A 57,423-nucleotide genomic window follows, 5' to 3' on the forward strand; every position below is an offset into this window, starting at 1 on the left:
ATCCATATAATTTATCACTGATTAAAGAATGCACATCTAATTCGTTTTTTGATTGAATTAAATTTTTTAATGACTTTTGGTGTTTTTTAAGAGTAATTGCAGAAAGCAGTGCGATTCTATAATCTGCATCGTCCACATATTCTAAAATAAATAATAATTCGTCATTTTTAATCTCATTTTTTAGATTAAGAATTACAAGTTTTTTAAGTAAATCATTTTCAGCATTTAGGTTATCTTCATTAGCATCTGGCGATTCTATCAAAAATTTTAAGTCTTTAATAATTGATTTAGGAATGTTTTCAAATTCATCAAGTATTGCTTGAGACAAAATCCTCAAAAGTTCTGAGCGAGAATAAAGCGAAATCATCGAAAGTTCGGGAAGTGAGTTTTTAAGGTACCTTGGAGAGTGCATTGATACAAAACCAAGTACTAAAAGTGCCCGTGCAACTTCAAAATTATTTTTCGAGTATAACTTTGAATTATAATGAACTACAAGGTTATCGATTACCTTTGGATTTATTGAATCAATAATCTGTCTTGAAAATTCTTTTACCAGGTGGTTTGAAAATTCAGTATTGATATAAACGTGTATTAAAAGTTTTTCGGCTTTTTTAGGATATTTTAAAAGAATAACTTTTATGGAACTAAGTAAATTTAGTAAAACTGCGATATTTGGGTCCGAATTTAATATCACAATTTTTTGCATTCTTTCGTCAAGTGCCTGTTCATCAAGCAATCCTAAAATTTTTGCAGCTTCTGTTTTATCTTTATAATTATCAGACTCAATATATTTATCAAAAAGTGCTGCAAGGTCGTTTTTATCCGTGCTTTGGTACATATTCAGCCCCTTAATTTGATTTTCATGGATTCTATTTCTTCAATATCTCTTTTAATATCGTAATTTTTAGAATTTTTCAGATTTAAAAGTTGAGCTACTAAATTGCTGTTTAATCTTGATATATCTTGAATTTTAAAGAATCTCAACAGTATTAACTTAGAGTCATCGTTTGAATTTTCGATTTTTTCAAGTAAAAGTTTGGAAAACCTGTTTAACATTTTTTCGTCCATTTCGTAATTTCCAAGTACCTTTACAATTTTTTTGAAATTTTCCCAGTTTGATGTATCTAGCCGGTTTACAAGTTTTTCAAGAAACTCTGAGGATAAATCAAACGAATTTGAATTTTTGGCGTAATAATTAAATGCATTTATAGTTTCCTCGAGTACTTTATCGTCAGGATAATCTAAAAGTGAATTTAAAAATAATGGCCAATTTTTACTTTTATTTTCAGAAACATTGGTTATATTCCTTAATAACCATTCAGGTTTATGTTTAACAATTTCTACAGTTAATATAATTGCATTTTTTGATAATATTTCGTAATCGGTTGAATAAATCAAATAATATAAATTTTCAAGGACTTTTGGATTATCTATATCAGGACTGTTTAATATATTTGAATTTGGGTCAGTTATAACATTTTTTAGGATTTTTAATATCATTGTTGTCAGGATTACTGATGGACGTTTTGAATAATCTGATAAAAAGTACAAAATATCGTTAAAATTAATGGATTGGTAGTCATATTCTGAAGTTTTATGCAGTTGGCTGCTTAATTTTACATAGAGCTCTTCAGTGGTCATTTTTTTAATGTTTTCATCAGATTTTTCTTTAATATCTTTTAAGTCGTTCAAATGAGTATCAAATTCTCTTTTTTCAAAAATCAGTCTTTTACTTTCGATATCTTTTTGTAAATTTAGTATATTTATGCAGAGGTCAGTCAGTTTTTCATCCCTGTACATTACTAAAATTTCCTTTATTTTAAGGCCTATACCGTTATTAATCTTAAATCCTTCATTTAAATACGTAATAATCTCTTCCAGCCCATCTTTTTTATATTCCGGGATAGGGTTATTCAGGCTGTTTAATATCCTGATTTCAAGAGGTTTTGGAATTAATTTGTACCTATTTTTTATGTTATTTAAAAAATAATTCGCATCTTGATAAGTATCTTTCAATTTTACGAGTTCTTCCAAAAGATAGGAACAATCAACTTTTGATTCATGCGTTTTTAGGAATGTTAATACTTTTAAAATATTTTTTTCATCATTTTTTAGTATGTAACTATCAAGGTTTATTTTTAATTTTTCTAAAAATGCAGCAGAAGTTACCGGGTTTTCAAATAACTGTTCTGAATATAATTCCCCGCTTAGTTCCTCCTGAAACTTTTTTGGAGTATTTTCTAAATTTTTTAATATTTTATCCAGTATACTTTTTATCGCTATTTTGAAAGGAGGATAATTTTCATTTACGTAGTGACTCCCCAATATTGATTTAATTTTTGAAGCAGTGTTAAATTCAGTTAACAGTTCTGGACGTTTTTCCAGTAATTCATTTAATAAAAGGTAATATTCAAACCTTAATTCCCAGTATGGACTGTTTAAATCGTGAATTACTTCTAAAATAATCCTTTCAGGAAGTTTTATGTTGTATTTTACAAGTATTCGAAGTATCCATATTCCAATATTTCTTACAAGATATATTTCGTCATGGAGGATACTTTTTACAAGTTCAAAATTCATAAACTCTTTTGATTCATCAAAATATAATGCACTTCCAATTTTTTTTGCCCCATTATATCGTTCAAGCCAGTAATCACTTTTAATATTCTTTTCGGCTGATTTTATGTAATGTTGGCGTTCTGTCGGGGCCATATACTGCATTTTTAATTCAAGAGACCGGATTAGATACGGATTTTTGTCAACTTCCGGCAAAGTATTATATTTTTCGGCCAAAAGAGGCATTCCAAAGTAGTAGCAAAGCGGATGTTCTTTCAATATATTTTCAAAAGGATAATTATCAAAAATTTCATCAATTTCTTCATCCAGATTCAATTTTTCCATTTTGTGTAGCAAATAGAGAATGATTAAAGAGAATGCTTTTGAAATGTGGTCTTTTCCAGAAATATTCTTTTTTAAATAATAAAATATTTTTTCAAAATCCACGTTTTCAATTTCTAAATTTAAAGAATGGGTTATATCTAAAATTAAGGAATAAGAAATCAGCTGTTGAACATTGTTTGGATGTTTTTTGTAAAATTTTGAGAGTTGGTCTTGAAATATTAACGGATATTCTTCAAAATTTTTTTCAACTTTTAAAATATTATTTTGAAGGGATATGGCTGCAAGCAGTGTACAAAAATCGTTTTCAATTGATAAATACTTCAACAACTCATTTATTGTATTTTCATCGATTTCGTCTGAAACTGTAAGTCTGATCAATGATTTAGTGATTTCAGCGCCGGTTTTTGATTTATTTAATGGTGTTATATCCATTTTTTTATTAAAAACGAGGTAGGAATATCTTAAAAAGTTTCTATTAAGTTCTGAAAAATCGTCAAGGGTTCCAAGTGCAAGCAACTGTATTAATGCAGATGAATCATAAGTAGACGCCATTACAATCTCAGATAATGCTTTATCCAAATATTCCGGGCTGAATCTAGATATTAACGAAAGTAATATAACTGATTTTAATCTTTCTTCAGTATTTTTTGAATAAATTCCGTTTCGAAAGTGTTCAACGTGTCTTTCGATTACTTCGGGTCCTAGTGCTTTTATTTCGTTTTTTGCATGTTCTGATAAAATATTATTTGAAAATTCGGTATTGTAGTAGATACAACCAATTAATTCGCTAAAAACTTCCGGAAATTTGTTTAAAATATTTGAAAAAGCAGTTATTAAATTTAGCCGTATTGAAATGTCATTTTCAAAAGTAAGGCTTAAAATATTATCCATTCTACTTTTAATGTCGTTTATTCCGAGGTATCCCAATATTTTGGTCGATTCTGCTCTTTTTTTAATATCTTCTGAAGTAATATACTCATCAAATTTTTCTAACAATTCTTCTTTAGACAGTTCTCTATACATGGCTTCACCAAAAAAAGACTCAAATAAAATCAAAAATATCGAGTTAAAACTATCGTTATTACTTTCTCTTTTCCTACATATATCAACATTTCCATAATTTCTGTTTAAGGGCTGTTTTAAAAAATCCTTTAAAATATATTTTAGGCCAAAATCTCTTTAAAAAAGTCTTTTTAAGACATGGGTAATCACTATCAATTACTAATTTTGCTCAAATAATATCATTAATTATAAAGTATTACTTCTGAAATTATCTCGTAATGTATATATAATTTTTAAACACATAAGATAGACGTTAACCATAATGGTGGTGGTAGTTTGAAAAAATCATTAAATATCGTTGCGATGTTCGGGATTTTAATGATCCTCGCATTCAGCGGATGTGTAGACCAAAGTGCTTCTGATTCTACATCTGAAGACGCAACTCCAAAAGTATTGAAAATATTCCACGCAGGAAGTCTTGCGGTACCTTTTGGAGAATATGAAACATTATATGAAAATGAATATACTAATGTAGACGTTCAAAGAGAATCTGCAGGCAGTGTTGCTTGTGTTAGAAAAATAACTGAACTCAATAAAACAGCAGAAATTTTAGCTTCTGCAGATTACACATTAATACCTAGCATGATGATGCCAGACTATGCAGACTGGTACATAATGGTTGCGAAAAACGAAATCGTTATCGCATACACTGAAAACAGCCAGTACTACGATGAAATTACTTCAGACAACTGGTACGAAATTTTCCAAAGAGATGGGGTAAAATACGGTTTCTCAAGTCCTAATGACGACCCATGTGGTTACAGAAGCCAGATGGTTGTACAACTTGCAGAAGCAGCTTACGGAGATTCAACAATCTACGATAACTTAATGCTTGGAAATACAAACTTCGAAGTTAACGAAAATGCAGATGGAACATACTGTATTGTAAGTCCTGAATCAATTGATGTTAACGAAGCAAAAGTATTCATGAGAAGCAAAGAAGTAGACCTTTTAGGTCCTTTAGAAACTGGTGCATACGATTACTTATTTATCTACAAGAGTGTTGCAAACCAGCACAACTTGTCCTACATCGAACTCCCTGAAGATATCAACCTTGGGGATTACCAAAATGCAGATGAATATGCAAAAGCAAGCATATTCTTAACAGGTCAAAATAAAACGATTGTAGCAAAACCAATCGTTTACGGAATGACTGTACCTTCAAATGCAGAAGACTACGAAGAAGGAGTTAATTTCGTGAAAACAGTATTAGAACACCCTGAAGTGTTCGAAAATGCAGGACAACCAGTAATCAGCCCTGCAATTGCTGTTGGAGATGTTCCTGAAGAAATAAGTGACTTAGTCGTAATGGGATAATTAAAATCCCCTATTTTTTTTCGCATTTTTTAATTTTAAACATATGTGCGAAATTATTATTTCACGTTGTTTTGGTGATACTTTGAAAAAAATATTAGTGCTAGGACTTGTTGGAGTTTTACTCCTAACGTGTTTTTCGGGCTGTACTGACAATTCGGCAGATGCAGGTTCTGAAAAGATATACGATGGTAAAACATTGAGATTATGCTGTGGAGCAGGTCTGATGAAACCTATGAATGATATAATTGCTAACTTTGAAAATGAAACTGGAGCAAAAGTTCAGGTTCATTATGGTGGAAGCGCTGAATTATTCGGCGTTTTAACAACAACGGGTGAATGTGACGTATTTATTCCTGGTGCATACAAATATACCCAAGACGCAATGAACGGCGGATACATATTAAATGAAACTGTTTTAACCGTAGTTGACCACGTTCCTGTGATCGCAGTTCCTCAAGGAAATCCTAAAAATGTGCAGTCTCTTGAAGATTTGGCAAGAGATGATGTAAAAGTTGTTTTAGGGGATCCACAAGCATGTGCTATCGGAAAAACTGCTAAAAGCATATGTGAAAAGAACGGTGTATGGGAAGATGTAAATTCAAATGTTGAAGTTTTCACGCCTACTGTAAACCAGCTTTTAATATATGAAGCAACAGGGCAGGCAGATGCAACTATAATTTGGGAAGACATGGTTACATGGGCAGAATCTGAAGGAAAAATTGTAGTTATTCAAATACCTAAAGATCAAAACACCATAAAAACAATTCCAACAGCAGTTACCACAATGGCAGAAGATGTTGAAGTTGCAAAAGCTTTCAATGATTATGTAGTTTCCGAAGAATCGTTAGAAATCTGGCAGAACTGGGGTTTTAATCCATGCAACTGATTAGTTTTAAAAAAATGTCAATATTTCTGACATTTTTGTTTACCTTTTTACTATTTTTATCGATAAGTTCACTTATTTTAGTTCCAAAGTTTGAAGATGTTTTGAGTTCAATTTTTAATCCAGAAATGATTTATTCACTTAAAGTATCGTTATATTCCTCTTTAATTTCAACAGGAATTGTTTTGGGTTTTTCAATACCTACAGGCTACGCCATATCGAGGTATTCATTTCCTGGAAAAAGCATTGTAAAAGCAATACTTGATTTACCTATAGCTTTTCCTGAACTTGTACTGGGCCTTGCACTTTTACTTTTATTCGGGCAAACTTTTATCGGAGACATTTTAGAATTTTTTGGAATAAAAGTAGTATTTACTAAACTAGGAATAGTTGTAGCTCAGATTTTTACCGCACTTCCCTATGCAATAAGGATAGTATGTTCTACTTTTCAGGATATTAATCCAAGATACGAACTTGTTTCAAGAAGCCTTGGATACAGCGAGTTTGAAACTTTTAAAAATGTTACCCTGCCAATGGCAAGAAGCGGGATTTTTGCTTCATCTATAATCGCGTTTGCAAGGTGTATGGGTACGTTTGGAACGGTTTTGATGCTTGCAGGTGGAACGTACATGTACACAGAAACGCTTCCAATAACTTTGTACCTAAACATGTCATACGGTAATCTTGGAATGGCGATTTCAAGCGGAATTGTGCTTTTAATGATATCATTTATCGCGATTTTGATATTTGAGAAATACGAAGGAGGGAAATTTTGAGTTTCGTTAAAATTGAAAACTTGAATATCAATCTGGGCGAATTTAAGTTAGAAGACGTTAATTTAAGCGTTGAAAAAGGAGATTATGTAACAATAATCGGGCCAACAGGTAGTGGAAAATCTATTCTTTTAGAAACTGCACTTGGATTTTATACTCCTGAAACTGGAAAGATATTTTTGGAAGAAAAAGAGATAACAAACTTAAATCCTGAAAAAAGAGATATAAGTATAATTTATCAAGATTATGCACTGTTTCCGCACATGACGGTTTATGAAAATATTGAATACGGTCTTAAAAAACGGTTGAATGACAAAAAAGCCATAAAAGAGGAAATTCTTCAAATAACAAAAATGCTTGGAATTGATCATCTGTTAAACCGAAAACCTGAAACACTGAGTGGTGGGGAAATGCAGAGGGCATCCATTGCAAGAGGGCTTATCATAAAGCCAAAAATCCTGTTTATGGACGAACCATTCAGTGCTCTGGATGTTAAAACTAAAGAAAAGATAAGAATTCTTGTTAAAACTGCGATAAAAAAATATGGAACAACGGTACTCCATGTAACACACGATTTTGAAGATATTTGGAGTCTTGCAGATAAAGTCTTGATAATGAAGGGCGGTAGGGTTTATCAGTACGGAACTCCTGAAGAAGTATTTTCAAATCCTTCATCTGAAATTGTTGCAGATTTTGTTGGTACAAACATTTTGGATTCAAAAGTGGAAGAAATATCTGGAAATATTTCAATTTTGGATGTTTCCGGAGTAAAAATATATTCTTCAGACATTGCAAAAGTCGGCGAGAATGTAAAAGTATCAATAAGGCCCGAAAATATAATCGTTGCTTTAAAGTGTTTTGACAGCTCCGCAAAAAACGTATTCAATGGAAAAGTTACTGAAATTAAAAAAAGAGGACACTTGGTCTGGTTAACACTGGATATCGGCGGTGTTGATTTAAAAGTACTTGTTACACCAAATTCTCTTGAAGCTTTGGAAATTGAAGAAAATAAAAATTTATGTGTGATGTTTAAAGCAACAGGCGTTAAAATAATAAGATAATAATTTATTTTTTTAATTTTTCGATATGGTTTAAAACTGCAATAACACTCATTGCAACCCCTTCAACTTCGATTCCACCGACTCCTTTTACGCCATCTCCAACAAGTAATAAGTTGTTTTTAACGATTGGATTTAAGTCAGTTCCATTTGAGGCATGATTTACAGGCCAACCATTACCGTAACTTTGGATAGATATTACTTCGTAATCTTTTCCACCAAATAATGATTCAACATCATTTAAAGCAAGGTTTATCTCTTCTTTAGTATTGTTTTTTATTTGGGTTGCATGTAGCATTATTAAATTGTAGTCTTCCTTTGCCAAACTCCTGTCAACGTTTGAAGGCTGGTTTAAACCGTTAATTCTTTCACAATCTGTTGTAAATATGACACTTGCGCCATCCACGAGACTAGATTTACTTGCAACGTTTATTTTTATTCCTTTTGATGGAACCGGCTCTTTTTCAATAAATTTAATATTTGAAAGGCTTTCCGTTACTTTTGGAGATGCATTGCTGATTATTATGTCAAATGGTTCTGAATCAATAAAAGCACCATTTTCTTCAACTTCAATTTTTTCTACCGTATGATTTGTGTGGATTTTCCCGCCGTTTTTATTAATTATTTCAATAAGGCTATCTGTAACGCCCTTGCAACCACCAACCGGAATTCCTGGGCCCCCAAATTTATGGTATAATTTACTTATTTCGATAATTTCTGACATTGGGGTATCATATGCATTTAAACTTAAAGCCCAACCACTAAATGAGTTTCCAACAGCAAGGGCAAGAGGAATATCCTCTAAAAATTCACCAAATGACATATTTTTGTCGATTTTTCCAAGTTTAAGGCTTGCAGCAAGTTTTAATGCTTTTAATTTTTCTTTTGCACTAACTAATCCAAAAATGTCTTTATAAAGATGATTTTTTCCATTTATTCTAAAATAACCGTCCGGCACGGAATTTACTATTTTTACATTACTTCCTGCTCTTCGAAGGGTTTGTGCTAAATACCCGTAGTTTCCATGAGGGATCATGTGAAGGGCTCCTGTTGTCAGTTGGAATCCTTTGTAGGGAATATTTGTAAATCTACCTCCAACAAATGGAAGTTTTTCGTAAATTGTAACTGAGTGTTCTTTTGATAAAATTGCACCGCTTAATAGGCCCCCAAGGCCTGCTCCAATAATTCCAATCTTCATAAACATCACTTAAAAAAATTTAAAATAAAAATAAGTTGAAAAAATAGTAGTTAATTATCCGTACATTACGGTTAATTGTGGCATGTCGTAACTGCATTTTTCTTTCTTACCTGTGATTTTTGAGATAGCTTCTCTGAAGTCATCCATTTTGATGAATTCTCTTTCTTCTCTTATTGCAAACATACCAGCTTCAGTACATACTGCTTTTAAGTCAGCACCGACCATGTTTTCTGCAATTTTTGCAACTTCTCTTAAGTCCACACCTTTAAGGTTCATTTTTTCAGTGTGGATTTTTAAGATTTCGAGTCTTCCATCTTCATCAGGCATTGAAATTTCAATGATTCTATCAAATCTTCCAGGTCTGAGTATTGCAGGATCTAAAATGTCTGGTCTGTTTGTCGCAGCAATGATTTTTACATCGCCTCTTGAATCAAAACCATCCATTTCTGCAAGAAGCTGCATTAAAGTTCTTTGAACTTCTCTATCTCCACCGGTTAATGATTCAGTTCTTTTGCTTGCAACTGCATCGATTTCATCAATAAATATGATGCAGGGGGATTTTTCTTTTGCAAGTTTGAAAACATCTCTTACAAGTTTTGCACCTTCACCGATGAATTTTTTGACGAGTTCTGAGCCGACAACTCTAACAAATGATGCATTGGTTTCGTATGCAACAGCTTTTGCAAGGAGCGTTTTTCCAGTTCCTGGCGGACCATAGAGTAATACTCCTTTTGGTGGAACGATACCCACTTTTTCAAATAATTCTGGGTTTTTAAGTGGGAGTTCTACTACTTCTTTAATATCTCTAATCTGGTTGTTCAAACCACCGATATCTTCAAAGGAAATGTCTGGTTTTTCCTCGATTTCCATTGCCATAGCTCGGTAGTCTTTTTCTTTAGGCAATACTTCAACAATCGCTAAAGTCTGCTGGTTTAAACAAACTCTTGCTCCTGGAACAATATCCTCAGGATCTACGAATTGTGAAAGGTTTACAAGGAAGTTTGGCCCTGTAGAACTTTTAACAACAGCCTTTCTTTCATTTACTTTATCAAGTATTGTACCGAGTATGAGTGGTGGAATTCTTAATTTATCAAGTTCTCGCTTTAATATTTCATTTTCTTTTTTAATTTGTACATTCTCTCTATTAATATCTTTATTTTTTAATTCCAATCTCAATACTTTGCTTTCTAACTCTGCGATCTGAGTTTTTTCTTTAAATTCTTTTAAATCCATTTTATTTTTTTCTATATCTGTGGAATAATCATCTGGGTAACTCATGATTTACCTCCGTAATAAATATGATAAAAATAGTTCTATATAGCGCTTTCTCATTGATTTTCTTTCTCGCAAAACAGTTTTTACACCTATCGAAAACATTTTTACAACTATTATTCAATAAGGGTATATGTTTATAATTTATTTGGACTATATAAATTTATGGATATAATATATAAATAGCAAAAATAGATAATATTAAATAATTGAAGATATATTCTCTAATGAAGCATTTACCATTTGAATGCTATGTAATCAGGATAACTTGGACAAAAATATCTTTAAATTTAGTATATTAAGGTGTAGGTATGCAATGCGAACTCTGCGGAAAAGAGGTTACGAATATCATTAAAACAAGAGTAGAAGGCGTAGAAATGAATGTTTGCGAGGCTTGCGCAAAATTTGGAATGTCGCCTAAAGGATATTCTAGAAAACCAAAGGCAGTATTCAAAAATGAAACAAAACAAAAACAAGCTAAAAGACCTAGAAGAGACATGTTTGATAATTTAAAAACCCTAGTCGAAGATTACGGTTCTCTTGTAAAAGAAGCAAGGGAAAAGAAAAACATGACTTTAGAGGAACTTTCAAGAGCTGTTGGAATTAAAGAATCCCTCATTCATAAAATAGAAAGAAATGAAATCGAGCCTGAGGAAAAATACGTAAAAATCCTTGAAAAAGAACTTGGAATTTCTTTCTACGAAGAAGGAGATCTAAATTACGAAACAAGCAATGAAGATAGTGAATTTACTCTTGGAGACTTCATTAAAGTTAAAAAAAGAAAATAACTTAATAATTAATTTATCAATGTTCCTTTTACATTTTTTAAAAGGGCATTGTATATATTTCTTTTTTTATTTCCATTGAAAATTATCGTTTTAATGCCTAATTTGTAGCATTCCATTACTTTTAGATGCATTCCACCCGTTACATCTTTTTTATTTGATGGTTTCAACGATTTTAAAACATCATTGATATTTTTTGAATTAATATTCTCGATTATTTTAAACTCTGAATCCCATACTCCATCGACGTCCGATGCATGAAGGCTTAAATCAGGATTTAATTTTTTTGAAAGAAATGGAAGTGCATGATCTCCTGAAAAAATCTTGAAATTATCTGTTTTTTCATCAATTACGATATCTCCATGAATTACTGGAATCAATCCCTTATCGAGCATTTTTTCAACTGCGTTAGTGTCAAAATGTAAATTTGAATCATTATCAAAAGTAATGAATGACGAAGCTTGAATTGAAACTGCAGGAATTTCAAAGTTTTGAAGTTCTTCAATTACAATGTTGTTGAATTTACGCATTGCTTTTTGAATTTCCCAGTATCCTTTTTCCATATTTTCAAATTTTCCATCTTTAAGATATTTTTTTGCAACAGGGTGGCCAAAAGAGCCTCCACCATGAACAATAATTAGTTTAAACTCTTCGTTTTTAGATTTGTAGTATTCAATTGATTCTTTTATTTCAATCGCGATATTTTCTAAATTTTCCCAGTTTATTGAGTAAGGGATGTTTTTATCGCAGAGGATGCTCCCGCCTAGTTTTAAGATTGCAAACATGGATATACACCAAAAAAAAGATTATTGGGGGTTTTCTGTAAAATAAGGTAGCGTTTCATTTGTAGTTATTAAAATAGGTTTATCAATTTCTTTTAATCTTTCAAATAAAAGTTCTTTTCCAGAATTTGAAAGTGCAAAAATTGGAACTCCGCTTCCAGCCTGCGCTTTTATATTAAATGATTTTGATTTTAAAAGGTTTTTCGATGCACATGCTGAAATTAAGTCGATATATTGTAGATATTCATCATAATCTGAAAGACCAATTCCTGTCGTATGAACTCCAAAAGTTATGATTTTTACATCATTCTTTTCCAACTTTTTTATTTCTAAAGCATCTTTTAAATTGGAAACTGAAACTCCGATTTTTTTGTAGCCCAGTTTAATTGCAAGTTCTACTCCCTTAATCTGATTAATCAAAGCATCATCTTTTGACAAAACTATTCCGTTAGCTTCTTCAATTTTTTCGATTACTTCTTTTATTGGGGTAGTCTGAATAATTCCAGAAATCCTTCCGCAAAGTCCTTGAACGAGTTTCGGGTTATTTGTAATAACAGTTCCAGCACAGTCACTTACAACAACAACAGCATCTAAAAATCCTTTTTTTAAAGCACTCATAAAAATTTCAGAGGTTCCAAATCCAACAAAGGGCGAATCATCTAAAACAACCCTGTTTTTTGTAAACAAACCAAAACTTTCAATCCGAAATTCAACGTTTTTCTGGATTGATTCTTTGTTAATTTCGTTAATTCCTCGATGTTTTGCAAAAAGTGGGCAAAAAGAGATAATAGGATCGCTAACATCGACTATTTTTCCATTTTTTACGGTAACTTTCGCGTTTCCGAGAACTTCCATTACGTGGATATCATCAGTCAATTAAGCCACCATTCTTAAGTTATTTATTCTTCTTCAATTTTGGGAGTTTCTTCTTTTACCATTCTTTCGATTGTGGTATTTGAAGGGACTGCTAAAACTTTGGTTTCACAGAGTCTTACTATTTTTCCGCCAGTTTTTCCAACTTTTTCTTTTAAACTGGATAAAATTTTTGCGTAGTCGTCATCAAGATCTCTTTCAAGGTTGATCGTGTTTGCAATAACTAAATAACCTGCTTCAGTTAAAACAGCTATATCTGTTGCATCTTTGAAGTCTTCTAAATCGCAAACTTTAATTTTTATAGTTTCGAGTCCTTCGTAGCCTTTTACTGGGAGTTCTACGTATTCTTCAATAGGTACAGGACTGCTTGTTTTTAATGAATCGCCTGAAATCATTTTTTTGATTTTTTTGAACAACACAGATCACCTTCTCAATATTTCTATGATTGTACTTAGTAATTCCCCGATACCTTCGTACGTGTTTGAGGATGTGAAAAAAACCTTGTTTTCCAATCTCCCCTCAACATACTTTCGCAGATCTTCTCGTTTGGAATTTTCTATCAAGTCACATTTATTAATAACTACTATAATAGGTTTTCGATATCGGAATTTCAATAAGTGGTGCAGTTTTTCGAAACTTTTGAATAAGTCAGTACTTCCATCGATTATGTGGATTATCAAGTCCGAGTCATCAATTTCTTCATAAGTTTTTTCAAGAACGCTGCCGACCATAACAACCGATCTATTTTCGCCTGCGTAGAGTCCGCCCAAATCTACAAACGTGATTTTTGCAAAATCCGGATTAATTTTTTGTTTCCCTATCTTAATTTTGCCCCAGAACTTTTTTACGGGCATTTTGGTGGTTCCACCAACTTCTGAAACTTCTGAAATGTTTTTTCCGAAAATGGAATTTACTAACGACGATTTTCCAGAATTTTCCGGGCCAACAAGTGCTATTTTAAACTGGTGTTCTTCCATTTTTATCCCAAAGTTTGTTAATTATAAAGTATAATAAAACATAATATTTAATGTATAACAATTTTTAGGGATAACATGAAACTCGCGGTAGTTTTTGATGCATCGGGCACTCTTGTAAGCATAAGAAGAATTATCAAAAATGTGATTACTCAGAAGTTTTTATGCAACTGCCAGACAGTTGATATTGTAGATCAGAAAGAAGGAAGAAGCCTCGTAATTTTAAAAGAAAATCCCCTTGAAGTATTAGATAATGAAAACCCCGACATTTTAATTTCAAGTTTTTTAAATGGTGTAAACTGGGGAATTTCTTACTGCAACCCTCCAATTGACAAATCTGGAATTTTTAAGGACAATGAAACAAAATTAAAAGAACTTCAGGACCCTTTAACAGTTTTAAAAAGATTTGATATTGAAACAGATTATGGTTCAGCAATTATTGCAGATACAATCTCGGGTAGGATAGAATATACGGTTGCAACAGGGGGTTGTATTTTCCCAGAAGTTTCAAAAACAATTCAGGCCCTCGAAAATATGGGTGCATCTGTCTTTATTGCATCGGGAGACAGCAGAAAATTCATAGAACGGCTTGGAAATATTGTTGGAGTTCAAAATAAGTGTTTAATGCCTGAAGCCCACCATAAATTAAAAAGAGACCTTATTTTAAATTTAAAACAGGAAGGATATACTGTAGTAATGGTTGGGGATGCATCAAACGATATTTTAGCAATGGAAGAAAGCGATTTATCAGTTATAACTCTTCAAAACGGAAATGTATCAAAAAAAGCTCTCGAAACAGCACAGGTAAAAATTGAAAATATCTCAGAAATAGTTGATATAGTTAAAAATTACATGAATGAAAAAAAATAATTTAATTAGAATGTTGTTACATTTCCGCTTACAATTCTTTCAGTTACTTCTGAAATATTGTCGAGCCATTTTTGTGCAACTTCTTTAGCTTTAGGGCTTAATTCTTCTAATTCAAATCCATTTTCAGGAATCATTTCGATATCGAGGATTTTTGGTTCAGTAACTGGTTTTCCAATCTGGCTTAAAATCCTGATTTGGCATTCTCTTACGCCTTCAATTTTAGCAACATCTTCTGCGATAATGTTTGACAAGATGTTGTAAATTTTACCGATGTGGTTAATTGGGTTTTTACCGCTTGTAGCTTCCATACTCATAGGTCTGAATGGTGTGATAAGTCCGTTTGCTCTGTTTCCTCTTCCTACTGAACCATCGTCACCCATTTCTGCGGAAGTTCCGGTAACAGTTAAGAAAATACAGTCTTCATCATCGTCTGCAGTGTTAATGCATACTTCTAATTCGTGACCGTCTAAGTATTTTTTAGCGTTTTCTTCAACTTTTGCTTTTGCAAGTTCTTTAACATTCACGTAATCTGCACATGAGTTTACATATTTATCGACAGCAGCCATAGCAATGGTTAAAGTGATTTTTTTACCTTCTCTAAGTCCCATAACTTTGATGTCTTCACCAACTGCAGGGATTTCTGCTTTTAAAGCATCGCTGTTTAATAATTTTTCAGTTTCTAAAACGATTTTTTCAGTGGTACTTAATGGAGCGTGGCCTACACCAAATGAAGTATCGTTTGCATGGGGAATTTCAGTTCTTTTCCTATCAAATACTTCAACTAAATCAACTGAACCCTGTCCAATTCTACAGTCAACAACAACGTCTTTTTCAAGGTCCATGTTTCTTAAAGCTTTTTTCAGGTAGTCTCTTGCAGCATTTACTGCGGTTGTATTAACAGGCAATTTAATAATTTTGCCGGTTTCTTTGTCTAAAACTTCCATTGTAGCTCTTCCTGAGAGCAAGATGTAAATTGGGCTTACCATACATCCTCCACCGAGTTCGAGGTATGCGTATCCTCCAACAAGCTCAACCTGGTCAGTGTTGTGGTGTAAAACTACGCCCATCTTTTCTTTGTACATTTTGCACAATGCAACGCTTACACTTTCTGCAATACCATCGCAAATACTGTCGGGGTGGCCTATTCCCTTCCTTTCTACGATTTCTACAGGAATTTCATCAATTGGTGTTCTTTCCAATCTTTTAACAACGATATTTGCCAATAAAATCACCGTTTAAATTTATGGTACTCTCGATAAAAATACTAAAAGCATAATTGAATTTATATTATTTAAATCTTCCTTTTTTAAAATAACACAAAAATTCAAGTAATATATGTAGATTTTTTGATTTTATCTATTTTTAATCAGTTTTTCAATCTTTTCAAGCTTTTTAACAATTTCTAGGGAATTATCCCCGAGAATTGTTAAATTGGGTTTTTTTTCTTCAAAATATAGAATATCCGAAAAGTTTTCATCGAAAAGAGTTCTGGATCTGTTCTGAATTAATTCTTCTTTTAATGACGAAATAGGGTCATTTAAAAGTTTCATCGGACATATTGAAAGTTTTGAGTTTTCCAATTTACTTTTAATCGATTCATCACTTTTTAAAGAAATGCAGGATCTTATTTTTGGATTAAATTCTTTTAATTTTAATAATAAATCTGAATTAGTATTTGAAATTCCAAAGTTGATATCTCCGTTATTTTTGACTGTTGCAATATCTAAATACGTTTCTGGTAAAAGAATACTTTCTGAAATTATAAAATTAGGATCAGCTAACGAAATGTCTATATTTTTAAGTAAATTAAATGCATAGGCTAAATTTTTTTCAACAGATTCTTTATCAATACTTGTTGGATTTGAATTGTATCCAAATTTTGTTTTTTCCGCGTAGATTACTGATCCTAACACAAATTCTTTTGCAGATACTATTGAATCTTTAACAGTCATTCCAGTGGATAAAAAACAGGTGATTGCAGAAGAATATGTGCAACCCGTTCCGTGAACTTCTTTTTCAACGTATTTTCCAGTTATTTCGATATTTTTATTATTAATTTTTAAAACATCTGTTTTTCCGGTTACAAGTACATTAATATCATTTAAATTGGATTTGGACGTTTCAAACATTTTTTCAATGATTTCAAACTCTTTTAAATTTGGAGTTATCAAAAAGCACTCTTTAAAAAATTCGAAATACTTTTTATTTAAAAAATCATCAGAAAATTCGAAATCTGTGGTTGATTTTAAAACAGGATCACAAATTATGTTAAAACCATACTTTTCTTTAAATTCCAAAATAATATCAATTGAATCAATGGTTAAAACTCCTGTTTTAACCCAATTTACGTCAAAATCTTCAAAAATTGCATCAAATTGTGCTTTTATCTCTTCTTTTGATAGATCTTTTTTTAAAAAAACTTTATTATTATTTTGGGGGATAATTGATGTTATTATTGAAAGAGGATTTTTTTGGAGTTCTTTTATCGTTTTTACATCTGCAACGATTCCTGCACCGCCTGTTGGATCAAAACCTCCAACTGTCAAGATATTCATGAAAATCACCTAAAAAGAAATTGGAGTGTATTCCCTTTTTATTACCGGAACTTCCGAAACACAGTCGCTGTTTATTGAATTTAGTATAAATCCATCCATTGTTTTTAAATAAACAAGTAAACATCCTTTAATTGTAACATTTACGTTTGGTGCAACTTTTTTGATTTTTTCAACCAATAACAATAAATCTTTTATTTTTCCAACGTTTTCAAGATTTCCAACGTTTTCAAGTTCTTCCAAATTTTCAGGATGAATTACGAGCTGGTGAACCATCATTTCGGAAACTCCAATTTCATTTAACATTTCACCAAGTTTTATTAATTCTTCATCATTAAACCCGGGAATATATATCGATCTTACGATTGTATGGAAATATTTTGAAGAGAGTTTTATATTTTCTAAAACTTTTTCAAAAGTATCGTCTTTTACAAGTTTTTCATGCGTTTTTTTGTTTGAAGCACTTAAACTGATCATTACTAAGTCCAAACCAAGGTCCTTAAATTCTTTTAAAAGATCTTCGTTTAAGATTACTCCATTGGTCTGTAAATCGCACCGCAACCCTTTAGATTTTACATATTTAATTGCATTTTTTACTTTTTTTGGATACATCAGTGGTTCGCCATACTGGCTTATGGTAACTGCTTTAAATTTGCTTAAATCTCCGTATAACCCTGGTTTTACACTAGTTAAATTAGAATAACAGAATATACAGTCATGATTACATTTTTGCGTTATTTCGATAGTCGGGTGGTGATGAGGGTCTTCATTTTTCAGATCCATTCCTTCGCAACCAATACAGTGTTTTATAACTCTTAAATCACTTACAATATTTTCTAAACGGTCACAAATCTCATTTCTTAACGTTATTTTCAAAATTTCACCGGATTATTTCGAAAGATATTTATTTTTCAATTTTTAAAATTTATTCTGCATATAATAATATATAGATAAAAGGTAGTTGTGTATAGATCTAACACAAATAAAAACATTTATATATTACGGATGTTTATAGTTGTGTGTAAAGTATACACAAGTAGGTATAATGGACTGGTGATATAGATGGAAATTCAAAAAATTAAAGAACTCGGAAAAAAACTTCAAGACCTTTTAGCTCTAGAAAAACCTGCAACAGCAGTTAAACTTGTAAAATCAAAAGAAGAAATTCCAGAAGGCTATGCTGAAATAGAAACTCCTGTAAGGCACTGTGAAATGATTCAAAATGCAAGAACTGAAGGTAAAAAGTTCTACGCAACAGTCGAAAAACAAGCATGTAAAGGTGGAGCATACGCGATTGGAATTTTACAAAATCCTCCTGAAGCATTGAAAAGCGGTGTTTTGTACCACAACTTAGGAAACTTCCCAACCGAAGAAGCTGCAATTAAAACAGTTCAGGCAATTCCAAGGGTTAAAGAAGCAATTTACGCTGGAGTTTATGCACCATTAAACGATGCAGACTTTGAACCTGACAGCATTGTAGTTTTAGTAACTCCAAAACAGGGTTTAAGACTTACTCAAGCACTTAATTATGCAGCAGGTGGAAGATTCCAGGCAGACTTTGCAGGAATTCAATCTTTATGTGCTGATGCAGTAGCTGCTGTAAAAACAAGAGGTGTAGCAAACGCAACACTCGGATGCAACGGTTCAAGAGCTTATGCACATATTAAAGACGATGAGCTTGTATTTGCATTCCCACTTTCAGATTTGGAAAACGTAATTGGTGCACTTGAATACTTCAAGGAAAAATGGAATTAAAATTAAATAATTAATTTTGATTTCTGATATTTTTTCTTGCAAGTGAAGCAAAAATTCCGAATAAACAAAGAATGGCAGAAACTTTAAATGATGCAGTTATCCCTTGAAGGAATAGCGGACTGAATTCTGCGGAAATTGGGTTATTTCCAACATAAAATGCGATCAATACAGTTATTATTGCCATACTGGTCATCTGACCCAAAATCCTTACAGTTGCAAGCATTGCAGAAGCAACTCCTGCAAATTTCCTTTCAACTGAACTCATTATTGCATTCGTGTTTGGGGAGCTAAAAAGTGCAAATCCAAATCCGAGAAGCATTAAATTTAATATTATCTGATAAATACTCGTATCTAACTTAATAAATGAAAATAGCACTAATCCGCTACAGGTAATTCCCATTCCAAGGGATGCTAAAATCCTAGGTTCAATTTTATCGGATAATTTTCCGGTAATTGGTGAAAATATTGCCTGTACAAGGGGCTGTGCTAAAAGGATTATTCCTGCATCTTGGGCAGAAAATCCTCTCAAACTTTGAAGATAAAAACTGATCAAAAATGCCACTGCATAAGTTGCACCGTAATTTAACAGTGCAGCAAGGTTCGACATTGAAAATGCAAGATTTTTCGTAATGAGTTTGATGTTCAGAATTGGATTTTCTGTTTTATGCTCTCTATGGATAAATATAGATCCAAAAAGCAATGACACGAGTATAAAAATAGATCCTCCTGAACTAAAGGTAATAAATCCATATACTAAGAATACAAGTGAAATTATGTATGTAATCGAGCCGAAATAGTCAAATGTTTCGCCTTTTGCGTCACACCACTCGTTTAAAACGAATTTCTTGGCAATAATGTATGTTAAAATTCCAATAATTCCTGAAAATAAAAATATACTTCTCCATCCAAAATAATGGGTCAAAATTCCTCCGAGGAATGGCCCTAAACTAAGACCAATGTAAACTGTGGCAATATTAATTCCAAGGGCTTTTCCTCTTTCGTTTAAGGGGTAAAATGAGGTTAATATTGCAATAGCAGTTCCAAATATCATGGCACTACCTATTCCTTGAAGTATCCGAAGTAAAATCAAATGAGTGATTGATCCGGAAAATATCCCCATTAACGAGGATAATCCAAAAATTAACAGTCCATTTAATAAAATTCGTTTCCTACCAATAATATCTGCAATTCTTCCAAAGGGGAGTAAAAGTGCAGAACTTGCAAGTAGGAATGAAGTTACAAGCCAGCTTAAAAGGATAGTATCGGCTGAAAATTCTGTTCCAATACTTGGAAGAGCAAGATTCAATGCAGTGCTCATAAAAGGAGTTAAAAATGATGATATCGCGGCAACAACTGCCACAATGGATTTTTCATTTTTCATGTGAATCGCCAAATATATATTGTCCTAATTCTATAATCTATTTAAGCAAATAAAAAAACTTATCGGGTGAATTTATGGTAAAAATTGAAGTATTTACATCACCAATGTGTCCACACTGTCCAGCAGCTAAAAGAATAGTTGATGAAGTTGCAAAAGAGATTGAGGGAATTGAAGTTGTACATATCAATGTAATGGAACACCCTGAAAAGGCTGCTGAACTTGGAATCATGGCAGTTCCTACCGTTGCAATAAACGGGGAAGTTAAGTTTGTTGGAGCCCCAACAAAAGATGCATTAATTGCAGAACTTAAAAAATAACTCATTTTATATTTTATTTAATATTAATTCACTTTTAAAAATCAGGAAGGATTGAAAACACATAAAGAATGGTTGTGTACAATAATGACATATCTACAAATTATGGTGTAATCATGATAAAAGAGATAAACGTAAAATCACTCAGAAGTCCCGCAATGCTCGTTGAAAAAGTAATCGAGAACACGAAAGGCGGAATTTTGTTGATCGAAACCGATGGGGATTCCCAAATCAAAGAAATTTCCGAATTAATTAAAAAAATGGGTTATAAAATGGAAGTTGACGGAACAAACGTTAAAGTAAGCATTGGAGAAATTGAAGCTACAAAATCCATAAATGTTGTTGGTGCAAGCTGTCCTGGACCAATTTTAATGGTTGGTGAAGTTTTAGAACGGATGGCTGTTGGGGAAATACTCGAAATTGTTGCAGGAGCAAATGCATTCACCGATCTTACTGAAGGACTGAAAAGCATGGGAAATGACATACTTTCAGCAGAAAAGACGGATGATGGAAATTACAAGATTTTAATTAAAAAAGAAGAAAAGAAAAAAGAACTTGGGGTTTCAGTTGATATCGATGAGGTATTTATTATCAACATGACTGGAACAGGAAATGCAGAAAAAGCATACGCAACGTTCATGATGACGGAAGTTGCCCAGAATATGAAATTAAAGCCAACTATCTTTTTAATGTTTGACGGGGCAAGTCTTGCATTGAAAGGAGAATGTGACAAGGTAAAACACCCTGCATTCCCAAAACTTGGCGATAAATTACGGGCCGCGTTAAAATCAGGAGTTAAAATTTACGTATGCGAAATGAGCTCCGAATTCAGGGGCGTTGATAAAAAACTTGAAGATGGAATCGAAATTGCAGGAGCACCTACATTCTTTAGATTTCTTTCAAAACCAAATGCAAGGCCAGTATGGTTATAATTAAGGTGAAAATATGTCAAATGAAATAATGCTTGTATCTTTAGCTTTAATTTTTGGTTCAATGCTTTCTGGATTTGCAACATTTAGAATGAGCGGAATGAGATTAATGCCTCACTTTATAGCTTTAATTTTGGCATTTATACTCACTATTGGAACGTTCTTAACTTCAAATACGATAGTATTTTACTTGGCAATCTTATTCCAGATTTTAGCGCCAATAACCGTTTGCGGAACCATTTGTAACATTATAAAGACCCAGTACCAAACTACGGGAATATATTCGTCCCACCTCGCATTAATGGGCATGATGATCGTACTTGCAATTGGAAACTTATTAATGTAATTTGCAGTACATTTTATATTTTAAAATAACTCTCTAAATTTTATTTTTTTAGAGTTTCAAAAAAGAAAAAAATTAAAAGATCAGTAGTGCCTGATAATTGGCCTGTTTTAAAATAATCACTGGTTAAAATAACCTTCTTGTTCAAGTTCGAGGATTATATCATTAATTTTTGATTTAAGTTCTTTATTGTTTTTATTAACTGCAATTCCTGAGTAAATGGTTGCAATTGGTTCATTTAAACATTTTATGCCTGAATTTTGAACAGTATCAAAGTTATTTTTTTCGCTTATTATTGCATCGACATTTCCGCTCTCTAATGCATCATATAATTCATCATGGGTGGCATATCTGCAAACTTGAAAATCAATGCTTTTTAAAAGTTCAGATGATTTATCATCATCGATAGTTCCTGCTGTTACACCAACTTTCTGTCCTACGATATCTGTTAATTTTTCAATGTCGCTGTCTTTAGGTATCACAAGAATTATGTCAGTTTTTGAATAGGCCCTGCTAAACGAAACGATTTTTTCTCTTTCAGGAGTTACTGCAAGATCAGATATTGCGCAGTCAACTTCATTATTTGCCACAGCATTTAAAAGATCGGAAAACCTGTATTCTTTGTATTCCACTTTCAAATCCATTCTTTTTGCAATTTCTGAAATTAAATCAACTTCATAACCTTTTAATTCGCCATTTTCTTCGTAAACTGCTGGTGGTACGTATTTAAACACTCCTACAGTCAATACTCCCTCTTTCAATGTAGTTGGATTAGAATCAGATGAAATACATGCGCACGAGGTTATTACCAAAAGGACTGAAAATATGACCATTTTTTTCATGAGCTTCCCCTTAGAAATTATCAAAATACAAAAAGATTAAAATTAACATTATAGATGCCATTTAATAAATATTTAGGGGACAATATTTTATTTTTATATTGTGACCGGTAATTTAGATATTGGTTTTGGAAAAATGGTTATTGAAATTTGGTGAAATTTTAATGTTAATAAAAACTTTACAAAAAACGGATATTGATTTATTTTATTTAGTAAATTCGGGAGTTACAAACCCCTTTTTTGATTTTTTGACTATTTTTATAAGTGACACAGTATACATTTCGATTTTGTTGATTTCTTATCTTTCATTTAAAAATGATAAAAAAGTGTTAATCCAAGTTTTATTTGCAATGTTTCTTTTATCCATTCTAGTATTTGCTGTAAAATATGGAGTAAGCGAGCCAAGACCTTACGAAATGATTGAAGGAGTAATTCTTTTAAAAAATATGGGAACACAGCCATCATTCCCAAGCGGGCATACAACGCTTGCATTTGGATTTTGGATAATTTTTACAAGAAATATTAAAAATTCAAAAATAATAAGTTCAAAAAAAGCATTTGAAATAATGTTAATGCTTTTATGGGCATTTTTAGTTGCATTTAGCAGGGTTTACGTTGGAGTGCATTATCCACACGACGTGCTTGGAGGAATGGTTCTTGGAATAATATTTGGCTATATTTTTGTTAGGTTTTCAGAAAAAATTATTAAATAAGTTTATTGGTTCATAAACTTTGAATTACTTCTTTCAATAAATTTTTCGCAGATTTCTTCTGGATTTCCATCCATTAAGAGTTTTCCTTCATCAATTAATATTGCACGGTCACTTATCTCTTTTATTAACTCAACGTGGTGGCTTATTAGTATAATCGTGGTTCCAACGGTATCATTTATCTTTTTGAGATAATTTGAGACTTCTCTGAGTGTTAAAGGGTCGAGATCTCCAAATGGCTCATCTAACAATAATATATCTGGTTCTAATGCCAACTGGAGCGCCATTGCAACTCTTACTTTTTCCCCACCACTTAATTCTGTTGGTTTTTTGTTTAAAGTTTCTTTATTTAAGTCTAGTGCATCTAAAAGGTCATTAGCATCGTATTCAACTTGTTTTGCCGGGAAAAGCTGTCTTACAACCATTTCAGAAATTCCGATTTTATCAAGCTTGTTTCTCATTTCAGTTTCTGGAAGGTCTAAAAGCTGGTAGAGCCCATCAACCATTTTTGGAGAAATTCCAAGTTCAGCAGCTTTTAATTTTGCACTTTCAACGGTTTCAATACTTTTTACACCGAGTCTATATTTTAAAAGTTCATTTACTGTTAAGTAATGTGCAAGGGAAAATTCTTGGTGCATAATTCCGATTTTTCGTCGTAAATTCATCCGATTCCATCCGAAATCTTTTAAATCGATTCCTTCGAGTTTAACTACTCCTTTGTCAGGTGCTTCAAGTCCTGCAAGAAGTCTGAGAATTACGGATTTTCCGGTTCCACTTGGGCCGAGGATTGATAAAATCTCTTTTTCTTTAACTTCAAAAGAAATATCTTTTAAATTGAGTGTTTCTCCGCCGTTTACAACATAATATCTTTTAGACGCATCTTCAACTTCTACAATTGTTTTTTCAGTTGGTTTAGACGTTCTATCATACGTTTCAACCATATCTTTTAAAAATTCGTCAACTACGTTTTGCGGAGTATCCCTCATTACTATTTTTCCGTTTTCAATTAAAATGCAGGATTTACATAAGTATTTATGAATTTCTGGAAGGTGTGAAGTTACAATTATCGTAACGCCCAATTTTTCGTTTATATTTTTTAAAACATCTAAAAGAATCTGTTTTGAAGCAGGGCATGCCATTGTTGCAGGTTCATCAAGTAAAAGTACTCCGTCACCGCCTTTTGCGTAAATTTTTGCAAGTTGCCGTCCTAAAATTAGTCTTTGTTTTTCCCCGCCACTTAAAATATTTGAGTAAGCATCTTTTTTATGTTCTAATCCGACTAATTTTAAAATTTCCGTAGCATCTTTCCTATATTCTTCCATTTCTTCTTCTAAAGGGAGTCCTTCGTCTGAATCAGTTCTAACTGCGTAGAGTTTTCTGATAATATTATATATTGCAGGTTCTGCCCACAAAGCAAAATTTCTCTGAAGGTGAATTGCAGTAATTTCTCTTAAATTTTCAGTTTTTCCACAAACTTCGATTTTTCCTTCGTCAAAACTTTCAACTCCTCGAAGTATCTTTATCAGTGTTGTTTTTCCAGCACCTGATTTTCCGATAATGCCCAATATATCTCCTTTTTTAACGTCAAAACTAACGTTATCAAGAGCAACCTTTTCTCCATACCGTTTTGTTAAATTCTCGACTGTTACGGCCATAATTTCACCAAAATTATCATGAACATAAATGTACCATAATCTATATATATTTAGTTTTTTAAAGGTATTTATCATTATAATTAATGATAGATTAAGAGGATTTTTAAATTTAGCATTTTAAATCGAGTTTTTTGGTCCCTAACGGTGGTAATATGGATTTACAACTTGCTTCCTTTATAACTGCAGGTATTTTAATTGTTATTGGGTTATATGGGACTTTCTTTGTTGACAATGTTCTGAAAAAAATTATCGCACTTTCTGCGCTTGGAAATGGCGTAAATTTGACACTGATTGCAATAGGATACACTGGCGGAATAGTTCCTATTAAAGCACCAGAAATGGAATTTGCACTGTTTTCAACTCTTGCAAGCTATCCACTTCCACAAGCGCTTGTTCTTACAAATATCGTTATTGAGGCCTCAATGCTTGCGATAATGCTCGGACTTTCAATAGTGTTCTACAAAAAATACAAAACATTAAAATCTTCAGAAATATTGAAAGAAGATTAACGATTTAATTCAAACGGTGAGCTCAATGAACTTACTTCCCCTGATTGTAGTTTTTCCTATGTTCGTGGCCATCATATTCAATTATCTTAACGGGAAAGATAAACTAATCAGGCCAATGACACTTATTATGGCTATTCTATTGTTAGCACTTCCATTTATTGGATCGTATGGAATTTATAACTTCGGAGCCCACGGTTTAGAAAATGGGCTTATTTCAGGAATATCTTACTTTTATACTCCAGTGAAACAGCTTATTATCACCGTTATAATGTTAATCGGATCTTTAGTGTTGATAACCGGACTCGGAGAAAAAAAGTCAAGCGGTCTTTTTGTAGCTTTAATGTTAATGGGGTTAGCGAGTGTTTCAGCAGTAGTTATGGCAGATGACCTCTTTAATATCTATGTATTTTACGAAATAGCTGCAATTGCACAAACTGGACTTGTTATCGCATCAGGTACCGAAAAAGCGTATAGATCTGCTTTTAGATATTTAATACTTGGTAATTTTGCAGGTTCAATTCTTTTACTTGGGGTTTCAATGCTTTTGGCGGCAACTGGAACTTTAAATATCACAGATATGCACAATTTCCTTTTAAACAATCCAGCAACTCCAACGATATATGGTGGGCTTTTAATGCTTATTATCGGGCTCTGTTACGGTAGCGGTCTTCCACCGTTCCACACGGTAAAAGCAGATATTTACGCAAGAGCAAAACCTTATATTGCTGCAATGCTCCAGACATACTCAAAATTCGTACTGGTTGCATTATTGCTTGTAATTTTCAAGTTATTTGGTGGACTTTCTTATTTTGCAAGTGCACACGGAGTTTTAATCGGACTTTCCGTTTTAGGGATGGTTTTCGGAGTTGTAATGGCGCTTTTACAAACTGACTATAAAAAACTGCTTGCATACCACGCGATAAGTCAGGGTGGCTATGTTGCAGCAGGGATTGCACTTGGAACTCCGTTAGGAATTGTTGCAGGAATATTTCACGCAATAAACCACGTCATCTATAAAAGCGCGCTGTTTTTAGGTGCCCACATAGTTGAAAGAAGAAATGCAGGAAATTTAAACAAACTTGGTGGTCTTCTTCCAGTAATTCCAGCAACTGCATTCATGGTTTTATGCGCAAAACTTGCAATCAGCGGTGTACCTCCATTCAACGGATTCCAGAGTAAATTATTGTTAGCAGAAGCTGCAATGAATGTAAATATGCCTGAACTTGCAATAATTATGATTCTTGTGAGTATCGGAACGTTTGTATCAATGATGAAGGCATTTTACTTAATTTACTTAAAGCCTTGCAGTCAGGAACAGCTTGAAGAATACAAAAAAGCAAAACCTTCAAAATACGCGGTATTTTCACTTGCGGTTTTAACATTTTTGTGCATACTTTTAGGTATATTCCCAAACCTTGCAACAGACATAATTTATCCATTTGCAAACGAAATTGGAAGGGTATGGACTTTATAGTCTAATTTGGTGATAAAATGACTTACGGCGATTTCAAAAAAGAAATGGACGAACAAAACCACGGAGACGGAATTTCTGTTGGTGCAGTTTTAACAGCTGAATTTACGCTTTACGGATTTTTAATCCTGTCTTTATTTTTAATTTTTAGGGTATATGGAAATCTTTTGATGGTGCTGATTGGACTCTCAGTAATCGGTTTAGCGTACTCCTGGATGCCATTAATATTCAAATTTCAAAAAGAAAATTCAAACGATGTAAATAACCAGCTTTTCTGGCTTTCGATGTTTTCAGGAATTCTGACGATGGTTATTTACTTTGCCAGATAAGGTGGTAAAATGACTCAAAAAAGAGAAATTGCAGTTTTTCTGTCATTTGTATTTTTTGGATCGGCAATAATCTATTCATTATTTAATATAAATGCCGTAGAGGGTGTAAATTATATCTACACTCAAAATTATATCGTTCCAAACTTAATAACGGCAGTTCTGTTCGACTGGCGAGGTTTTGACACTCTTGGAGAATGTATGATTCTTGTAACTTCTGTTTTAGTTACCGGAATGGTTTTTGGAAGAGGATTATTCGAAACAGAATTTTTAAAAGAAGTTTATTCAGACTCTAAACCAGAATCCGATACTGAAATTGGATTTACTTCAATAATTAAAGTTTTAGCAATGCCTTTCAGTATATTATTAATGGCTTTGGGAATTTCCATAATATTGGGCGGGCACATAACTCCAGGTGGAGGATTTCAGGGTGGTTCTTTAATTGCAGCAGCATATATTTTAAGCATCGTTGCATTTGGATCAAAAACTCCAATTAAATTTAAACACCACTTTTTAGAGTCTTTAGAATCTTTCGGAGCGATATTATTCATGTCTTTAGGGGTTCTTGGAATAATTGTTTCAGGGTATTATCTCTTTAATTTTGGAGATTTATTTGGATATCCTGTATTTTTATCCCCTTCAGGACTTGAAAATACTGGAATTATTCCTTATTTGAATATTGCAGTAGGTTTAAAGGTTTTAGCAGGTCTTTCAACAATTACATTCCTATTAACTGGTGAAAAGGTAGTTAAAGACTACATCGTCAGGGAATAGTCGGTGATACAATGTACAATTTAGCACTCAATCAAATCATGACTTTAAATTTGAATTTTGTGGCCATTATCGGCGTTTTAGTTGGTCTTCTTTTGGGATTAAAAATAGAAAATAAAAATAACGTAATTTTATGGTTACTTGGAGCATTAATTATCTCGTATTTAATGGGCCCAACGCCTTATTATGAATCAATACCATTTTCACACATATTTTTCTCAGGAATTGTAGGAATTTTAATCGGTAGTGGAATTAAAGGTATTTCCGGGCGATAATATGATAGTAACAGACATCAAAAAATGCAGGACTTACGAAGAATGTGAAAACTGTAAAAGCAAGGAAATTTCAAAATGCATGGAAGTTTGCCCGACAAATGCAATAAAAATGATTGATGGTAAGGCATTTTCTTGCATTACTTGTGGAACCTGTGCAAAAGAATGTCCGACCGGCGCAATTAAGAAAAACGAATATGGCGGATACTACGTTAACAGAAAACTCTGTACTGGATGCGGGATCTGTAAAAATGCGTGTCCTATCGATATAATTGATATAAGGGAAGATTCAACTGGAAAAGCTTATCCTACGGGAATGTGCGTAATGTGCGGGCTCTGTACTACTGAATGTCCTTATAATGCAAGACTTTACTTTGACCCGAGCAGCCTTAAAAATACCAAAAATAAAATGTTAATGGAAAGATATTCTACAATTTTTAAAATGATGGGTAAAACTTACGAATTCCCTGAACAAAAACACGTAAAAATTGTAAAACCTACTGAAAGAATGTTAAGGCATTCGATTTCAATAGATTCTGAAAAGTGCGTAGAATGCGGAAAATGTATTTACGTATGTCCTAAAGACACGATTATCGAAGCAGAAATAGTTGACGGATGTACAAGATGTAATATTTGTAATGAAGTATGTCCTGTTGATGCAATAAAATACGGTGAAGTTACTGAAAACTGCATACTCTGCGGAAACTGTATTTCAAAGTGTCCTAAAGATGCTTTAGAAATTTCTGAATTTAAAGTTGTAAAAACAAAAGAAGACGTAAAAGCAAACCCTGAAAAACACTGTATAAACTGCGGTCTTTGTGTTGATAAATGTCCTTCAAATGCTTTAAGATTTGAGAACGGAAAAATACTCTACGATCCAAAAACCTGTACTTTGTGCAACACCTGCGTTAAAGAGTGCCCGCAGGGAGTTAGAATAAATAAAGGAGGATTTGTTGACGGCGGATGCGTACTCTGCGAGGTATGTATTAAAGAATGTCCAGAAGATGCAATCTCTATTAAAGAAAGGTCAAAATTCACTTCAATTGACAAAAAAGAATGTATTGCATGTGGAACCTGTTCAATGGTCTGTCCAAACGATGCAATAACAGTAAAAATTGATAGTTTAAATTTCAGTGGAAATAAGGTTCATTCCGAAGTTATTTTTAATGATAACTGTGTACTCTGCGAAAAATGTGCAATACACTGTCCAAGGGACGTTATTGAAAATACGTCAGGATACAAAAAAGTTGTGGATCCTGAAAATTCATACATACGGGTGGATGACGGCTACTGTGTAAAATGTGGGCTCTGCACTATAATCTGTCCAAACGATGCAATAGATAAGGGTGAAATAACTACTGAACGTTGCGAATACTGTTCAGCATGTGTTAACATCTGTCCTACAAGAGCTATAAGAATCTACAGAACATGGAATGAAAAAACCAAATAATTTAAGCAAAGGGATAATCATGACGTTAAAAGGACTTACAAAAGTGTTTATTTCTGGTTTTTACGAGAATCTGGAACGAATAATTCTCGGAAGCGATAGATACACATCAAAAGAGATGACAGCAGAGATTTTAAAAGGTATTGAACTTCCTAGTTCAGTATTTTCTGAAATCTGTATTGGATGCGGAGGATGTAAAAACGCATGTCCTACAAATGCTATCGAAATGATACCTGTAGAACCTGTTAAAATTACTGAAACTTATTCCAAAGAAGCAATTCCAAAAATAGACTATGATAAATGCGTATACTGTTTATACTGTCATGATTTCTGTCCTGTATTTGCCTTATTTAATGAAGTATCTCCAATTCACCCAAGGCACGTTGGGGAAGACATTGTTTTAGTAGATCTTTCAAAATTACTGGAAAAACCGATCGAAATTCCTGAAGAACAGCTATCAAAGATTGCTAAAATACTTTCAATTAACATTTCAGGAATCGTTAAGCGGGAAAAGAAAGCGAACTCAAAAGTGTAAGGTGTAGTCATGTTAAAAGAGCTTTCAAGAAAGAAAAATATTCACGTCATGCTTGTTTATACTGGCGGATGTAATGGTTGCGATATTGAAGTTGTAAACTGTGTTTTATCTCCATTTTATGATGCAGAGCAGTACAACGTATTTTTAACGTGGAATCCAAGAGAAGCAGATGTTTTGGTAGTAACTGGCTGTGTTACAAAGGCAGTTTCTGCATCACTTAAAAAAATATATGATGAAATTCCTGAACCAAAAGCCGTAGTTGCTGCAGGGGCCTGTGCGTTGATGGGCGGTGTTTACAATAATATTGGTGCAGATTTGGGAACTTCCACATTTATTGATGGTCCTGTTGAAAATATAATCCCTGTTGACATAAAAGTTCCAGGATGCCCACCAAGACCTGAGGACGTTATCACGGGAATTGTAAAAGCGTTGCCAAAAATCTTGAATGGATGAGGAGATAATTATGTTTGAAAATATTTTAACACTGGAAACGTTTGAAATTATCCTTTCAATGATTGGAATTCCATTAATAGCTTTTGCAATATCTACATGGATCCCAGGAATTCAAAGAAAAATCCAGGCAAGAATTCAGCAAAGAAAAGGTCCATCCATATCTTCTCCGGGTTTTTGGGCGATATTTAAGTATTTATACAAAGAAGCAAAAGAACCGGTTTCAGATCTTCCAAAACTCTTCAAATTCATGCCTTTATTAAGTTTTATCATAGTATGGATGGTTTTGGCATTAACTACTGTTGTACATTTCCACGTTCTTTCAAACGAGATTGGTATAATCGGTCTTTTAAAAATTGAGGAAATGGGCTACATTATAATGGGTTCACTTGCTTCAACAGTAATGGGAATTCGAATGCCGTTCATTGATGAATGTAAGGGCAGTGGATACTTAAAAACTATAAAAATAACTTTGGGGCAGCTTTCGGCAGTAAGGGCATTTAAAATGATAACTGTTGGATCATTTCCATTTTATTTAGCAACTTTACTTCCATTTATACCTCATAAATCGATATTTTTGAATAATTTAATAGGAAATAGTTTTTTATTTACTTTAGGCGGATTATTTGGAGCTTTAGCATACATTATTGGATATATAATTATGACGAAAGACTACCCATTTTCAATAATGCACACGAAGGCGGACGTTATAGAAGGCCCTACGATGGAATACTCTGGAAAATACAGGGCACTTTACTTAAGCGTAAAAGAACTTTTAATGATAACCCTTGGAAGCTTGTTTGCAACTCTTTACTTGGGAATTGCACCAGATATATTAAACCCGATTACGATAGTAATGAACTTTGCAGTAGCGTTGATATTCCCGATAATTTCTGCAGTAGTTAGTGCATACACACCAGTATTTACATTCAGGCAGGTTTACCCAGTTTCATTATTTGCAACAGTTCTTGGACTCATTGGAGCACTCCTCGCACTCCTTGGAGTTTAATTATTATCTTACTTTTTTGAATTTAATTTTTAATTAATTTTAAGATCTACCGTATGAATTACCAGTTAACACTTTTAAAACAACTCCAATGAAAAACCCAAATGCGCTGACAATTACTACTGAAATATTATTTGCAAGAATATATGGTCCCATATTTCCAAGCGGGAGGCTGTACACAAGGCTACTGTTTAACATGTGTAGCAGGTACGCTTCATAAATTATAATGTTAAAAATAAGTATTATTGGAAAAGTACTGTAAATCCTATTTGATTTTATATAAAATCCTGAAAAAAGTCCGATTGTAAAAAACAGAAGAATTAACAGATAATTCATAAGACCACCTGATTAAAACAAGTAAACTTCAACGAATTCGTCCTTTTCATATCCTTCAATATTTTCTTTTATCATTAAGTATCCGTCTGCTTTAGTCATAGATGATAAAACTCCGCTTCCAGTTATTCTTAATGGCTCAATTTTGGTGAATCCTTCACTTTCTATAAGTTTTACCCTTACAATATCAGTTCTGCCAAGGGAAGATGCAATATTTCGATTTATTTGAAGTTTAACCGATTTTCGAGGTTTGAAATAATTTGCAATAAAGAGTTCAAACTGTACTGCTGACGCAACAGGATACCCTGAAAGAACGAATAAAAGTTTCTTTTTACCATCAATTTCCGCTTCTGCAAAGCCAACGGGACGCCCAGGCCTTATCTGAACGCCATGGAAAATTATATTGCCAATTTTTTTAATTATCTCGATTGTGTAGTCCCTATCTCCTACAGACGTTCCCCCTGTTGTAATTACAACATCATTTTCCAAAAGCACTTTTTTTATTGCTTTTTCAAGTTCTTCACGGTTGTCTGGAACTTTTCTATAGGCTGTCGGGGATAAACCCGTTTCTTTTACAAGATCTGAAATCATCATAGAATTTGAATTAACAATCATTGCTGTTTTTTCAAGCTGTTCAACACTTTCAAGGTCTTCAATATCAAGTAATTCATCCCCTGTTGCAATAACTCCAATTTTTAAAGAGTAACACTTTATTTTTTTTATTCCAAGCGATGAAATAAGGGCAACGTGGTAAGGAGTAATTACCTCTCCTTTTTTAATAATAAGATCTCCAGTTTTCACGTCTTCTCCGATTCGGGATACATTTTCATTTGGGTGAACTCCTGAATATATCTCAACGAAAGAATCGTATTCTTTAGTGTATTCTTTCATTACAACTGCATTTGAATTTTCTGGAAGTTTCATGCCAGTTGAAAGCCTGTAAATTTCTTCTTCGTTTATCGAATCAGTTTTAACTAAATTTAAGATAATCGGGTTTGTCTGTGACGCTCCAAAGGTATCTTCTGCAATCACTGCATAGCCGTCCATTGCTGAACGATTAAACATCGGGATATTGCAGGGAGCATGAACATTTTCAAAGCAGATTTTACCAAATGCTTTATTTATTTCAATATTTTCAAATTTATCCTCTAATATTTCTTCAAATTTTTCAAAAACTTTATTTTTAGCATCACTGCGACTAATCAATTCTTTTACAAATTTCATATGATTCACCCGAGGTATTCTGGAGGAATTTTAAATAACTGTGCTTAAATAGTTTACATTTTAACGAAAGTGCATAAATTAAATACTCATTTGAGGTTAATTATTTTTACTATCTTCGACGTATTTATAATGGTGAGATTTTGAACAAAGATTTAAGGCCTATAATTTGGAACGATTCGGAAAAAACGCTTGTATTAATCGATCAAAGGAAATTACCAAATGAATTAGTATATTTTGAATGCAAAAATTACAAAGATGTATGTTTTGCAATAAAAGACATGGTTGTCAGAGGAGCTCCAGCAATAGGCGTTGCGGCAGCTTACGGAATGGCTTTAGCTGAATTAAATGGGGAAGATATGGATAAAGCATATCTTGAATTAAAAGAAACACGACCAACTGCAGTAAATCTGTTTTGGGCACTTGAAAAAATTATTACTGCAAAAAACTCTGGAAAATCACTACTAAAAGAAGCTAAATTAATCCATGAAGAAGATATAGAACTTTGCAGAAAAATCGGGGAAATTGGAGAAGTTTTAATTGATGATTGCGATACTATTTTAACGCACTGTAATGCCGGAGCACTTGCAACATCTGCTTACGGTACAGCTTTAAGTGTAATTAGATTTGCACACTACAACGGAAAAAAAATTAATGTATTATCTGACGAAACAAGACCAAGACTTCAGGGTGCAAAATTAACCTGTTTTGAATTAAATTATGAAAATATTCTTGTAAAAGCGATATGTGACAATACTGCAGGTTTCATGATGAGTAAAGGGCTTGTTGACAAGATAATAGTTGGTGCTGACAGGATTCTTTCCGATTATCACGTTTTTAATAAAATTGGAACGTATTCGCTTGCAATACTTGCAAAATACCATAATATTCCTTTTTACGTTGCAGCACCGTATTCTACATTTGATTTTGAAAGCAAATTAGAAGATATTGTTATCGAAGAGCGAGATGAATCCGAAGTAACACATATTGATAATGTACGGATTGTGGCAGAAGGGGTTTCTGCATACAATTTTGCATTTGATTGCACTCCTCCAGAACTCATTACTGGAATAATCACTGAAAAAGAGATAATTTATCCAAATAAATAATCCCAAGTTTTTTTATTTTTTTACATTAATTTTAATCAAAACGATTTTAAAATGAAATAAACTAAACTATTGAAAAATATTTTATAATATGCGCTATACTCTACATTACAGTATAAATACCATAATAATCATTAGTTTTGTTAATGTTTACGAACGAATCAACGAAGAATAAATCTATATTGTAAGGTGAAATGGTGTATTTAATCGCAGATTGGAGAAGATCACACTACTCAAAAGATGTAATCCCTGAAATGGACGGTCAGGAAGTTACTTTAATGGGCTGGGTTCACTCCATAAGGGCGCTTGGAAAATTAGCATTTGTAATTTTGAGAGACAGGGCAGGAACAATTCAGGCCGTAGTCCCAAAACAAAAAGTCGATGAAGAAACATTTGAGATTGCAAAAAAATTAGGAAAAGAAGATATAGTTGCAATCAAAGGAAAAGTTGTTGCAAACGAAAAAGCTCCAAAAGGATTTGAAGTAATCCCTATCGAAATAAGGGTATTAAATAAAGCCGATGCACCGCTTCCACTCGATCCTTCAGAAAAAGTTTCTGCAGAAATCGATACAAGGCTTGACAAAAGGTTTTTAGATATTAGAAGACCTAAAATTCAGGCAATATTTAAAATAAGGTCTGAAATGTTGAAATCAATTAGAAAAACATTTGCAGATGAAGGATTTATTGAAGTAAATACTCCAAAATTAGTTGCAAGTGCAACAGAAGGTGGAACTGAATTATTCCCTATTTCATACTTTGAAAAAGAGGCATTTTTAGGTCAAAGCCCACAGCTTTACAAACAGATGATGATGGCAGGTGGATTTGACAAAGTATTTGAAATTGCACAGATTTTCAGGGCAGAAGAACACAACACAAGAAGACACTTAAACGAAGCAATTTCAATCGACTCAGAAATGTCATTTGTAAACGAAAAAGATGCTATGGCAATGCTTGAAAAAGTAGTTTACAACTGCTACAGCGATATCGAATACAACAGACCTAATGAAATAGAACTTTTAGAATTAAACTGGGAAATTCCTGAAAAAACATTTGATAAAGTAACTTACACCGAAGCAATCGATATTGCAATTGCAAAAGGCGTAGAAATCGAATGGGGAGAAGATTTATCAAGAGCAGCAGAAAGAGCTGTTGGTGATGAAATGGGTGGCCTTTACTTTATTACAGAATGGCCAACACAGACAAGACCATTTTACACCCTACCACACAAACACGACAACAAAGTCTGTAAAGCATTTGACTTAATGTACAAAGAACTTGAAATATCATCCGGAGCTCAAAGGGTTCACAAATACGACCTTTTAGTTCAAAATATTTCAAACATGGGTCTGAATCCAGATTCATTTGAAACATACCTTGAAGCATTCAAATACGGTATGCCTCCACACGCAGGATGGGGACTTGGTGCTGACAGATTTGCAATGGTTTTAACCGCACAGGACAACATTAGAGAATGTGTTTTATTCCCAAGAGACAGGCAGAGATTAACTCCATAATCTTTGCTTTTTTTATTAAATCTAATAATACAGATTTATATAAAAAGAAATTTAACTTATGTTATTTTCTAAAAAAGGTGAAATTTATGGTTTCTAAAGATGATGTATTGAATGCGTTAAAACAGGTAGCAGACCCGCACATGGGCATCAGCATTGTTGATATGGGACTTATAACTGACGTGGAAACTGATGACGAAGGAAACGTTTCATTTACATTAACTCCTACAAACCCAGGATGTATGAGTGTAATTCACATGGCAGGTGGCGCAAAACAGGTTGTAGCAGATCTTGAAGGCGTTAAAAAAGTTAACGTTACCGTTAAAGGACACATGATGGAAGAAGATATAAACAAAATATTAAGCGATGAACCAATCGAAAAACAATAATTTTTACTTTTTTCATTTAGATATATAATTTAAAATTTACGCATTTAAATTTGTTAGAGATGATGTTTAATGTTTCAAAAACCCAAAGGAACCCGGGATTTTTTACCTGAAGAAATGAAAAAAAGGAAAACAATAGAAAAAAAACTAAGGAAAGTTTTTGATAGCTACAATTTTTCTGAAATAAATACGCCTACATTTGAAAGTTTTGAATTACTCTCCAAAAAAACTGGCGATGAAATTAGAACACAGCTTTTTGTATTTAGGGACCACGGGGACCGAGAAATGGGTTTAAGGCCTGAGTTGACATCCTCAGTTGCAAGGTTTTACATAAATGAATTTAAAAACACGCCAAAACCGGTAAAACTCTACTACTTTACGAACTGTTTTAGATACGAAAATCCACAAGCTGGAAGATATAGGGAATTTTGGCAGATGGGTTCGGAGTTAATCGGAAGTAAAAAGCCAATCGCAGATGCCGAAGTTGTAAATATGGCAATAGAAGGTTTAAAAGAAATTAACATGGATTTTGAAATACACATTGGGCATTTAGGTGTTTTAAAAGGTGTTTTTGAAAAATACAATCTTTCAGACGACGAAGGAAACGAAATAAGACGTCTAATCGATAAAGAAGACATGGATGGTTTAAAATCTGCCCTGGGTAGAATCGAATCTGAAAAAAACATTGAAATTTCTAAAAAAGTATTTGAAGTTTTAGATTTAAAAGGCGGAAAAGAAGTAATTCCAATATTAAAGGAAAAATTAGCCGATTTTGAAAGTTCAGTAGCTGCTTTAGAAAATCTTGACAGCATCCTTGAATTTGTACCTCATGATTACGTTATAAACTTTGGAATTGCAAGAGGACTTGACTACTACACCGGAATGGTCTTTGAAGTTTACGGTAAAAAAGAAGGTGCAAGACAGGTTTGTGGTGGCGGAAGGTACGATAATTTAATTGAACTCTTCGAAGGTGAACCAAGCCCTGCAGTTGGTTTTGCTTATGGTTTTGACAGGATTATGTTAAATATTGACGACTTTGAAGTTGAAAACGAATCAATATTTGTAGTTCCGGTTAAAAGCAGTGAAATGCTTTTAAAAGAATGTTTGAAAATCGCAAAAACATTAAGGGACTCCGGAAAATCAGTAGAAGTAGATTTAATGGGAAGAAAATTAAATAAAGCACTCAACTATGCAAACACGAAAAACATCAAAAAAGTGCTGATTGTCGGTGAAAATGATATTATGACTGGAAAAGTATCTTTGAAAAATATGGAAACCGGAGAACAGTCATTAATTGAATTAAATGATATTTTAAATATCTAATTGGATTTTAAATTTTTAATAAAATATTTTAAAAATTATTTAAAAAGAATTATTTCGATTGTGGATACGTTAATGGACTTTCCATCTTCTCCTTGTATATGGTCAGTTCCCAAATTTATTTCTTTAATTTTGATTTCAGGCATGAATCTTTTTCTAACCATTTCTTCAACATCAACAGCCCTGCTGATTGCCTTGCCCCTCGCTTTTACTATTACTTCCTGGGCATTTTCGGAGTTAAATTGAGTAATCACTGCAAGCACGTAGTTCATTACGCCTTTGTTTCCAACGTAAACAATATTGTCCATCGTATCCCTCCTTAAAGTTAACATATTAATTTTGATATATATAATTTATTAATTAATCCTTATCGCAGGAACGTGAATATTGAGACTATTTAGAACAGTTTTGGTGCAAATATGACCAATTTAGATTTTAAAATGGATATTGAAGGACTTAATGCTATTTCTTCAAAGCTTTTTGACTGGGAAATCTTAAAAAATCTTTCAGAATATATTGTATTTACAGAGTACGTTGGAAAAGGGCACAGGGGCGTAGTTTTCAAAGCATTTAGTGATAAATACGTGGATGAAAATGGAAATCATATTATTTTAGCAGTAAAAATTCCAAGAATCGACGCTCCAAAAGTTACAATTCCAAACGAAGGAAGAATCTTGAAAAAAACCAATGAATTTGGGGTAGGTCCAAAAGTTTACGAGTATTCGGAAAACCACATGGTAATGGAATATGTTGATGGGGAAATGCTAAAAGATTGCATTGATAATTTGACTCCGGAAGAACTCTTGTATGTAATTGAAGAAACTTTAAGGCAGTGTCTTCGGTTAGATCTCCATAAAATTGATCACACCGAAATTCAGGGTGGAAAGCATGTTATGGTTTCAAAAAAAGGAGTTTACATTATAGATTTCGATAAGGCACGTGAACACAGCCCTAAAAACTTTACAAGCGCAATGTCTTTATTATTTGGGGAAAACTATATATCAAAGAAAATAATGCATTTATTAAACCTTTCAGAAGAAAAGATTATATTATTCAGAAAATATGCAAAAAATTATAAAACATTGTTTAAAAACTAATTAAATGGATTTATGGCGATAGAATGGTAAAAATTATTGAGAATAAATTAATCGATGCAGAACCTTTAAAAGATGCGGTTTTAATTGAAGGACTTCCTGGAATCGGTCACGTTGGAAGAGTAGCCGCAGAACACATCGTTGAAGAATTTAACGGTGAAAAGGTTCTTGAATTATACTGCGATGATTTTCCACCTCAAATCGTTGTAAAAGACGATGGAACAATTGAATACATGAAAAACGAATTTTACATTGTAAAAGAACCGGTTCCAATGGTAATTGTTCTTGGAAATACCCAAGCATTATCTCCAAAAGGGCAGTACGTTCTTTCAGAGAAAATTGTGGATATTGGAATGAAATACGGAGCTACAAAAACATACACACTTGGCGGATTTGGAATTGGAAAAATTTCAGACGAATTAAAAGTTTACGTTGCATCCACTTCAAAAGAACTTTCAGAACAGCACAAGGAACTTGGTGCAGAATTCAGAACTGATGGGGGAAGTATTATCGGTGCAGCAGGTTTAATGCTTAAATTTTCAAAATTAAAAGGAATTAAAGGAATTTGTTTAATGGGCGAAACTCCAGGATATTTGGTTGACCCAAAATCTGCTGGAAATGTACTTGAAATGCTTTCCAAAGCAATCGGGTTTGAAATCGATATGAAAAAACTCGATGAAAGAGCAAAAGAAATGGAAAAATTCATAGAAAAAGTGCAGATGCAGGAGCAAGGAATGCAGGCTCCACAACATCAAGATGATTTAAGCTACATTGGATAACTTTTTTAATTTTTTTATTTTAAAATCTTAAACCCTGTTCTTTTAAAAATCCAGAAACCTGTCTTTTCAAGTGTTCATCTTTTGAAGTTATACCTTGTGGATAAACAAATGCTTTATCGTCTATATTTATTCGTGGATAGTCCATTTCGAGGGTTACTTCCTCTAAAAGACATTTTTTAAGGTACATTGTTGTTTTTGTAAGATTCATAAGTGCAGGGGACTTAAAAGGCGGATTATTTCTTGGCAATCTCCATTTTGTTCCATAATATGAAATGTAATCAGGATTTATCAAAATAAAAACTTCCCCGTATATTTCAAGAACAAGGGTCCATGAAAAAATTCCCCTTGTAAATCCTAAAAGTCTTCCTAAGTATGAAGTTTTAGGGTTATCATAACATACTTTTAAAGTCCTGCCAACGATTCTTGAAAGTGCTTCTTTTGAATGAATCTCTTTTGGATTCGTTGGAAGCGAAGTTTTTGGCAGAATATTTGTTGGAATGCATTTTAAAGGTTTTACCATGTGCAATGCACTAAGCGGATAAAAATAGTGATGATTTTTTTTATTTAACATCACCACCCCTTCAATTAACCCATTAAAATCGCATTTTACGATTTTTCCCCTGTACGTATTAAATGATTTATTCAGCGTAAATTCTGCAAGGACGTCCTTACAAAGAGCTTTTTTTGGTTTCAAAATAAAACCTCCTGATTAAATAGTCGTGTAAATTGTAATTATGTAAAAAATAAAAGTAGTTAAAAAGAATTAGAATAATTCTTGTAATTTTATTTGGTAAGGACCTAATTTTCCACCGTAGTTTCCAGCAGTGATTTTTTTAACGCCGGGAATTGTTACTGCAGCTTTAATTCCTGCTTTCATAGCAGCAGCAACTGAAGCTTCGTCGATACCGTCGATAACGATTTCATAAACCCCGTTAACATCTGCTGGAATTTCTGTTCCTTCAACAGTTTCTTTTAACGTAGGGCACATTTTTTCGTTTGTTGTTGCAGCCATGAAGCTGTATTTAGGGTTTGTGTATCCTACTTTACTTCCTGAAGCTACAATTCCCCCGGTAAATGGTGTAATTGTTTTTTCAACTTCGCTGATTGCGTCAACTGCAGCTTCTGCAGCCATTAATGCAGCCATGTTGTTTTCAGCCATAATGAAGAAGTTACCTCCTGCAACTCCTTTTTTAATTCCAAGTTTACTTTCAATGAGGAAGTCTCCGCCCATGATTGGAATTGAGTAAAGTGTTTTTCCGCATTCTTCGCATTTTACTTTTTTCTCGTATCCGTCGCCGAAGTATTTTAATTTGAAACCAACTTTTAATTCTTCTGTAGCATCTTCGCCCATTGCGTTGAATACTGCTGTTGTTGGGGCTGTTAATACACACTGTCCGATTCTTTCTAATAATTGGTGTTCGATTTCTGCTTTTTTAGGGTGACAGATTTCAATAATGTATCCCGGTCTTCCGTCAGGTGTTTCTGCAGGTGATACGTATTTTTCAATACCTGCTTCAGCTGGGCACATGATAACTGAGCATGCAAATCCTGTTGCTTCAGTTGCAGCTGCTTTTGCTAATCTTTCTGTTGCTGCTGTGATTAATACTCTTGAAACCCAGATCGGGAATCCTTCTGCGAATGTATCTTCAATTACTACACCGTTTAGTTCCATGTTATTCCTCCGTACTTATTATATAGACAGAAAGAATATGAAAAAACTATTATTAATATTTTTTTATTTGATTTTGGAAAACAAGGGCATTAATTGCCTTTAAAAAGAAAATAACCATTAATAATTCCCAATTTTTTATAAAAAAGCTTTTTAGTCAATATTCAAAAATCATCTTCCAATAATATGTGAAATTTTAAGGCATTTTGGAATTAATTTTAGAATTTAAATTTTTTCATATAAAATGCTAATATTAAAGGGCCCAAAAGGGCTCTTTAAATGATATTTACTATTAATATTCACTTCATTTATTTTTTAGCTTTTCAATTTCTTCCTCAACTTCTTCTGCACCTTCGGCATAGAATTTTTCTTCATCTGGGCTAAGCTCTTTTAAAAGTCTTAAGAACTCTCCAGCATGTACTCTTTCCTCATCAGCTATATCCTTTAAGACCTCAATAGCAAGTTCGTTATCGGTTGATTCTGCTAACTGCATATAGAGCTGTATTGCTTCATATTCAGCTGCGATCATAAAACGTATAGAACGAATTAATTCCTCATCAGTTAATTTTCTGTCTTTTGCAACTCCTGCAAAGGGATGTCCAAAATCTGGCATAAAAAAAGCCTCCTTCTTTTTTTATATTTTAATAATTTTCTTTTTTTACTTAAAAATAATTTTGGGAATAGTTATATACCAGACATAGTTCAGGTGCTTTTTTGCCCATTATAAAAAAGTCTTTTAGTCAATATTCAAAAATCCCCTTCCAACAATATGCGAAATTCTAAGACATTCTGGAATTTTACTTCTAAGCCTTGTTTTTTTGATTACTTTGCATGCATCTTCAAAACTTATCCCGATACACTGAATGAATATATTTTCAAAAGGTTCAGGTTTTGGAAATGATTCCAACATTTCAATTTTTTCAGGAAAATCAAAAAAATATTTTTTTAAAGCAGATTTCATTTTTAAAAGATCAGGCTCTTTTTCCATAACTGCAATTACCGGAATTTTTGTTTCATTGTAAATTTTAACAATATCTGCAATATTAAAACCGCCAAAAGTAACGCCGTCTAAAAAAATGGCATTTATTTTTGTAAAATGTTTATCTTTTACAATTTTCAAAATATGTTCAGTCGAATCAAATCCGTCCTTTTCTATTTTTTTAAACAATATTTCATCGACTATTTTGTTACCCCTCATGTAAGTTCCAATAATCAGCGCTTCTTTATCAGACTTGTTAAACGGCGCATCATCAATACCAATAACTCCAATTTCATCTTTATATTCCAAATTATCCCTTTAGAGATTATTTACCATTTCAACAATTTTTTTAGATATTTCATCTTTACTTCCTGAAACTTTCAAAGCTTTTTCTTTATCGATAATCAAAACTTCGTTTGAGTCGTCGCCAAAATAATGTTTTGAAAGGTCGTTTGCAACAATTATATCTAAATTATATTTTTCAAGCCTTATTTTCGCTTTTTCCGTTAATTCATCTAAATTTGTCCCGTATTCTGCTTTATATCCCACAATGATTTTTTGAGGGAATTTTTTTCTAAGTTCATCCAACACTTTGGGAGTTTGTTTTAAATTTATAACTTGTGTTTTTATATCTGAACTTAATTTTCCTTCAAAATTAGTTTCAGGAGCATAATCTGAAATTGCGGCACATGAAATAATTATATCTGCATTTTCCCCAAGTTCAAGAGCTTTTTTAAGCATTTCTTCTGAAGTGATCACGTTTTCTGATTTTATATAATATGGAACATCTTTTCCAAGTCCTTTTATCACTTCAACGTTGTAATTGTTCTTACAAAATTCTTCTGCAAGTGAAACACCGGTTTTTCCAGACGAAAGGTTTGTAATTACTCTGACTTTATCAATTGGTTCAGCAGTTCCGCCTGATAAAATAAGTACTTTTTTTCTTTCTTCTTTTTTATCGGAAAACACATCAATTGCAAGCTTTGAAACTTCATCAATTGAAATTGCTTTTGCTTTTTCTTCTTCCATTTTCGAGCCCATTACAAAAACATTATTTTTTTCAGAAAGGTTTTTTATGTGGGGCTTAACGGTATCAAGCATATTCTGGTGCATTGATGGAGCAATTATAATTGGCTTTTTTTCTAAAAACATCATTGCAGTCGTGTTTACAATGTTATCTGCAATATTTAGTGAAATTTTGGATATTATATTTGCAGTTGCAGGAAAAACTATCATTCCATCGCATTTGTTGTATAAATCGACATGTTCAATTTTTCCAGTAATTTTATCCATTACTTCGTTTCCGCATCCAAATTCAAATGAGTATTTTCCAACGATATCCTTTGTTTCTTCTGTCATTATGCAGTAAACTTCAGCACCGTGTCTGATTAATTCTCTCATCATTTTTGGTGCTTCAATCGCGGCAATCGATGAAGTAACTGCTACAACGAGTTTTTTACCATTCAGTAATTTGGATTTTGCTCCGTGGAGTGTTTTTGTAGGGTGCATTTAAATCTCCTTTTTTCAGCTGTTATTTGATTATATGCTCTCAACTTTTATAACGTTTGTTTTTTTCTCGCCTTTTGGGTGCCCAAGCGTTACAACGTAAATCCCGCTACCAATTATATTTTTCGCAATTTTTTTAGATATTTCAAGTACTTCATCAACATCTCCTATTTCATCAATTTTTTTAGGAATTACTCCCCAAACAAGTCTTAATTTTCTAAAAACTATATTTTCAGGAGCAAGTGCAATAATTGGTGAACTAAACCGGAATTTTGAAATTCTGAGCGGAGTTTTTCCCGATGTTGTTGGGGTAATCACTATTTTTGGATTTAATTTTTTTGAAAGAGCTTCAACTGCGTAGGCAATTCCGGAATATATTGAATGTTCTTCAAACTCTATTTCTTGTTTGAATTTTGAAATATCTCCTTCTGATACTTTTGCAATATTATCGAGAGTTTTTATTGAATCAATTGGATATTTTCCAATTGTGGTTTCATTTGAAAGCATTAAACAGTCAGTTCCATCAAATATTGCATTTGCAACATCTGTAACTTCTGCTCTTGTTGGATAAGGATTATTCACCATCGAGTCAAGCATCTGTGTTGCCGTAATTACAAGCTTTCCTTTTTCATTTGCAAGTTTTATGATATTTTTTTGAATTATCGGCAAATATTCAATGGCAACTTCAACTCCAAGATCTCCTCTTGCAATCATTACTCCATCTGAATGATTTAAAATCTCATCAATATTTTTCAATCCTTCTTTGGTTTCAATTTTTGCAATAACCGAACAATTTCCAGAATATTCTTTAATTAAATTTTTTAAATTCAAAATATCCGTTTCACTTCTAACGAAAGATAGTGCAATGTATTCAAATTCATTTTCAACTGCAAATTTCACGTTTTTTATATCTTCATCCGTTAAATCGTTTGGAAAACACCCTTCTGGAAAGTTTACTCCCATTTTTTCTTTTATGTGTCCCCCAACTAAAACACGTGCAGTTATATCTTTTTCAACACTTTCAACGATTAATTTTATTTTTCCATCATTAATCAGAATGTTTTGGCCCTTTTTAATACATTCTGGAATATATGAAATTAGAATATCTTTTCCAAGTTTTACAACCTGATTTTCAATGAGTTCTGAAAAATTTGATTTTTTTATTCTAATCTTGTTTCCCTTTAAATCCATGAGTTTTGCAATATTTTTTTCATTTAAAGTATCAAGATATTTTTCAATACTTTCTATGTTTGCGTGGGACATGTTAAAGCGAATTCCATCAATAAATTCAAGACTTTTTTCAAAAGTTCCTTCAAGAGATGGCCCCATAGTAACCAGAATTTTGGTTTTCCTATATTCCGTCGATTTTTCAACCAAAATTACCCCTCCAAAATATAAAATAATACTTACCTAGATATGCGAGAAGAAAAATAATTTAATAACTATATCAAAATTAAATTATAATAACATCGCGGGTGGTTGGAAAAATGTTTTTTGAACGGTACATTAAGGATCCGCTACAGTTTGCATGGTCAGATCCGAAAAAGATATTTGTAGGGGGAGTTTTCCAATTAATTTCGATTGGCGGAATAATATTGGGACTTTTAATAATGTTTGCAAGTGTAATTCCTTCTTTATTGGATATTGCACCAGAACTTGCATTATTTACTTCTCTTGGCGGAATTTTAGTGGGTTTTATAGTTGCAACGATTGGAGTAGTCTTTACTGCTTTTATTTATGGATACTATATGAAAGTAATTGAAAATACTCTTGAAGGAAGCTTTGAACTTCCAGAATGGGAAGATTTTAAAGGGCTATTAAGTAAAGGGGCGCATTTTTTCTTCGGAATTTTTATTCTTCAACTGCTATTTGGAATAATAAGCCTTATAGTCACAGCGCCATTTGTTATACTTTTGATGTTAAATGATGGTTATTCAAACGTGTTGATTTTTAACGTATTCATGAATTTGGTATCTTTTGTACTTTCAGCAATTGAAGCACTTTACATAACCCTTGCAACGATTAATTTCGTAGATAAAAAGGAATTCATGGGATTTTTTGATTTAAAAGAAGTAGTTTCAAAAATATCAATAGAATATATACTTGTAATTGTTGCAGTAGCGCTTGTTTCGATATTGGTGGTCATTCCAGTGATTATTGTACTATTAATCCCAGTACTAATTGGAATATTTACACAAAATGTATTTTTAATGGTCGCAATAGCCCTTATCGTACTTGCAATGCCGTTTTTACAGATGTTTTTGACGGTATTTGGATACAGAAGCTATTCAAATTATTATTTATCTAAAAAAGAAAGTATTTTGGAAGAAAATGCAGGTACTGAAAATAATGAATAATTATTTTTAATTTTAAAGTAAATCTTAAATTTTAAATTCTTCTTTTTCAATTCGTTTTTTAAGTTCTTTTGCAAGTTTTAGTGCTCTAACTCTATCCGACTGCCTGCAGGTTATTGGAATTCCCATGATACTTTTTCTATCCATCTGGTATACTCCATAAGCACACGAATCAACACATACTCCGCATCCAAAGCAGTTTTCATTTGGCAGTGTTCTTTTTCCCAAATGGTCGAGTCTTACAATTGCATTTGTTGGGCACATTTTTTGAGCTTCACAAGAATCACAAACCCTGCACCTGTTAATATCAACTTTAGGCCTTAAGTCTGCTTTTTCCCATACTTCAGAATATTTTCCACTGCCAAGACTCGTTCTTCCAAATACGTTTGTTAATGGAAGTTCTATTTCAGAATCAAGCGTCTTTAAATATTCTTTATTTTTTTCGTTCACTTCGATTGGAACAGCAATGGTATTAAAAATCTCTACACCTGCAGATGTTGTAAATCCTCCGATATAATATTCGTCCATTTCATGCATATCTGCAGAAATCATCATGTTTGGTTTTTCTTTTGATGATCTGGTACCATATCCTAAAATAAGGCCATCAGCTCCATTTACAAGTATTTTTTTTCCAGTAATATATTTTTCATCAGAATTCATGTTTTGAAGCGGGTTTAATTCACCACAGCCTGAAAAAGAAGCTTCTCCCGATTTTAACATTTTTCTATGAAATATTGTATTTACGGGTTTGCCCGTGTTTGTTAACGCCACATAATTTTTAAATGCATTTCTGGTACCAATAAGTTTTGCGGTCGGCATGTCTTTTAGAGTTATCATTTTTTTGTACGTTTTGCCATCGGATTCAACTACGGCTTCAACTTCTTTTCCAGAAATTAGGTCTTTAAATAAAAAACCGCCACCGTAATTTTTGAAATGTTTTGTCCCATAAATTGTGCAGTCAACACTACCTAAAAATTCATTAGGGCAAGGCCCAGGATATCCTTCAATTCCATTTAAATAGAATTTTTCGGCTTTTTTAAATGATTCACCGATGGGTATATGGAATATACCTAAAGTTCCAGACATTATTCCGCAAGTGCCCGCTGTTACGACTTCAACTTCATCAATTTTATCTTCTTCGTTATTTCTTACCATTTTTTTTAATTCATCAACAGTAACTACTAATTTTTCCATAATGGCACCAAAATATCTTTTTAGTCAATCCTTTTAAGGATTTACAATTTGTATTTACAATGTTTTGGATGAGGTATCTTAAGAAATTTTTGGAAAGATGATTTATCTTATTCTTCATTTCGATTTAATTATATCTTTATATATTGATAAAATTCATAATTTTAATTAGCGGTTTAAAATAACGCTATTTTAGTTTTTAATTTCCGATAAAATGATTTAATAGGTATAACAAGGTTTTTTGGGCGGGGTGGCCATGTTAAATTTTGAAATAATTCGTAAAAATGAAATAATTGCAAGTGGGGGTTATATAAAAGACATTGGGCCAAATGGAAAAATATTTGTAATTCCTAAAAATTTGGAAGAGGGGCTAAAAGTAACGGCTTTTTTAAATGAAATCTCCAAGAAAATTCAAAAAATGAAATCAAAAAACGAACTTTATTCTGACATTACATTTGGGGAATATTATTTGAGATTTGAATAAATCAAAACTGAATTTATGAAATTCCTTTTTTTTATTTTCACACACAATTTTCACAACACATGTTTAATATATAATTACAGATATTCATTTTTAAACTAAAATTCTGGTGGTATTAGTGGAATTAAAATTGTCTGTACCTCAGTGGCACTACAGCATGCTTTTGGATGATGAACGGGTTTCAGTATTTAAAGAAGCAGTTGAAACTTCCGTAAAACCTGGGGACATTGTATTTGATCTTGGGACTGGAAGCGGAATTCTTGCAATGATTGCAGCGAAAAATGCAAAGCACGTTTATGCAGTAGAATTGGACCCAATAACGACAGAATATACAAGAGAAAATATAAATGAAAATAATTTTGAGAATATCACTGTTATCGAGGATGATGCAGCATACTATCCATTTTCCGAAAAAGCAGATGTGGTAATTGCAGAACTTTTAGACACAGGATTAATTACCGAACCACAGGTTCCTGTTTTAAATTCGATAATTGAAAAGGGGCTTTTAAAAGAAGGGGGAATAATAATCCCAGAAGAAGTTTATAATTCCGCCCAAATAGTAAAATCAAAAATGGGCCACATTTACTACGATGAAGAAGTAACATCTGAAGAAGTTTCAAACGAGATTGTTTACGATACAATTAATTTTTATCGGGTAAATGATGAAGATGTCGAATATTTACTCGAATTTGATTTAAAAGAAGACGTAAAAAATCCTGCTGTAAGATTGAACACTTATACTAAATTAAAAGAAAATCTTATTTCTGGATCAAGCCCTATGTTAAATCCACCGCTTGTAATTCCAATAAATGGTGAATTAAAGACGGGAACTGTTAAAATAAAATTATCCTACATAATGGGCGGAGATTTAGAATCAATAAATGTTGAAATTATAAAATGAAGTACAAAATAAAATTTAGGGATTTTTATGAAGATTGGAATATTAGCCCACAAAAAAACGCCCGAAAATACAATGATTTTTGAAGAACTTAAAAAAAGATGCAGTGTTGAATTTATAGGCCCTTTAAATGTGTTTTTAGGTTCTGAAAGTTATGATTTTGATTTGATATTATCAAGAGTTGAGCGAGATTTTTTAATCGAGGGCATTTATGCTTTAAAAGACATTTCAAAAGATATTCCAGTTATAAATTCGGCTGAAACCATTCAAACGTGTCAAAATAAGTATCTTACCTATTTAAAATTAAAAAAAGTATCTCCAAAATCATTTTTAACCTACTCAAAAGACATTTCTGAAATTTTTGATAAAATCGATAATAATTTTGGATACCCCTGCGTTTTAAAGCCAATTTATGGCGGATACGGGGATGGAGTTTTGAAAGTAACTTCAAAATCTGAGTTTGTTGAAGTTTTTGAAAAAAATGAAAAAAATGAACTTTTTGTTCAGGAATTTGTCCCATATATCCATGACATACGGGTTTTTTTGGTGAATAATGAAATCATCGGATCGATGGAAAGAATTCCAAAAAATAGTTGGAAAGCAAATTATTCACTTGGTGCAGAAATAAAGGAATTTAAACTATCAAACGAAGTTGAAGACATGGTTTTAGATTCTGTAAAAAAATTGGGTGCCGATATTGTTGGAATTGATGTATTAATTTCAAACGATAAAAATTATATTTTAGAAGCAAACATCACACCGCAGTTTCGGGGAATGATGAATTTTGTAAATGTTCCCGAAAAAATTGCAGATTACTGTATTAATTACCTAAAATAAATTTTAAAAAAGTTATTTTTAATTTTTAAATTATTCCTTGTTTTCGCTTGAAAATACTTTTCTAACTTCATCTAATGAGTCTGTTTTAGCTAAAATTAAAATTCTATCGTACGCTTTTAATTCAGTACTTCCATCAGGGATTTTTAATTCGTTTCCTTCGTAAATCGCGATTATAACATAGTCTTTTGTTCCGCCAAGTTCCCTAATTTTTTTATCTGCAACTTTTGACGTTGGAGGAATTAGAAGCTCTAAAATCTCTGCATCTCCCCTTCCAACGATTGCAAGGTCTACAACTCCAGGTCTATCAATTAATTTTTCGATATAATTTGCTGCAACAAGTTCTGGACTGATTACAACTCCAATTCCAAGGCTTTCAAATACGTCCTTGTAATCTGGCTCACTTACTCTTGCGATAGTTTTCGAAACGTTGAATTTTTTTGCAATTAATCCGCTGATTAAATTAATTTCTTGATTTCCGGTAACAGCAATAAATATATCGGCATCTTCAATTCCTGCATTTTCAAGAGACTTTGTTTTGGTACAGTCCCCGTTAATTACCAGAGCATCGATTTCGCCTGCAACTTCTTCACATGTTTTTTTGTTTTGATCCAGTATTACTAAATCGTGCCCTTTACCTGAAAGCGACTTTGCAAGTGAAATTCCAACTCTGCCCATTCCTGCAACTATAATATACATAAAATTTACCTTTTTTTACTTTTTTACAATTATTTTTTCGAAATATTCATCATAAGCACCGTGATAATGGGGCAATTCTATAAAAAGTTCTTCTTCCATCTTCAAAAGTTTATCATAAGTTTTTTTATCTATTTTCCCAATTAATTTATTCGCTATGGCTTTTTTGCAATTGATACTGCAAGGAATAAATCCTGATGGAAGAATAACGGCGTAAGTTTCTTCATCAAATTCCATATTTTCAATTTCTTTTAAATGTTCAGAATCTATTCCATACCTTGCAGTTTCGGAAAAAGATTTTACACAGCATTCTGGATAATCTAAAAGTTCACCAAGTTCTAAATCATCAAGTCTTCGGTATATTCCAAGTTCCGAAGAAACAAATGGATCTATCGCGGGCCTTATTTCAATTTCGTATTTTTTTACAATTTCAATCTGTTTTTCAAGTCTTTTTAAGATATATTCAAACATATCGTCAGGCATTGACTGAATATGCTTTGAAAGCACCTGAAATTTATCAGAATCATTATCTCTTAATTCGACTATTTTTTTGTAGAGTCTTTCAATTTCCATGGATTTCCCGTTCTTTGAAATTATTTTGTTATATATTATTGTTAGATGTATTAAAAAAAGATATTGTTTTAAAATTAACAAATTATTCAAAAACTTTTGACATGCAACCCGCAACAAATCCTGCAACAGCGTCATCTAAAAACATGTAGCCATCTTTGTCGAGTTTTCCAATTACACCTGGTTTTTTTGCATCGTACCACTTGAAATTAAATGTAGCTTTGGTTCCCGCGATTTCATTTGCAATTGCCATTCCTATAACTTCATCTGCGTAAACGTAAGTCGGATCGCTATCGTAATCAAAGGGAAGGCCACCATTTCTTCCTCTTTCATCCATAACTATTGCAGATATTAAAAGAGTAGATACATTTGGATTTTTTATCTGTTTTTTCATAATTTCCAAAAATTTAGTTTCTATTTCTTTTTTTTCAGATTCATCGCAGATACACATGTACATTCCGCATTTTAGCATATTGTCAAAATTAACGCCCAAATTTGATAAAAGTTTGACAACATCACTTTCCAACATGTTTTTATTCGATGAATTGCATTTATTTTTTAAAGATTCAGTCACAATATCACGCCCGGGTACCATGAGTAAAGAAGTTTACGAAATTTTAGAGATTTTTGATGCACTAAAAAGGCATAAAAATACAATTTACTTAGTTTCGACCATATTTCTGGCAACATTTTTATTTTCTTACGTATTTATTTACTATGACATGTTCCAATTCCGTTATTTCGGAGATTTGATGTACGAATCATTTAAAATAAAAGTTCAGAGTTTTTCAATAGAAAATAAAGGTCCATTTGAAATAATTGCAATAATTTTGGCAAATAACCTCTTTGTTGCAGCTTTTACATATATCATTATGTTTTTTGCACTTATAAATATCGCCGTAAATTCATATCTTTTGGCATATGTTTTTTATTTGACGAATCCCTTAGAATTTATACTTTTAATCGGGCCTCACGGTATTTTTGAAATTCCAGCACTCATTCTGGCAGCTACATCAGGTCTGGTACTTTCAATGAGTATAATAAAGAAATTTAGAAAAGAAAAACATTATGCTGATTATTTTAAAGATTCTTTACGGATTTTTTTAGTTTCTGTATTATTATTTGTAGTTGCGGCATTTGTAGAAGTACTTGTAACCTACCAAATAGCCCTTAGGATAGCTTAATAATGTAGAAGAATATATTTTAACTTTAAAAGTTCAACCAGATTTTCGTAATTTTGATTTTTTATTTAAAGGTGTTTAGATGTTAGAGCCGATATTATATGATATAGGAAGAATTTGCAAGGAAAAACACGAATCAAATTCTTTTTCGACCACTCCAAAAATAATCGAGTTTGATATAAACGTTCCACCACTAAAAACGCTAAAAATTCCGTTTGATGCACCAAGGGAAGTTGCAGAAGAGCTCGTAAAATTAAATAAATCAGAATATGTAAGAAAAAGCGAATTAAGCTACCAGATAATAAATGCTGGAAAATATGCTGATTTAATCGATATCGAAGAAAATATGGACGTTTATGTGATATCTGACCTTCGACAGATAATAAAAAGAAGAGAAATGATTGAAATTATTCCAAAAGTAAGGGAAATGATTTCTCCAAATTCGGGAATATATGTTCCAGGTGCAATGCCTTCTGAAATTCCATTACTCGTTTATATGGGAGCAGATTATTTTGATTATTCATCTGCAAGCTACTATGCAGCACAGGGTTACAAATTTAGTAAAAACAGACTTATAAAATCAGAAGAAGATTTTGAAAGTTTAAAAACGTTCAACGAATCTATAATCGATCAGGTTTTAGAAGAAGTAAAATTCTGTATCGAATCAGGTTCGTTAAGAAATCTCGTAGAGGAAACCACGATTTCAAACCCTTATTTGCGATCAAATTACAGGCGGTTTAAACCTGAACTTACAAATATTCCGATTTCAAAGTCCAACAAAATAATTGTAACAATTGATGAGACAAAAATTCCAGAAGTTCAAAAATACATCGAAAGGGCAAAAAATTACGAGCCATATACAAATGTAATCATACTTTTGCCGTGTTCATCAAAAAAACCATATTCCTATTCAAAAAGCCACCAGTTCTTCATAAATGCAATTAATTCAGTAAGAATGCCTGTAGAAGAATTGATTTTAACTTCACCTTACGGCGTAGTTCCAAGAGCACTTGAAAGGCTTGTCGATTACGATATTCCGGTAACTGGGGAATGGAGTGCTGATGAGATTGGGTTTATAAACAAATATCTGAAAAACTACATCGAAATCGCAAAATCTAAATTTGAAGAAGTAAAGATAATAGCACATCTTCCAGAACACTATCTCGAAATTTTGGATATCGATGAAGATTACATAATTTCTTCAGACGGGAATCCAACATCTGACAATTCGTTAAAAAATCTGAAAAATATCTTAAAAGAATTGGATCAAACAGCTGACTCAAAATCAAAACGTGCACAGAGACTTCACAATTATCAAGAACTTGCAAAATTCCAGCTTGGAAAGAACTTCTTGCCAGAAGATGTAATGATAAAAGGAAGGCATGTTAAATTTTTCATAAAAGAAGGCAAAAATACGGTTCAATTGGCATCAATTAATGATAATGGCCTTTTTGTTTTAACTTCACAAGGTGGGGAACTTCTCGGTAAAACAAACTGGGTAGAAGTTGACTTTAATGTTAAAAAGGGATCATTATTTGCTCCAGGATTTAAAGATGCTGATGAAGCCGTTTCAGTAAATGACGAAGTAGTTATCGTGAAAGATAATGAAGTTTTAGGTGTTGGACGAGCTTTAATGAGCGGAAAAGAGATGAAAAAAGCAACACATGGTGTTTTGGTAAATATACGGCATGTTAAATAATATTTAAAATATTTACAACTCAATAATTTTAAATTTTAATATTCGACCAAGTGAAACTATGGCAGAATACAACAAAAAGTTAAAAAAACTCGCGGAACTCATTCTTTTAAAAGATCCTCAATTTGACGAAAGTTCAAAATTAAAGGATGTTTTTAAAAATTATGTGGGAATGTATAACGAAATATGTATTTTAGAGGAGACGCTAAAAGATTTGGATCGCGATCTTGTAAATGTTCGTGAAATACAGTTTTTAGATAATGAATTAAGAGCATACACTCATAAATTAAACGATCTTGAAACTCATCTTAGAAAATTACATGCACATAAAAAAATTTCAAATTACGACGAGTTGACAAACTGCCTTCACAAGTTGAAAAATTTAAATATTTCGGTTGATAATTCATTAAAATGGGATATATACAATAGAATGGTCGGACTCGACAGGAAATTACGAGGCATTGAAAGAGAGCTCGAATTAATAATTTTAAACTACGCTCTTTCAAGAACGGATATCGATAAAAAAATATCCAACTACGAAAAAGATTTATTTGATTTAATTTACGAAGAAATTACAAGGTATCTTGAAGAACGTGATGCCTAAATGGTGAGAAAATGACTGATTATGTATCTTATAAAAAGATTATAGCAATGGTTGATGAAGAACTCGGGTTAACAGAACTTGTAGAGGAACACCCCTGTCCAAGCGGTTCAGAATGGCTGATGTACCAGTACCAAAGAACCTCTCCAGTAATTGTTTCATCATGGAGAAATGGAAATAAGCATCATTTCATTTTAAAAAATGGAAAAAATGATCTTAATCTTGTTCCCTCAATTAGTGCAGCAGGAATTGAGGAAGTGTATCTAAAAGATGGCAATGTTCACATTGTTTACGCAGGTCTTGCGGGTGCAGGGGTTGGAATTGAACTTAGGAAAAATGCCGAAAATGTAGTTGCTGCTGAATTAATCGAAAAAGGTGGCGGTTCAAAACTTGGAAGAGGAATGATTCAGACTCCAAAAATGGAAAAAATAACCGTTGGAATAGACGATACGGATACTAAAGAAGAAGGTGCAACTTGGGTTTTAGCAAATGAGATAGGAAACTTGATCGAAGAATCTAAAATGGGATTTTACATAGATCACACGATAACTCAATTATTCCCTGGAAATCCAAATAAAACACAAAATTGCGTATCGATTGCACTCACCTTCGCAATTTACCCGGAATACAAATATAAAATTGGAAAAGAAATTGAAAAACTTTTAAAAGAGAAAACACTTTCAGAAAAAACTGCAATTGCAATTTACCGTGGACTTACTCCTTCACAGAGTATGAAATTGTACACCATGAAAGCTAAACGGGAAATGGTTCCTATAAACGAGGCCAAAATGGTTGCAATGAGAAACAACATTGAAATTATAGAAGTTACTGGTGACGGCGGAATAATCGGTGCAGTAGCTGCATTAGGCTTATCAGAATGCCACAAAACCGCTGCAAAACTACCCGAAACTTATGAATAATTTATTTAATTTAATTAAGGTGAAATATTGATTACTCCTTGGGATGTTTCAGATGATTTGGATTATAAAAAGACGATGGAGCAATTTGGCGTAAATCCAATTTCAGAAATTGTAAAAACGTTGAAAGAACCGCACAACTTTATGAAAAGAGGGATTGTGTTTGGCCATAGGGATTTTCAAAAAATTGCAGACGCAATGAACAACGGAAAAGATTTTACGGTAGTTTCCGGAATGATGCCCTCTGGAAAAATGCATTTTGGACATAAAATGGTTGTCGACCAGCTTTTGTACTACCAAAAATATGGTGCAGACATATATATTCCAATTGCCGATTTAGAAGCCTACTGGGCAAGAGGAATGGATTTTGAAACCACCAAAAAGCTTGCAATAGAAGAATACATTACAAACTATATTGCTTTAGGACTTGATCCAGAAAAAATCCATGTTTATTTGCAATCAAAAAATGAAACAGTAAAAGACCTTGCAATGCGCCTTTCTAAACGTGTAAATTTCACTGAAATGAAAGGAATTTATGGATTTAGCGGTGAAACAAATATAGGGCACGTTTTTGCACCTGTTGTTCAGGTTGCAGATATACTCCACCCGCAGCTTGAAAAAAAGGTTCCAGTAGTAGTTCCTGTTGGAATTGACCAAGATCCACACATAAGACTTACAAGAGACATTGCTGGAAGATATAAAGATTTTAAATTCATTGCACCGTCATCAACCTACCACAGGTTTATAACTGGTCTTTTGGGCGGAAAAATGAGTTCATCAAAACCTGAAACTGCGATATATCTTTCAGATGAACCAACAAAGTCATTTAAGAAAAAAGTCATGTCATGTAAAACTGGTGGGCGGGAGACTCTTGAAGAGCAGAAAAAACTTGGTGGAGTTCCTGAAGAGTGTGTAGTATATGAGTTATACACCTACCACTTAATAGAAGACGATAAAGAACTTAAAAAATTATATGAACAGTGTAAAAGCGGGGAATTAACTTGCGGAACCTGTAAAAAAGAATGCTACCAAAAATTAGTCGAATTTATGACTGATTTAAAAGAAAAAAGGGAGCAAGCAAAAGAAGTTGCTGCAAAACTTCTTTAAATTTTTTATTTTTGAAATTTCATCTTTGGGGTTATGATGATAAAAATTGTTTACATTACTGAAAATGCCGAAAAACTGGCAAAAGATGTAAAATCGGTTTTTGATTACTATTTTTATGATAACGAAGTTTTTAATATAAAAGATTTTGAAATAACAGGAAAAGAAACAGGATTTGTTTTTATAATGGCATCGGGAATTGTTTTAAGAAAATATATTCCAGAAATTCAAGATGATAAATTAAAAGACCCTTTTGTAATTTTAATGGACGAATCAAAAAAATACGTAGTACCGCTTCTTTCAAACCATATCGGCGGTGGAAACTATTTTTCAGATTTAATTGGAAATTCCTTGAATTTAAACGTTGTAAAAACAACTGCAACAGATGTTAATGGAAAAATTGGAATTGATGAACTCTCAAAAATCTATTTTTTAGAAAATCCGCTTAAAAAAGATATACTTTTGATAAATAAAAAGGTATTATCTGAAAAACCAGATTTAACTATTCCAAAAGCTTGGAAAGCTTCTAAAAAGTTATTAAATTCTTATAATGTATCATTTCACGACGAATTCCACGTTTTAGTTGATGATATCGTTTTAAAACCAAAAACTGTAAGTTTGGGTTTGGGTTCAAGAAGAAATATCGAAAAAAGCAAGGTTTACTGGGCAGTTAAAAAAGCGCTGTATTTACGAGGTATTCCTGCATGGAGAATTGATGCATTTTCAACAGTATCGGTTAAAAAAGATGAATATGGAATTTTAAAAACTGCTGAAAGATTTGATAAAAATCTCTTTATCTTTGAAATTGATGAAATAAATGAAATTTATTCAAAATATCCATTAAATAAGTCAGATTTCGTGTTCAAAACAATTGGAACTTATGGGGTTTGTGAGCCTTGTGCAATTCTTGGAATTTCAAAAATTACCCGAGAAAAAGATTTTGACATGAAAAACCTTGTTTTAAACAAAATGAAAAAAGACGG

Annotated in this window: 63 protein-coding genes (2 of these 63 only partly in view); 36 read left to right on the top strand and 27 right to left on the bottom strand. The window is 32.6% G+C overall.

The annotated features are described in order from the left end of the window. Both MMJJ_RS05875 and MMJJ_RS05880 read right to left on the bottom strand, forming a co-directional pair. Positions 1-838, bottom strand: partial view of a hypothetical protein gene (locus MMJJ_RS05875; RefSeq protein WP_104838057.1) — the 5' end (the start) only. It extends 2,252 nt beyond the left edge of the window; only the first 838 of its 3,090 coding nucleotides appear in the window; its start codon is at positions 836-838; the stop codon falls past the left edge of the window. A 2-nt stretch (positions 839-840) separates the two neighbouring features. Next, positions 841-3,924, bottom strand: coding sequence for a hypothetical protein (locus tag MMJJ_RS05880; protein ID WP_104838058.1), 3,084 nt, complete (start codon positions 3,922-3,924; stop codon positions 841-843). 357 nt (positions 3,925-4,281) lie between these two features. Here MMJJ_RS05880 and wtpA point away from each other — a divergent pair, with 357 nt between their 5' ends. From wtpA to MMJJ_RS05900, 4 genes are all read left to right on the top strand, one after another. Beyond that, on the top strand, positions 4,282-5,280 hold the full coding sequence (gene wtpA / locus MMJJ_RS05885) for a tungstate ABC transporter substrate-binding protein WtpA (protein ID WP_244901571.1): 999 nt from the start codon (positions 4,282-4,284) through the stop codon (positions 5,278-5,280). An 82-nt stretch (positions 5,281-5,362) separates the two neighbouring features. Beyond that, a complete protein-coding gene (gene modA / locus MMJJ_RS05890; protein WP_104838060.1) occupies positions 5,363-6,166 on the top strand; it encodes a molybdate ABC transporter substrate-binding protein in 804 nt (267 codons plus the stop codon). Further along, positions 6,157-6,939 (top strand): ABC transporter permease, encoded by a 783-nt coding sequence (locus tag MMJJ_RS05895; RefSeq protein ID WP_104838061.1) that lies wholly within the window; start codon positions 6,157-6,159, stop codon positions 6,937-6,939. Before modA ends, MMJJ_RS05895 begins: the two co-directional genes overlap by 10 nt. Then, a complete protein-coding gene (locus MMJJ_RS05900; protein ID WP_104838062.1) occupies positions 6,936-7,997 on the top strand; it encodes an ATP-binding cassette domain-containing protein in 1,062 nt (353 codons plus the stop codon). The genes MMJJ_RS05895 and MMJJ_RS05900 overlap by 4 nt, the downstream gene beginning before the upstream one ends. 4 nt (positions 7,998-8,001) lie before the next feature. On the opposite strand, the gene MMJJ_RS05905 is transcribed toward MMJJ_RS05900, so the two are convergent. Beyond that, a complete protein-coding gene (locus MMJJ_RS05905; protein WP_104838063.1) occupies positions 8,002-9,192 on the bottom strand; it encodes an NAD(P)-binding protein in 1,191 nt (396 codons plus the stop codon). Between the two features lie 54 nt (positions 9,193-9,246). Beyond that, positions 9,247-10,470 (bottom strand): proteasome-activating nucleotidase, encoded by a 1,224-nt coding sequence (locus tag MMJJ_RS05910; protein ID WP_011171591.1) that lies wholly within the window; start codon positions 10,468-10,470, stop codon positions 9,247-9,249. 305 nt (positions 10,471-10,775) lie between these two features. Between MMJJ_RS05910 and MMJJ_RS05915 the strand changes: the two genes are divergently transcribed. After that, the gene (locus MMJJ_RS05915) at positions 10,776-11,252 is read left to right on the top strand and encodes a multiprotein bridging factor aMBF1 (RefSeq protein WP_104838064.1); all 477 of its coding nucleotides are present in this window, start codon (positions 10,776-10,778) and stop codon (positions 11,250-11,252) included. Positions 11,253-11,260: 8 nt separating this feature from the next. On the opposite strand, the gene MMJJ_RS05920 is transcribed toward MMJJ_RS05915, so the two are convergent. From MMJJ_RS05920 to MMJJ_RS05935, 4 genes are read right to left on the bottom strand one after another with little or no spacing between them, the layout of a single operon-like run. Further along, positions 11,261-12,034, bottom strand: a complete 774-nt coding sequence (locus MMJJ_RS05920; protein ID WP_104838065.1) for an isopentenyl phosphate kinase — start codon at positions 12,032-12,034, stop codon at positions 11,261-11,263. Positions 12,035-12,055: 21 nt separating this feature from the next. Next, the gene (locus MMJJ_RS05925) at positions 12,056-12,907 is read right to left on the bottom strand and encodes a methanogenesis marker 8 protein (RefSeq protein ID WP_104838066.1); all 852 of its coding nucleotides are present in this window, start codon (positions 12,905-12,907) and stop codon (positions 12,056-12,058) included. A gap of 23 nt (positions 12,908-12,930) precedes the next feature. Beyond that, positions 12,931-13,320 (bottom strand): cell division protein SepF, encoded by a 390-nt coding sequence (locus tag MMJJ_RS05930; protein ID WP_011171587.1) that lies wholly within the window; start codon positions 13,318-13,320, stop codon positions 12,931-12,933. A 6-nt stretch (positions 13,321-13,326) separates the two neighbouring features. Next, positions 13,327-13,881, bottom strand: coding sequence for an Era-like GTP-binding protein (locus MMJJ_RS05935; RefSeq protein ID WP_013999934.1), 555 nt, complete (start codon positions 13,879-13,881; stop codon positions 13,327-13,329). Positions 13,882-13,956: 75 nt separating this feature from the next. On the opposite strand from MMJJ_RS05935, the gene MMJJ_RS05940 reads away from it, so the two are divergent. Continuing rightward, positions 13,957-14,748, top strand: coding sequence for an HAD family hydrolase (locus tag MMJJ_RS05940; RefSeq protein WP_104838067.1), 792 nt, complete (start codon positions 13,957-13,959; stop codon positions 14,746-14,748). 5 nt (positions 14,749-14,753) lie between these two features. On the opposite strand, the gene MMJJ_RS05945 is transcribed toward MMJJ_RS05940, so the two are convergent. The 3 genes from MMJJ_RS05945 to MMJJ_RS05955 all read right to left on the bottom strand — a co-directional run bounded on the left by MMJJ_RS05945 (position 14,754) and on the right by MMJJ_RS05955 (position 18,176). After that, positions 14,754-15,971 (bottom strand): methionine adenosyltransferase, encoded by a 1,218-nt coding sequence (locus MMJJ_RS05945; protein ID WP_104838068.1) that lies wholly within the window; start codon positions 15,969-15,971, stop codon positions 14,754-14,756. Between the two features lie 129 nt (positions 15,972-16,100). Then, positions 16,101-17,303: a bifunctional hydroxymethylpyrimidine kinase/phosphomethylpyrimidine kinase gene (locus MMJJ_RS05950; RefSeq protein ID WP_104838069.1), complete on the bottom strand. Its 1,203-nt coding sequence runs from the start codon at positions 17,301-17,303 to the stop codon at positions 16,101-16,103. A 9-nt stretch (positions 17,304-17,312) separates the two neighbouring features. Beyond that, positions 17,313-18,176, bottom strand: a complete 864-nt coding sequence (locus tag MMJJ_RS05955) for a radical SAM protein (RefSeq protein WP_104838070.1) — start codon at positions 18,174-18,176, stop codon at positions 17,313-17,315. Positions 18,177-18,362: 186 nt separating this feature from the next. On the opposite strand from MMJJ_RS05955, the gene MMJJ_RS05960 reads away from it, so the two are divergent. Continuing rightward, complete coding sequence (locus MMJJ_RS05960; protein WP_011171581.1) at positions 18,363-19,055, top strand: DUF169 domain-containing protein; 693 nt, start codon at positions 18,363-18,365, stop codon at positions 19,053-19,055. Positions 19,056-19,065: 10 nt separating this feature from the next. Here MMJJ_RS05960 and MMJJ_RS05965 read toward each other — a convergent pair whose 3' ends face one another. Continuing rightward, positions 19,066-20,436 carry an MFS transporter gene (locus MMJJ_RS05965; RefSeq protein WP_104838071.1) on the bottom strand — a complete coding sequence of 457 codons (1,371 nt, stop codon included), beginning with the start codon at positions 20,434-20,436 and terminating at the stop codon, positions 19,066-19,068. A 74-nt stretch (positions 20,437-20,510) separates the two neighbouring features. Here MMJJ_RS05965 and MMJJ_RS05970 point away from each other — a divergent pair, with 74 nt between their 5' ends. The 3 genes from MMJJ_RS05970 (at position 20,511) to MMJJ_RS05980 (ending at position 22,025) form a co-directional block, all read left to right on the top strand. Further along, positions 20,511-20,753 carry an MJ0307 family thioredoxin gene (locus MMJJ_RS05970; RefSeq protein ID WP_011171579.1) on the top strand — a complete coding sequence of 81 codons (243 nt, stop codon included), beginning with the start codon at positions 20,511-20,513 and terminating at the stop codon, positions 20,751-20,753. Between the two features lie 113 nt (positions 20,754-20,866). After that, complete coding sequence (locus MMJJ_RS05975) at positions 20,867-21,682, top strand: sulfurtransferase TusA family protein (RefSeq protein ID WP_104838072.1); 816 nt, start codon at positions 20,867-20,869, stop codon at positions 21,680-21,682. A gap of 13 nt (positions 21,683-21,695) precedes the next feature. After that, the gene (locus MMJJ_RS05980) at positions 21,696-22,025 is read left to right on the top strand and encodes a DUF5400 domain-containing protein (protein ID WP_013999926.1); all 330 of its coding nucleotides are present in this window, start codon (positions 21,696-21,698) and stop codon (positions 22,023-22,025) included. Positions 22,026-22,141: 116 nt separating this feature from the next. Here MMJJ_RS05980 and MMJJ_RS05985 read toward each other — a convergent pair whose 3' ends face one another. Then, positions 22,142-22,864 (bottom strand): ABC transporter substrate-binding protein, encoded by a 723-nt coding sequence (locus MMJJ_RS05985; RefSeq protein WP_104838073.1) that lies wholly within the window; start codon positions 22,862-22,864, stop codon positions 22,142-22,144. A gap of 161 nt (positions 22,865-23,025) precedes the next feature. Here MMJJ_RS05985 and MMJJ_RS05990 point away from each other — a divergent pair, with 161 nt between their 5' ends. Continuing rightward, positions 23,026-23,574, top strand: coding sequence for a phosphatase PAP2 family protein (locus tag MMJJ_RS05990; protein ID WP_104838074.1), 549 nt, complete (start codon positions 23,026-23,028; stop codon positions 23,572-23,574). A 2-nt stretch (positions 23,575-23,576) separates the two neighbouring features. On the opposite strand, the gene MMJJ_RS05995 is transcribed toward MMJJ_RS05990, so the two are convergent. Further along, entirely contained in the window at positions 23,577-25,226 is a 1,650-nt protein-coding gene (locus MMJJ_RS05995) for an ATP-binding cassette domain-containing protein (protein WP_104838075.1), read from the bottom strand. Between the two features lie 152 nt (positions 25,227-25,378). Here MMJJ_RS05995 and MMJJ_RS06000 point away from each other — a divergent pair, with 152 nt between their 5' ends. The 9 genes from MMJJ_RS06000 to MMJJ_RS06040 are packed head-to-tail and all read left to right on the top strand — an operon-like array spanning position 25,379 to position 32,016. Continuing rightward, positions 25,379-25,735 carry a cation:proton antiporter subunit C gene (locus MMJJ_RS06000; RefSeq protein ID WP_011171573.1) on the top strand — a complete coding sequence of 119 codons (357 nt, stop codon included), beginning with the start codon at positions 25,379-25,381 and terminating at the stop codon, positions 25,733-25,735. 25 nt (positions 25,736-25,760) lie between these two features. After that, on the top strand, positions 25,761-27,209 hold the full coding sequence (ehbF, locus tag MMJJ_RS06005; protein ID WP_104838076.1) for an energy conserving hydrogenase EhbF: 1,449 nt from the start codon (positions 25,761-25,763) through the stop codon (positions 27,207-27,209). A gap of 17 nt (positions 27,210-27,226) precedes the next feature. Beyond that, complete coding sequence (locus tag MMJJ_RS06010; protein ID WP_011977258.1) at positions 27,227-27,535, top strand: hypothetical protein; 309 nt, start codon at positions 27,227-27,229, stop codon at positions 27,533-27,535. Between the two features lie 9 nt (positions 27,536-27,544). Beyond that, positions 27,545-28,306, top strand: a complete 762-nt coding sequence (locus tag MMJJ_RS06015; RefSeq protein ID WP_013999921.1) for a Na(+)/H(+) antiporter subunit B — start codon at positions 27,545-27,547, stop codon at positions 28,304-28,306. 11 nt (positions 28,307-28,317) lie between these two features. Beyond that, positions 28,318-28,578, top strand: coding sequence for a hypothetical protein (locus MMJJ_RS06020; protein ID WP_011171569.1), 261 nt, complete (start codon positions 28,318-28,320; stop codon positions 28,576-28,578). Position 28,579: 1 nt separating this feature from the next. Then, positions 28,580-30,025: a 4Fe-4S binding protein gene (locus MMJJ_RS06025; RefSeq protein ID WP_104838077.1), complete on the top strand. Its 1,446-nt coding sequence runs from the start codon at positions 28,580-28,582 to the stop codon at positions 30,023-30,025. A 19-nt stretch (positions 30,026-30,044) separates the two neighbouring features. Beyond that, the gene (locus MMJJ_RS06030; RefSeq protein WP_104838078.1) at positions 30,045-30,557 is read left to right on the top strand and encodes a 4Fe-4S binding protein; all 513 of its coding nucleotides are present in this window, start codon (positions 30,045-30,047) and stop codon (positions 30,555-30,557) included. A gap of 9 nt (positions 30,558-30,566) precedes the next feature. Beyond that, positions 30,567-31,010 (top strand): NADH-quinone oxidoreductase subunit B family protein, encoded by a 444-nt coding sequence (locus MMJJ_RS06035; RefSeq protein ID WP_104838079.1) that lies wholly within the window; start codon positions 30,567-30,569, stop codon positions 31,008-31,010. A gap of 10 nt (positions 31,011-31,020) precedes the next feature. Continuing rightward, the gene (locus MMJJ_RS06040; protein WP_104838080.1) at positions 31,021-32,016 is read left to right on the top strand and encodes a respiratory chain complex I subunit 1 family protein; all 996 of its coding nucleotides are present in this window, start codon (positions 31,021-31,023) and stop codon (positions 32,014-32,016) included. A gap of 39 nt (positions 32,017-32,055) precedes the next feature. On the opposite strand, the gene MMJJ_RS06045 is transcribed toward MMJJ_RS06040, so the two are convergent. Continuing rightward, positions 32,056-32,349 carry a hypothetical protein gene (locus MMJJ_RS06045; RefSeq protein ID WP_104838081.1) on the bottom strand — a complete coding sequence of 98 codons (294 nt, stop codon included), beginning with the start codon at positions 32,347-32,349 and terminating at the stop codon, positions 32,056-32,058. A gap of 12 nt (positions 32,350-32,361) precedes the next feature. Continuing rightward, positions 32,362-33,570 (bottom strand): molybdopterin molybdotransferase MoeA, encoded by a 1,209-nt coding sequence (locus MMJJ_RS06050; protein ID WP_104838082.1) that lies wholly within the window; start codon positions 33,568-33,570, stop codon positions 32,362-32,364. A gap of 140 nt (positions 33,571-33,710) precedes the next feature. On the opposite strand from MMJJ_RS06050, the gene mtnA reads away from it, so the two are divergent. From mtnA to hisS, 4 genes are all read left to right on the top strand, one after another. Beyond that, positions 33,711-34,676, top strand: a complete 966-nt coding sequence (gene mtnA / locus MMJJ_RS06055; protein WP_104838083.1) for an S-methyl-5-thioribose-1-phosphate isomerase — start codon at positions 33,711-33,713, stop codon at positions 34,674-34,676. Positions 34,677-34,870: 194 nt separating this feature from the next. Further along, positions 34,871-36,187, top strand: coding sequence for an aspartate--tRNA(Asn) ligase (gene aspS / locus MMJJ_RS06060; RefSeq protein ID WP_104838084.1), 1,317 nt, complete (start codon positions 34,871-34,873; stop codon positions 36,185-36,187). Between the two features lie 86 nt (positions 36,188-36,273). Further along, positions 36,274-36,573 carry a metal-sulfur cluster assembly factor gene (locus MMJJ_RS06065; protein ID WP_011171559.1) on the top strand — a complete coding sequence of 100 codons (300 nt, stop codon included), beginning with the start codon at positions 36,274-36,276 and terminating at the stop codon, positions 36,571-36,573. Between the two features lie 69 nt (positions 36,574-36,642). Continuing rightward, positions 36,643-37,893, top strand: coding sequence for a histidine--tRNA ligase (gene hisS / locus MMJJ_RS06070; protein ID WP_104838085.1), 1,251 nt, complete (start codon positions 36,643-36,645; stop codon positions 37,891-37,893). A 35-nt stretch (positions 37,894-37,928) separates the two neighbouring features. Here hisS and albA read toward each other — a convergent pair whose 3' ends face one another. Continuing rightward, on the bottom strand, positions 37,929-38,198 hold the full coding sequence (gene albA / locus MMJJ_RS06075) for a DNA-binding protein Alba (RefSeq protein WP_104838086.1): 270 nt from the start codon (positions 38,196-38,198) through the stop codon (positions 37,929-37,931). Between the two features lie 111 nt (positions 38,199-38,309). Between albA and MMJJ_RS06080 the strand changes: the two genes are divergently transcribed. Both MMJJ_RS06080 and MMJJ_RS06085 read left to right on the top strand, forming a co-directional pair. Then, positions 38,310-38,987 carry an RIO1 family regulatory kinase/ATPase domain-containing protein gene (locus MMJJ_RS06080; RefSeq protein WP_104838087.1) on the top strand — a complete coding sequence of 226 codons (678 nt, stop codon included), beginning with the start codon at positions 38,310-38,312 and terminating at the stop codon, positions 38,985-38,987. A gap of 23 nt (positions 38,988-39,010) precedes the next feature. Then, complete coding sequence (locus tag MMJJ_RS06085) at positions 39,011-39,763, top strand: proteasome assembly chaperone family protein (RefSeq protein WP_104838088.1); 753 nt, start codon at positions 39,011-39,013, stop codon at positions 39,761-39,763. A gap of 19 nt (positions 39,764-39,782) precedes the next feature. Here the strand turns inward: MMJJ_RS06085 and MMJJ_RS06090 are convergent, their stop codons facing one another. From MMJJ_RS06090 to pyk, 6 genes are all read right to left on the bottom strand, one after another. After that, on the bottom strand, positions 39,783-40,457 hold the full coding sequence (locus tag MMJJ_RS06090; protein ID WP_011171554.1) for a hypothetical protein: 675 nt from the start codon (positions 40,455-40,457) through the stop codon (positions 39,783-39,785). Positions 40,458-40,526: 69 nt separating this feature from the next. Further along, entirely contained in the window at positions 40,527-41,435 is a 909-nt protein-coding gene (gene fhcD, locus MMJJ_RS06095) for a formylmethanofuran--tetrahydromethanopterin N-formyltransferase (RefSeq protein ID WP_104838089.1), read from the bottom strand. Between the two features lie 301 nt (positions 41,436-41,736). Continuing rightward, on the bottom strand, positions 41,737-42,045 hold the full coding sequence (locus MMJJ_RS06100) for a ferritin family protein (protein ID WP_104838090.1): 309 nt from the start codon (positions 42,043-42,045) through the stop codon (positions 41,737-41,739). A gap of 123 nt (positions 42,046-42,168) precedes the next feature. After that, positions 42,169-42,720, bottom strand: a complete 552-nt coding sequence (locus tag MMJJ_RS06105; protein ID WP_104838091.1) for an endonuclease dU — start codon at positions 42,718-42,720, stop codon at positions 42,169-42,171. Positions 42,721-42,729: 9 nt separating this feature from the next. Next, positions 42,730-43,920, bottom strand: coding sequence for a bifunctional phosphopantothenoylcysteine decarboxylase/phosphopantothenate--cysteine ligase CoaBC (coaBC, locus tag MMJJ_RS06110; RefSeq protein ID WP_104838092.1), 1,191 nt, complete (start codon positions 43,918-43,920; stop codon positions 42,730-42,732). A gap of 30 nt (positions 43,921-43,950) precedes the next feature. After that, on the bottom strand, positions 43,951-45,294 hold the full coding sequence (pyk, locus tag MMJJ_RS06115; protein WP_104838093.1) for a pyruvate kinase: 1,344 nt from the start codon (positions 45,292-45,294) through the stop codon (positions 43,951-43,953). 110 nt (positions 45,295-45,404) lie between these two features. Between pyk and MMJJ_RS06120 the strand changes: the two genes are divergently transcribed. Next, positions 45,405-46,274, top strand: a complete 870-nt coding sequence (locus tag MMJJ_RS06120) for a DUF4013 domain-containing protein (RefSeq protein ID WP_104838094.1) — start codon at positions 45,405-45,407, stop codon at positions 46,272-46,274. Between the two features lie 24 nt (positions 46,275-46,298). Here the strand turns inward: MMJJ_RS06120 and MMJJ_RS06125 are convergent, their stop codons facing one another. After that, positions 46,299-47,465 (bottom strand): methanogenesis marker 16 metalloprotein, encoded by a 1,167-nt coding sequence (locus MMJJ_RS06125; RefSeq protein WP_104838095.1) that lies wholly within the window; start codon positions 47,463-47,465, stop codon positions 46,299-46,301. 253 nt (positions 47,466-47,718) lie between these two features. Here MMJJ_RS06125 and MMJJ_RS06130 point away from each other — a divergent pair, with 253 nt between their 5' ends. The 3 genes from MMJJ_RS06130 (at position 47,719) to MMJJ_RS06140 (ending at position 49,678) form a co-directional block, all read left to right on the top strand. Beyond that, a complete protein-coding gene (locus MMJJ_RS06130) occupies positions 47,719-47,946 on the top strand; it encodes a hypothetical protein (RefSeq protein ID WP_104838096.1) in 228 nt (75 codons plus the stop codon). 115 nt (positions 47,947-48,061) lie between these two features. Further along, positions 48,062-48,844, top strand: coding sequence for a 50S ribosomal protein L11 methyltransferase (locus MMJJ_RS06135; protein WP_104838097.1), 783 nt, complete (start codon positions 48,062-48,064; stop codon positions 48,842-48,844). A 27-nt stretch (positions 48,845-48,871) separates the two neighbouring features. Further along, on the top strand, positions 48,872-49,678 hold the full coding sequence (locus tag MMJJ_RS06140; protein ID WP_104838098.1) for an ATP-grasp domain-containing protein: 807 nt from the start codon (positions 48,872-48,874) through the stop codon (positions 49,676-49,678). A 30-nt stretch (positions 49,679-49,708) separates the two neighbouring features. Here the strand turns inward: MMJJ_RS06140 and MMJJ_RS06145 are convergent, their stop codons facing one another. From MMJJ_RS06145 to MMJJ_RS06155, 3 genes are all read right to left on the bottom strand, one after another. Then, a complete protein-coding gene (locus MMJJ_RS06145; protein WP_104838099.1) occupies positions 49,709-50,374 on the bottom strand; it encodes a potassium channel family protein in 666 nt (221 codons plus the stop codon). Positions 50,375-50,389: 15 nt separating this feature from the next. Beyond that, positions 50,390-50,944 carry a DUF483 domain-containing protein gene (locus tag MMJJ_RS06150; protein WP_104838100.1) on the bottom strand — a complete coding sequence of 185 codons (555 nt, stop codon included), beginning with the start codon at positions 50,942-50,944 and terminating at the stop codon, positions 50,390-50,392. Between the two features lie 82 nt (positions 50,945-51,026). Next, positions 51,027-51,515: a phosphatidylglycerophosphatase A gene (locus MMJJ_RS06155; protein WP_104838101.1), complete on the bottom strand. Its 489-nt coding sequence runs from the start codon at positions 51,513-51,515 to the stop codon at positions 51,027-51,029. A gap of 19 nt (positions 51,516-51,534) precedes the next feature. Here MMJJ_RS06155 and MMJJ_RS06160 point away from each other — a divergent pair, with 19 nt between their 5' ends. The 6 genes from MMJJ_RS06160 to MMJJ_RS06185 all read left to right on the top strand — a co-directional run. Next, positions 51,535-52,125 (top strand): stage II sporulation protein M, encoded by a 591-nt coding sequence (locus MMJJ_RS06160; RefSeq protein WP_104838102.1) that lies wholly within the window; start codon positions 51,535-51,537, stop codon positions 52,123-52,125. Positions 52,126-52,204: 79 nt separating this feature from the next. Beyond that, entirely contained in the window at positions 52,205-53,821 is a 1,617-nt protein-coding gene (arcS, locus tag MMJJ_RS06165; RefSeq protein ID WP_104838103.1) for an archaeosine synthase subunit alpha, read from the top strand. A 58-nt stretch (positions 53,822-53,879) separates the two neighbouring features. Next, positions 53,880-54,422, top strand: a complete 543-nt coding sequence (locus MMJJ_RS06170; RefSeq protein ID WP_104838104.1) for a hypothetical protein — start codon at positions 53,880-53,882, stop codon at positions 54,420-54,422. Positions 54,423-54,433: 11 nt separating this feature from the next. Next, positions 54,434-55,339 carry a methanogenesis marker protein 11 gene (gene mmp11, locus MMJJ_RS06175; protein ID WP_104838105.1) on the top strand — a complete coding sequence of 302 codons (906 nt, stop codon included), beginning with the start codon at positions 54,434-54,436 and terminating at the stop codon, positions 55,337-55,339. Positions 55,340-55,366: 27 nt separating this feature from the next. Beyond that, positions 55,367-56,443 (top strand): tryptophan--tRNA ligase, encoded by a 1,077-nt coding sequence (locus tag MMJJ_RS06180; RefSeq protein WP_013999893.1) that lies wholly within the window; start codon positions 55,367-55,369, stop codon positions 56,441-56,443. 36 nt (positions 56,444-56,479) lie between these two features. Next, positions 56,480-57,423, top strand: partial view of a cobalt-precorrin 5A hydrolase gene (locus tag MMJJ_RS06185; protein ID WP_104838106.1) — the 5' portion only. The gene runs 28 nt beyond the window's last position; the window shows 944 of its 972 coding nt (coding positions 1-944); it begins with the start codon at positions 56,480-56,482; its stop codon lies off the right edge, out of view.

It is taken from the genome of Methanococcus maripaludis (genome assembly GCF_002945325.1).
GTDB lineage: Archaea > AGJL01 > Methanococci > Methanococcales > Methanococcaceae > Methanococcus > Methanococcus maripaludis.

Bases quoted from the DNA above. Each gene is read 5' to 3' on its own strand.
- MMJJ_RS05910 (WP_011171591.1), bottom strand. From the start codon at position 10,470: ATGAGTTACCCAGATGATTATTCCACAGATATAGAAAAAAATAAAATG.
- MMJJ_RS06145 (WP_104838099.1), bottom strand. From the start codon at position 50,374: ATGTATATTATAGTTGCAGGAATGGGCAGAGTTGGAATTTCACTTGCA.
- MMJJ_RS06140 (WP_104838098.1), top strand. From the start codon at position 48,872: ATGAAGATTGGAATATTAGCCCACAAAAAAACGCCCGAAAATACAATG.
- MMJJ_RS06045 (WP_104838081.1), bottom strand. From the start codon at position 32,349: ATGAATTATCTGTTAATTCTTCTGTTTTTTACAATCGGACTTTTTTCA.
- MMJJ_RS06125 (WP_104838095.1), bottom strand. From the start codon at position 47,465: ATGGAAAAATTAGTAGTTACTGTTGATGAATTAAAAAAAATGGTAAGA.
- albA (WP_104838086.1), bottom strand. From the start codon at position 38,198: ATGGACAATATTGTTTACGTTGGAAACAAAGGCGTAATGAACTACGTG.
- MMJJ_RS06080 (WP_104838087.1), top strand. From the start codon at position 38,310: ATGACCAATTTAGATTTTAAAATGGATATTGAAGGACTTAATGCTATT.
- mmp11 (WP_104838105.1), top strand. From the start codon at position 54,434: ATGACTGATTATGTATCTTATAAAAAGATTATAGCAATGGTTGATGAA.
- MMJJ_RS06010 (WP_011977258.1), top strand. From the start codon at position 27,227: ATGACTTACGGCGATTTCAAAAAAGAAATGGACGAACAAAACCACGGA.
- MMJJ_RS06050 (WP_104838082.1), bottom strand. From the start codon at position 33,570: ATGAAATTTGTAAAAGAATTGATTAGTCGCAGTGATGCTAAAAATAAA.
- MMJJ_RS06000 (WP_011171573.1), top strand. From the start codon at position 25,379: ATGGATTTACAACTTGCTTCCTTTATAACTGCAGGTATTTTAATTGTT.
- MMJJ_RS06120 (WP_104838094.1), top strand. From the start codon at position 45,405: ATGTTTTTTGAACGGTACATTAAGGATCCGCTACAGTTTGCATGGTCA.
- MMJJ_RS05965 (WP_104838071.1), bottom strand. From the start codon at position 20,436: ATGAAAAATGAAAAATCCATTGTGGCAGTTGTTGCCGCGATATCATCA.
- MMJJ_RS06035 (WP_104838079.1), top strand. From the start codon at position 30,567: ATGTTAAAAGAGCTTTCAAGAAAGAAAAATATTCACGTCATGCTTGTT.
- MMJJ_RS06170 (WP_104838104.1), top strand. From the start codon at position 53,880: ATGGCAGAATACAACAAAAAGTTAAAAAAACTCGCGGAACTCATTCTT.
- hisS (WP_104838085.1), top strand. From the start codon at position 36,643: ATGTTTCAAAAACCCAAAGGAACCCGGGATTTTTTACCTGAAGAAATG.
- MMJJ_RS05995 (WP_104838075.1), bottom strand. From the start codon at position 25,226: ATGGCCGTAACAGTCGAGAATTTAACAAAACGGTATGGAGAAAAGGTT.
- ehbF (WP_104838076.1), top strand. From the start codon at position 25,761: ATGAACTTACTTCCCCTGATTGTAGTTTTTCCTATGTTCGTGGCCATC.
- arcS (WP_104838103.1), top strand. From the start codon at position 52,205: ATGTTAGAGCCGATATTATATGATATAGGAAGAATTTGCAAGGAAAAA.
- MMJJ_RS06065 (WP_011171559.1), top strand. From the start codon at position 36,274: ATGGTTTCTAAAGATGATGTATTGAATGCGTTAAAACAGGTAGCAGAC.
- MMJJ_RS06020 (WP_011171569.1), top strand. From the start codon at position 28,318: ATGTACAATTTAGCACTCAATCAAATCATGACTTTAAATTTGAATTTT.
- MMJJ_RS05880 (WP_104838058.1), bottom strand. From the start codon at position 3,924: ATGTATAGAGAACTGTCTAAAGAAGAATTGTTAGAAAAATTTGATGAG.
- MMJJ_RS05940 (WP_104838067.1), top strand. From the start codon at position 13,957: ATGAAACTCGCGGTAGTTTTTGATGCATCGGGCACTCTTGTAAGCATA.
- MMJJ_RS05895 (WP_104838061.1), top strand. From the start codon at position 6,157: ATGCAACTGATTAGTTTTAAAAAAATGTCAATATTTCTGACATTTTTG.
- coaBC (WP_104838092.1), bottom strand. From the start codon at position 43,920: ATGCACCCTACAAAAACACTCCACGGAGCAAAATCCAAATTACTGAAT.
- MMJJ_RS05905 (WP_104838063.1), bottom strand. From the start codon at position 9,192: ATGAAGATTGGAATTATTGGAGCAGGCCTTGGGGGCCTATTAAGCGGT.
- MMJJ_RS05920 (WP_104838065.1), bottom strand. From the start codon at position 12,034: ATGTTTGCAATCTTAAAACTAGGCGGGAGCATCCTCTGCGATAAAAAC.
- MMJJ_RS05985 (WP_104838073.1), bottom strand. From the start codon at position 22,864: ATGAAAAAAATGGTCATATTTTCAGTCCTTTTGGTAATAACCTCGTGC.
- MMJJ_RS06025 (WP_104838077.1), top strand. From the start codon at position 28,580: ATGATAGTAACAGACATCAAAAAATGCAGGACTTACGAAGAATGTGAA.
- MMJJ_RS06015 (WP_013999921.1), top strand. From the start codon at position 27,545: ATGACTCAAAAAAGAGAAATTGCAGTTTTTCTGTCATTTGTATTTTTT.
- MMJJ_RS05960 (WP_011171581.1), top strand. From the start codon at position 18,363: ATGGAAATTCAAAAAATTAAAGAACTCGGAAAAAAACTTCAAGACCTT.
- MMJJ_RS05935 (WP_013999934.1), bottom strand. From the start codon at position 13,881: ATGGAAGAACACCAGTTTAAAATAGCACTTGTTGGCCCGGAAAATTCT.
- MMJJ_RS06085 (WP_104838088.1), top strand. From the start codon at position 39,011: ATGGTAAAAATTATTGAGAATAAATTAATCGATGCAGAACCTTTAAAA.
- MMJJ_RS06160 (WP_104838102.1), top strand. From the start codon at position 51,535: ATGAGTAAAGAAGTTTACGAAATTTTAGAGATTTTTGATGCACTAAAA.
- wtpA (WP_244901571.1), top strand. From the start codon at position 4,282: ATGATCCTCGCATTCAGCGGATGTGTAGACCAAAGTGCTTCTGATTCT.
- MMJJ_RS06130 (WP_104838096.1), top strand. From the start codon at position 47,719: ATGTTAAATTTTGAAATAATTCGTAAAAATGAAATAATTGCAAGTGGG.
- MMJJ_RS05980 (WP_013999926.1), top strand. From the start codon at position 21,696: ATGTCAAATGAAATAATGCTTGTATCTTTAGCTTTAATTTTTGGTTCA.
- MMJJ_RS05975 (WP_104838072.1), top strand. From the start codon at position 20,867: ATGATAAAAGAGATAAACGTAAAATCACTCAGAAGTCCCGCAATGCTC.
- MMJJ_RS05990 (WP_104838074.1), top strand. From the start codon at position 23,026: ATGTTAATAAAAACTTTACAAAAAACGGATATTGATTTATTTTATTTA.
- MMJJ_RS06040 (WP_104838080.1), top strand. From the start codon at position 31,021: ATGTTTGAAAATATTTTAACACTGGAAACGTTTGAAATTATCCTTTCA.
- MMJJ_RS06100 (WP_104838090.1), bottom strand. From the start codon at position 42,045: ATGCCAGATTTTGGACATCCCTTTGCAGGAGTTGCAAAAGACAGAAAA.
- MMJJ_RS05915 (WP_104838064.1), top strand. From the start codon at position 10,776: ATGCAATGCGAACTCTGCGGAAAAGAGGTTACGAATATCATTAAAACA.
- fhcD (WP_104838089.1), bottom strand. From the start codon at position 41,435: ATGGAACTAAACGGTGTAGTAATTGAAGATACATTCGCAGAAGGATTC.
- MMJJ_RS05950 (WP_104838069.1), bottom strand. From the start codon at position 17,303: ATGAATATCTTGACAGTTGGAGGTTTTGATCCAACAGGCGGTGCAGGA.
- MMJJ_RS05970 (WP_011171579.1), top strand. From the start codon at position 20,511: ATGGTAAAAATTGAAGTATTTACATCACCAATGTGTCCACACTGTCCA.
- MMJJ_RS06150 (WP_104838100.1), bottom strand. From the start codon at position 50,944: ATGGAAATTGAAAGACTCTACAAAAAAATAGTCGAATTAAGAGATAAT.
- MMJJ_RS06030 (WP_104838078.1), top strand. From the start codon at position 30,045: ATGACGTTAAAAGGACTTACAAAAGTGTTTATTTCTGGTTTTTACGAG.